This window comes from Flavobacterium shii (assembly GCF_025847235.1).
GTDB classification, from domain to species: domain Bacteria; phylum Bacteroidota; class Bacteroidia; order Flavobacteriales; family Flavobacteriaceae; genus Flavobacterium; species Flavobacterium shii.
In genome coordinates this window covers 1-57130 of the sequence record NZ_JAOZEW010000024.1, presented here as the reverse complement: position 1 = coordinate 57130, position 57130 = coordinate 1, and the positions used below count along the sequence as shown (strand labels likewise).

Annotated in this window: 62 protein-coding genes, 2 tRNA genes and 1 riboswitch (1 of these 65 cut by a window edge); of the genes, 23 read left to right on the top strand and 41 right to left on the bottom strand. The window is 32.9% G+C overall.

The features are described from left to right. The 11 genes from OIU83_RS19640 to OIU83_RS19590 form a co-directional block, all read right to left on the bottom strand. Positions 1 to 89, bottom strand: the 5' portion of a protein-coding gene (locus OIU83_RS19640) for a 2OG-Fe(II) oxygenase (protein WP_264207965.1). It extends 625 nt beyond the left edge of the window; the window shows 89 of its 714 coding nt (coding positions 1–89); the start codon lies at positions 87 to 89; its stop codon lies beyond the left edge, outside the window. Positions 90 to 100: 11 nt separating this feature from the next. After that, positions 101 to 952 (bottom strand): bifunctional helix-turn-helix domain-containing protein/methylated-DNA--[protein]-cysteine S-methyltransferase, encoded by an 852-nt coding sequence (locus tag OIU83_RS19635; protein ID WP_264207964.1) that lies wholly within the window; start codon positions 950 to 952, stop codon positions 101 to 103. Positions 953 to 1241: 289 nt separating this feature from the next. Further along, entirely contained in the window at positions 1242 to 1703 is a 462-nt protein-coding gene (locus OIU83_RS19630; RefSeq protein ID WP_264207963.1) for a GNAT family N-acetyltransferase, read from the bottom strand. Positions 1704 to 1736: 33 nt separating this feature from the next. Then, positions 1737 to 2690, bottom strand: a complete 954-nt coding sequence (locus OIU83_RS19625; RefSeq protein ID WP_264207988.1) for a Fic family protein — start codon at positions 2688 to 2690, stop codon at positions 1737 to 1739. A gap of 41 nt (positions 2691 to 2731) precedes the next feature. Next, positions 2732 to 3064 (bottom strand): DMT family transporter, encoded by a 333-nt coding sequence (locus OIU83_RS19620; protein ID WP_264207962.1) that lies wholly within the window; start codon positions 3062 to 3064, stop codon positions 2732 to 2734. Between the two features lie 65 nt (positions 3065 to 3129). Continuing rightward, positions 3130 to 3741 (bottom strand): hypothetical protein, encoded by a 612-nt coding sequence (locus tag OIU83_RS19615; RefSeq protein ID WP_264207961.1) that lies wholly within the window; start codon positions 3739 to 3741, stop codon positions 3130 to 3132. A 63-nt stretch (positions 3742 to 3804) separates the two neighbouring features. Continuing rightward, complete coding sequence (locus OIU83_RS19610; RefSeq protein WP_264207960.1) at positions 3805 to 4263, bottom strand: hypothetical protein; 459 nt, start codon at positions 4261 to 4263, stop codon at positions 3805 to 3807. A gap of 45 nt (positions 4264 to 4308) precedes the next feature. Then, entirely contained in the window at positions 4309 to 5403 is a 1095-nt protein-coding gene (locus OIU83_RS19605) for a WG repeat-containing protein (RefSeq protein WP_264207959.1), read from the bottom strand. Between the two features lie 10 nt (positions 5404 to 5413). Beyond that, positions 5414 to 6049 (bottom strand): hypothetical protein, encoded by a 636-nt coding sequence (locus OIU83_RS19600; protein ID WP_264207958.1) that lies wholly within the window; start codon positions 6047 to 6049, stop codon positions 5414 to 5416. A gap of 6 nt (positions 6050 to 6055) precedes the next feature. Next, positions 6056 to 6340 (bottom strand): hypothetical protein, encoded by a 285-nt coding sequence (locus OIU83_RS19595; RefSeq protein WP_264207957.1) that lies wholly within the window; start codon positions 6338 to 6340, stop codon positions 6056 to 6058. Between the two features lie 227 nt (positions 6341 to 6567). Continuing rightward, positions 6568 to 7137 carry a hypothetical protein gene (locus OIU83_RS19590; RefSeq protein WP_264207956.1) on the bottom strand — a complete coding sequence of 190 codons (570 nt, stop codon included), beginning with the start codon at positions 7135 to 7137 and terminating at the stop codon, positions 6568 to 6570. A 5-nt stretch (positions 7138 to 7142) separates the two neighbouring features. On the opposite strand from OIU83_RS19590, the gene OIU83_RS19585 reads away from it, so the two are divergent. Further along, positions 7143 to 7283 (top strand): hypothetical protein, encoded by a 141-nt coding sequence (locus OIU83_RS19585; protein WP_264207955.1) that lies wholly within the window; start codon positions 7143 to 7145, stop codon positions 7281 to 7283. Between the two features lie 43 nt (positions 7284 to 7326). Here the strand turns inward: OIU83_RS19585 and OIU83_RS19580 are convergent, their stop codons facing one another. Together OIU83_RS19580 and ahcY are read right to left on the bottom strand one after the other, a co-directional pair. Then, positions 7327 to 9645: a patatin-like phospholipase family protein gene (locus tag OIU83_RS19580; RefSeq protein WP_264207954.1), complete on the bottom strand. Its 2319-nt coding sequence runs from the start codon at positions 9643 to 9645 to the stop codon at positions 7327 to 7329. Positions 9646 to 9865: 220 nt separating this feature from the next. Further along, positions 9866 to 11182 carry an adenosylhomocysteinase gene (ahcY, locus tag OIU83_RS19575; RefSeq protein ID WP_035623705.1) on the bottom strand — a complete coding sequence of 439 codons (1317 nt, stop codon included), beginning with the start codon at positions 11180 to 11182 and terminating at the stop codon, positions 9866 to 9868. 409 nt (positions 11183 to 11591) lie between these two features. On the opposite strand from ahcY, the gene OIU83_RS19570 reads away from it, so the two are divergent. After that, on the top strand, positions 11592 to 12224 hold the full coding sequence (locus OIU83_RS19570) for a 4'-phosphopantetheinyl transferase family protein (RefSeq protein WP_264207953.1): 633 nt from the start codon (positions 11592 to 11594) through the stop codon (positions 12222 to 12224). Positions 12225 to 12429: 205 nt separating this feature from the next. Here OIU83_RS19570 and OIU83_RS19565 read toward each other — a convergent pair whose 3' ends face one another. The 3 genes from OIU83_RS19565 to OIU83_RS19555 form a co-directional block, all read right to left on the bottom strand. Next, the gene (locus OIU83_RS19565) at positions 12430 to 12819 is read right to left on the bottom strand and encodes a group III truncated hemoglobin (protein ID WP_264207952.1); all 390 of its coding nucleotides are present in this window, start codon (positions 12817 to 12819) and stop codon (positions 12430 to 12432) included. A 2-nt stretch (positions 12820 to 12821) separates the two neighbouring features. Next, entirely contained in the window at positions 12822 to 13103 is a 282-nt protein-coding gene (locus OIU83_RS19560; protein ID WP_264207951.1) for a hypothetical protein, read from the bottom strand. A gap of 75 nt (positions 13104 to 13178) precedes the next feature. After that, the gene (locus tag OIU83_RS19555; protein WP_264207950.1) at positions 13179 to 13775 is read right to left on the bottom strand and encodes a Crp/Fnr family transcriptional regulator; all 597 of its coding nucleotides are present in this window, start codon (positions 13773 to 13775) and stop codon (positions 13179 to 13181) included. A 95-nt stretch (positions 13776 to 13870) separates the two neighbouring features. Here OIU83_RS19555 and OIU83_RS19550 point away from each other — a divergent pair, with 95 nt between their 5' ends. From OIU83_RS19550 to OIU83_RS19530, 5 genes are all read left to right on the top strand, one after another. Next, complete coding sequence (locus tag OIU83_RS19550; protein ID WP_264207949.1) at positions 13871 to 14599, top strand: geranylgeranylglyceryl/heptaprenylglyceryl phosphate synthase; 729 nt, start codon at positions 13871 to 13873, stop codon at positions 14597 to 14599. A gap of 33 nt (positions 14600 to 14632) precedes the next feature. After that, on the top strand, positions 14633 to 15256 hold the full coding sequence (gene pnuC, locus OIU83_RS19545; RefSeq protein WP_264207948.1) for a nicotinamide riboside transporter PnuC: 624 nt from the start codon (positions 14633 to 14635) through the stop codon (positions 15254 to 15256). Next, a complete protein-coding gene (locus tag OIU83_RS19540) occupies positions 15217 to 17331 on the top strand; it encodes a DUF4301 family protein (RefSeq protein WP_264207947.1) in 2115 nt (704 codons plus the stop codon). Before pnuC ends, OIU83_RS19540 begins: the two co-directional genes overlap by 40 nt. After that, positions 17331 to 17735, top strand: a complete 405-nt coding sequence (gene arfB / locus OIU83_RS19535) for an alternative ribosome rescue aminoacyl-tRNA hydrolase ArfB (protein WP_264207946.1) — start codon at positions 17331 to 17333, stop codon at positions 17733 to 17735. Before OIU83_RS19540 ends, arfB begins: the two co-directional genes overlap by 1 nt. 246 nt (positions 17736 to 17981) lie before the next feature. Continuing rightward, positions 17982 to 20135 (top strand): TonB-dependent receptor, encoded by a 2154-nt coding sequence (locus OIU83_RS19530; RefSeq protein ID WP_264207945.1) that lies wholly within the window; start codon positions 17982 to 17984, stop codon positions 20133 to 20135. Positions 20136 to 20195: 60 nt separating this feature from the next. Here OIU83_RS19530 and OIU83_RS19525 read toward each other — a convergent pair whose 3' ends face one another. Then, positions 20196 to 20612, bottom strand: a complete 417-nt coding sequence (locus tag OIU83_RS19525; RefSeq protein WP_264207944.1) for a Rieske (2Fe-2S) protein — start codon at positions 20610 to 20612, stop codon at positions 20196 to 20198. A gap of 155 nt (positions 20613 to 20767) precedes the next feature. On the opposite strand from OIU83_RS19525, the gene greA reads away from it, so the two are divergent. Continuing rightward, the gene (gene greA, locus OIU83_RS19520) at positions 20768 to 21244 is read left to right on the top strand and encodes a transcription elongation factor GreA (RefSeq protein WP_264207943.1); all 477 of its coding nucleotides are present in this window, start codon (positions 20768 to 20770) and stop codon (positions 21242 to 21244) included. A 53-nt stretch (positions 21245 to 21297) separates the two neighbouring features. Further along, positions 21298 to 21687: an HIT family protein gene (locus OIU83_RS19515; RefSeq protein ID WP_264207942.1), complete on the top strand. Its 390-nt coding sequence runs from the start codon at positions 21298 to 21300 to the stop codon at positions 21685 to 21687. A 68-nt stretch (positions 21688 to 21755) separates the two neighbouring features. On the opposite strand, the gene OIU83_RS19510 is transcribed toward OIU83_RS19515, so the two are convergent. Beyond that, positions 21756 to 22910 carry a sensor histidine kinase gene (locus OIU83_RS19510; RefSeq protein ID WP_264207941.1) on the bottom strand — a complete coding sequence of 385 codons (1155 nt, stop codon included), beginning with the start codon at positions 22908 to 22910 and terminating at the stop codon, positions 21756 to 21758. A 156-nt stretch (positions 22911 to 23066) separates the two neighbouring features. On the opposite strand from OIU83_RS19510, the gene OIU83_RS19505 reads away from it, so the two are divergent. The 4 genes from OIU83_RS19505 to OIU83_RS19490 all read left to right on the top strand — a co-directional run bounded on the left by OIU83_RS19505 (position 23067) and on the right by OIU83_RS19490 (position 25852). Then, positions 23067 to 23951 (top strand): flavin reductase family protein, encoded by an 885-nt coding sequence (locus tag OIU83_RS19505; protein ID WP_264207940.1) that lies wholly within the window; start codon positions 23067 to 23069, stop codon positions 23949 to 23951. Positions 23952 to 23974: 23 nt separating this feature from the next. Beyond that, positions 23975 to 24346 (top strand): DUF3127 domain-containing protein, encoded by a 372-nt coding sequence (locus OIU83_RS19500; protein WP_264207939.1) that lies wholly within the window; start codon positions 23975 to 23977, stop codon positions 24344 to 24346. Between the two features lie 77 nt (positions 24347 to 24423). Further along, a complete protein-coding gene (gene aat / locus OIU83_RS19495; RefSeq protein WP_264207938.1) occupies positions 24424 to 25068 on the top strand; it encodes a leucyl/phenylalanyl-tRNA--protein transferase in 645 nt (214 codons plus the stop codon). Next, entirely contained in the window at positions 25058 to 25852 is a 795-nt protein-coding gene (locus OIU83_RS19490; RefSeq protein ID WP_264207937.1) for an MOSC domain-containing protein, read from the top strand. Before aat ends, OIU83_RS19490 begins: the two co-directional genes overlap by 11 nt. On the opposite strand, the gene OIU83_RS19485 is transcribed toward OIU83_RS19490, so the two are convergent. From OIU83_RS19485 to OIU83_RS19425, 13 genes are all read right to left on the bottom strand, one after another. Beyond that, positions 25849 to 26559: a HesA/MoeB/ThiF family protein gene (locus OIU83_RS19485; protein WP_264207936.1), complete on the bottom strand. Its 711-nt coding sequence runs from the start codon at positions 26557 to 26559 to the stop codon at positions 25849 to 25851. The genes OIU83_RS19490 and OIU83_RS19485 overlap by 4 nt on opposite strands. Before the next feature lie 13 nt (positions 26560 to 26572). Further along, positions 26573 to 27730 (bottom strand): 2-iminoacetate synthase ThiH, encoded by a 1158-nt coding sequence (gene thiH / locus OIU83_RS19480; RefSeq protein ID WP_264207935.1) that lies wholly within the window; start codon positions 27728 to 27730, stop codon positions 26573 to 26575. A 108-nt stretch (positions 27731 to 27838) separates the two neighbouring features. Beyond that, positions 27839 to 28615, bottom strand: coding sequence for a thiazole synthase (locus OIU83_RS19475; protein WP_264207934.1), 777 nt, complete (start codon positions 28613 to 28615; stop codon positions 27839 to 27841). Further along, a complete protein-coding gene (locus OIU83_RS19470; RefSeq protein ID WP_264207933.1) occupies positions 28596 to 29234 on the bottom strand; it encodes a thiamine phosphate synthase in 639 nt (212 codons plus the stop codon). The genes OIU83_RS19475 and OIU83_RS19470 overlap by 20 nt, the downstream gene beginning before the upstream one ends. Then, positions 29224 to 29979 (bottom strand): hydroxymethylpyrimidine/phosphomethylpyrimidine kinase, encoded by a 756-nt coding sequence (locus OIU83_RS19465; protein WP_264207932.1) that lies wholly within the window; start codon positions 29977 to 29979, stop codon positions 29224 to 29226. Before OIU83_RS19465 ends, OIU83_RS19470 begins: the two co-directional genes overlap by 11 nt. Beyond that, the gene (locus tag OIU83_RS19460) at positions 29946 to 30542 is read right to left on the bottom strand and encodes a thiamine phosphate synthase (protein WP_264207931.1); all 597 of its coding nucleotides are present in this window, start codon (positions 30540 to 30542) and stop codon (positions 29946 to 29948) included. Before OIU83_RS19460 ends, OIU83_RS19465 begins: the two co-directional genes overlap by 34 nt. A gap of 29 nt (positions 30543 to 30571) precedes the next feature. Then, a complete protein-coding gene (gene thiC / locus OIU83_RS19455) occupies positions 30572 to 32395 on the bottom strand; it encodes a phosphomethylpyrimidine synthase ThiC (protein ID WP_264207930.1) in 1824 nt (607 codons plus the stop codon). Positions 32396 to 32519: 124 nt separating this feature from the next. Next, complete coding sequence (gene thiS, locus OIU83_RS19450) at positions 32520 to 32726, bottom strand: sulfur carrier protein ThiS (protein WP_264207929.1); 207 nt, start codon at positions 32724 to 32726, stop codon at positions 32520 to 32522. Between the two features lie 63 nt (positions 32727 to 32789). Next, positions 32790 to 32887, bottom strand: a riboswitch (TPP riboswitch). A gap of 52 nt (positions 32888 to 32939) precedes the next feature. Beyond that, positions 32940 to 33524, bottom strand: coding sequence for a DNA-3-methyladenine glycosylase I (locus OIU83_RS19445; RefSeq protein WP_264207928.1), 585 nt, complete (start codon positions 33522 to 33524; stop codon positions 32940 to 32942). 6 nt (positions 33525 to 33530) lie between these two features. Beyond that, entirely contained in the window at positions 33531 to 33995 is a 465-nt protein-coding gene (locus tag OIU83_RS19440; protein WP_264207927.1) for a lipocalin family protein, read from the bottom strand. Between the two features lie 117 nt (positions 33996 to 34112). Beyond that, complete coding sequence (locus OIU83_RS19435) at positions 34113 to 34553, bottom strand: lipocalin-like domain-containing protein (protein WP_264207926.1); 441 nt, start codon at positions 34551 to 34553, stop codon at positions 34113 to 34115. A 142-nt stretch (positions 34554 to 34695) separates the two neighbouring features. Further along, positions 34696 to 35340, bottom strand: a complete 645-nt coding sequence (locus tag OIU83_RS19430; protein ID WP_264207925.1) for a hypothetical protein — start codon at positions 35338 to 35340, stop codon at positions 34696 to 34698. Then, the gene (locus OIU83_RS19425) at positions 35337 to 36017 is read right to left on the bottom strand and encodes a queuosine precursor transporter (RefSeq protein WP_264207924.1); all 681 of its coding nucleotides are present in this window, start codon (positions 36015 to 36017) and stop codon (positions 35337 to 35339) included. Before OIU83_RS19425 ends, OIU83_RS19430 begins: the two co-directional genes overlap by 4 nt. A gap of 166 nt (positions 36018 to 36183) precedes the next feature. Between OIU83_RS19425 and OIU83_RS19420 the strand changes: the two genes are divergently transcribed. Continuing rightward, positions 36184 to 38313 carry a M3 family metallopeptidase gene (locus tag OIU83_RS19420; RefSeq protein WP_264207923.1) on the top strand — a complete coding sequence of 710 codons (2130 nt, stop codon included), beginning with the start codon at positions 36184 to 36186 and terminating at the stop codon, positions 38311 to 38313. Positions 38314 to 38370: 57 nt separating this feature from the next. Here OIU83_RS19420 and tsf read toward each other — a convergent pair whose 3' ends face one another. The 6 genes from tsf to OIU83_RS19390 all read right to left on the bottom strand — a co-directional run bounded on the left by tsf (position 38371) and on the right by OIU83_RS19390 (position 43047). Further along, positions 38371 to 39333, bottom strand: coding sequence for a translation elongation factor Ts (tsf, locus tag OIU83_RS19415; protein ID WP_264207922.1), 963 nt, complete (start codon positions 39331 to 39333; stop codon positions 38371 to 38373). 136 nt (positions 39334 to 39469) lie between these two features. Beyond that, complete coding sequence (gene rpsB, locus OIU83_RS19410; RefSeq protein ID WP_264207921.1) at positions 39470 to 40249, bottom strand: 30S ribosomal protein S2; 780 nt, start codon at positions 40247 to 40249, stop codon at positions 39470 to 39472. 174 nt (positions 40250 to 40423) lie between these two features. Continuing rightward, the gene (gene rpsI / locus OIU83_RS19405) at positions 40424 to 40810 is read right to left on the bottom strand and encodes a 30S ribosomal protein S9 (protein WP_007808909.1); all 387 of its coding nucleotides are present in this window, start codon (positions 40808 to 40810) and stop codon (positions 40424 to 40426) included. Then, on the bottom strand, positions 40810 to 41265 hold the full coding sequence (gene rplM, locus OIU83_RS19400; protein ID WP_264207920.1) for a 50S ribosomal protein L13: 456 nt from the start codon (positions 41263 to 41265) through the stop codon (positions 40810 to 40812). The genes rpsI and rplM overlap by 1 nt, the downstream gene beginning before the upstream one ends. 193 nt (positions 41266 to 41458) lie before the next feature. Beyond that, positions 41459 to 42271: a ferritin-like domain-containing protein gene (locus OIU83_RS19395; protein WP_264207919.1), complete on the bottom strand. Its 813-nt coding sequence runs from the start codon at positions 42269 to 42271 to the stop codon at positions 41459 to 41461. Between the two features lie 26 nt (positions 42272 to 42297). After that, positions 42298 to 43047: a ferritin-like domain-containing protein gene (locus OIU83_RS19390; RefSeq protein ID WP_264207918.1), complete on the bottom strand. Its 750-nt coding sequence runs from the start codon at positions 43045 to 43047 to the stop codon at positions 42298 to 42300. A 230-nt stretch (positions 43048 to 43277) separates the two neighbouring features. Here OIU83_RS19390 and OIU83_RS19385 point away from each other — a divergent pair, with 230 nt between their 5' ends. Then, positions 43278 to 44306, top strand: coding sequence for a LacI family DNA-binding transcriptional regulator (locus tag OIU83_RS19385; protein WP_264207917.1), 1029 nt, complete (start codon positions 43278 to 43280; stop codon positions 44304 to 44306). 106 nt (positions 44307 to 44412) lie between these two features. Here OIU83_RS19385 and polA read toward each other — a convergent pair whose 3' ends face one another. Beyond that, positions 44413 to 47256, bottom strand: coding sequence for a DNA polymerase I (gene polA / locus OIU83_RS19380; RefSeq protein ID WP_264207916.1), 2844 nt, complete (start codon positions 47254 to 47256; stop codon positions 44413 to 44415). Positions 47257 to 47547: 291 nt separating this feature from the next. On the opposite strand from polA, the gene OIU83_RS19375 reads away from it, so the two are divergent. The 6 genes from OIU83_RS19375 (at position 47548) to OIU83_RS19350 (ending at position 52052) form a co-directional block, all read left to right on the top strand. After that, the gene (locus OIU83_RS19375; protein ID WP_264207915.1) at positions 47548 to 47742 is read left to right on the top strand and encodes a hypothetical protein; all 195 of its coding nucleotides are present in this window, start codon (positions 47548 to 47550) and stop codon (positions 47740 to 47742) included. 187 nt (positions 47743 to 47929) lie between these two features. Next, positions 47930 to 48604 carry a response regulator transcription factor gene (locus OIU83_RS19370; RefSeq protein WP_264207914.1) on the top strand — a complete coding sequence of 225 codons (675 nt, stop codon included), beginning with the start codon at positions 47930 to 47932 and terminating at the stop codon, positions 48602 to 48604. A gap of 10 nt (positions 48605 to 48614) precedes the next feature. Then, complete coding sequence (locus OIU83_RS19365) at positions 48615 to 49952, top strand: sensor histidine kinase (protein WP_264207913.1); 1338 nt, start codon at positions 48615 to 48617, stop codon at positions 49950 to 49952. 101 nt (positions 49953 to 50053) lie between these two features. After that, complete coding sequence (locus tag OIU83_RS19360; RefSeq protein ID WP_264207912.1) at positions 50054 to 50248, top strand: hypothetical protein; 195 nt, start codon at positions 50054 to 50056, stop codon at positions 50246 to 50248. A gap of 192 nt (positions 50249 to 50440) precedes the next feature. Then, positions 50441 to 51682, top strand: coding sequence for a metallophosphoesterase (locus OIU83_RS19355; protein ID WP_264207911.1), 1242 nt, complete (start codon positions 50441 to 50443; stop codon positions 51680 to 51682). A gap of 73 nt (positions 51683 to 51755) precedes the next feature. Continuing rightward, on the top strand, positions 51756 to 52052 hold the full coding sequence (locus tag OIU83_RS19350; protein WP_264207910.1) for a thioredoxin family protein: 297 nt from the start codon (positions 51756 to 51758) through the stop codon (positions 52050 to 52052). A 49-nt stretch (positions 52053 to 52101) separates the two neighbouring features. On the opposite strand, the gene OIU83_RS19345 is transcribed toward OIU83_RS19350, so the two are convergent. Then, a complete protein-coding gene (locus tag OIU83_RS19345; RefSeq protein ID WP_264207909.1) occupies positions 52102 to 52746 on the bottom strand; it encodes a polysaccharide deacetylase family protein in 645 nt (214 codons plus the stop codon). Between the two features lie 95 nt (positions 52747 to 52841). Next, positions 52842 to 56117 carry a glycosyltransferase family 117 protein gene (locus OIU83_RS19340; RefSeq protein ID WP_264207908.1) on the bottom strand — a complete coding sequence of 1092 codons (3276 nt, stop codon included), beginning with the start codon at positions 56115 to 56117 and terminating at the stop codon, positions 52842 to 52844. Positions 56118 to 56362: 245 nt separating this feature from the next. On the opposite strand from OIU83_RS19340, the gene OIU83_RS19335 reads away from it, so the two are divergent. After that, positions 56363 to 56433, top strand: a tRNA-Gln gene (locus OIU83_RS19335). A 214-nt stretch (positions 56434 to 56647) separates the two neighbouring features. Continuing rightward, positions 56648 to 56718: transfer RNA gene (locus tag OIU83_RS19330), tRNA-Gln, on the top strand. A gap of 84 nt (positions 56719 to 56802) precedes the next feature. On the opposite strand, the gene OIU83_RS19325 is transcribed toward OIU83_RS19330, so the two are convergent. After that, positions 56803 to 57130 (bottom strand): helix-turn-helix domain-containing protein (locus OIU83_RS19325; protein WP_264207907.1); only part of this gene is annotated, 328 nt, incomplete at its 5' end.

The window sequence follows — 57130 nt, the reverse complement described above, 5'->3', positions numbered from 1 at the left end:
TTAGGAATTATTGCATATCCATTTTCGTGCATAGATTCGGTGATGCTTTCCCAATTAAGAGAAGCAATTTTTGATTGTATATTTTGCATGAAAATAGGGTTTAAATTTCCGAGTTAGATTGCACACCCTCCCAACCAATAATGGCTGTTTTTCGGGTATTTCCCCACATATATCCGCCAAAAGTTCCTGATGATTGAATAACGCGGTGACACGGAATCAGGAATGCTACTGGATTACTGCCAATAGCCGTTCCTACTGCACGAGAAGCATTAGGTTTTTCTATTTGTTGTGCAATAGAACCGTAGGTAGAGAGTTGTCCCATTGGAATTTTGAGCAGCGTTTCCCAGACCTTTAACTGAAAATCAGTTCCTTTTAAATGCAGTTTTATTTCGGATAATTTACTCCAGTCATTCTGAAAAATAAATAAAGCATTTTGTTGTACTAAATCTAGTTTCCGAGAGAATGTTGCATTTGGGAATTTGTGTTGCAAATGATGAAATCCGGTTTTTTCATCTTCGGCGAAAGCCATATAACAAACTCCTTTACTAGTAGAAGCTACAATAATATTCCCAAACGGACTTTCGGCAAAACTGAAATTAATTTCTAGGTTTTTACCACCGTTTTTATATTCGGCAGGAGTCATTCCTTCGATGTTTACAAATAAATCATGCAAACGACTTGTTCCAGAAAGTCCCGTGTCATAAGCGGCATCAAATAAAGTGACCTGATTGTTTTCTTTGAGGATTTTTTTGGCATGTTCAACACTTATATATTGCAAGAATTTCTTCGGACTTGTTCCTGCCCATTCTGTAAACAAACGCTGAAAGTGAAACGGACTTAAATGTACTTTTTCGGCAACCTCATCTAAGTTGGGTTGTTCCTTAAAGTTAGCTTTGATATAATCTATTGCATCGGCAATGCGATTATAATTAATGTTTTCCTGTGTGTTCATTTTCGTTTAATTTTATAATGCAAATATCGATTGGTTTTTGCGGGCATAAAATCCGAAACTTGCTGTGTTTTTTTAAACAGAAAGTGAATTGTGTTTTGTTAACCGCAAAGTAAGCAAAGATTTACGCAAAGCTCGCAATGGTTTTGCCTGCAAAGACGCAAAGTTTTTTCATAATATTGTCACCCTGAGCGAAGTCGAAGGGCGCAAAGTACGTCGACAAAGATTGACTTAATTTTAAAATTAAAACTTTGCGACTTTGCGAGAGATTTACTCCGTTAGACTTTAAGTGCTATAATTGCTTCTCCATTTTGTAATTGATAATTTCAACACCTAATCGGATATTCTTTTGTTCAGCTTTTACAATAAATCCTTTTTTCTCAAAGAAAGGTTTGGCGGTTATACTTATGTCAGATGTTATTGTTTTAGTATGTTGTTTCTTTGCTTCAAGTTCTAATTCGGTTAAGAGTTTATCGGCAATTCCCTGTCGCTGAAAATCTTTATGGATGTAAAAGAAGTCAATGTAATTGTGATTTTTCAAAGTTCCAAAACCCGCGATTTTATCTTGTATAGTTGCTAATAAAACAAATTGTGTATTGATAACGTCAATCCAGCGTTCCGTATTTTTAACTCCTGAAATCCAAACTTCTATTTGAGCTGAATTATAATCGTTTTTGCAAACATGTTTGATAGTTTCGATATACAATTTCTGCATTTCTTTTAGGTCAGAAATAGTAGCTTTTCTTAAGTTCATTGTCTTTGTAATTATATGATAAAGAGATTCAATTTAGAGTAAAATGTACTTTGTCTTATTTTGATTTCCTTCAATTTTGAAAATCTTAAGTTCTACCCCTTTTTTTAAATCTCTACTTGCAGTGGCAGATGATATTTCTTTAAAAACATTCATGTAATCTTTTCTCGTAAATTCACGAACTCCTAACATCGAAAAGTAATCTAGACGGTCAATATCTCTTATTGTTCTATTGTTATAGTTCAATAAATTTTCCAGTGATGTATTTATAACCCCAAGCATATACTCAATAAAATGAGTTGATTTTCCAGTATTATCACTTATAGCAAGTGATTTGTAATATTCCTTTTGGGTTTGGCTAATTAAAGTTTCAAAAGGTAAAAACTCAAAGACGGGATATTCATTCATTAAAATTAAGGTTTGCCACAATCTTCCCATTCTACCATTCCCATCTAAAAAAGGATGAATGAATTCCATTTCATAATGAAAAACACAACTTTTAATTAGAGTTAACTCATCTTTGTCTTTTAAATAATCAAATAAATCATTCATTAAATGAGGGACATTCTTATGTGGTGGCGCAACATGGGTAACTTTTGTTCCTTTGACTATTCCAACACCTTGTTGACGGTATTTTCCAAAATCAGGAATTAAATTTTTCATTAATGCAGAATGCGCATCTAAAAAGCTTTTAGATGATGTTGGTTTGTATTGATCTAATTTTTCATATACTTTAATAGCATTAAGAACTTCCAGAACATCTTTTTCAGGACCTATGACACGTTTGTTTTCTATTAAAGCTGTAATTTGTTCTTCTGTCAAAGTATTTCCTTCGATTTGTAAAGAAGAATGAATTGTTTTTATCCTGTTTTGTTTTCTTAACTGAGGAGATTGCTTGTCTAAATTGACAGCATTTAAGGCTCCAATTTTTTCAGAAATAGAACTGATAAGTTTTAATATAATGGGAGTGATATCATACGGAGGTTTCATGATAGTATCATTTGATACTATCAAAAGTACTGTTTTTTAATCTAATGTGATGTAGTTTTAGAAAAAACATTGATAACAACAACGCCAATAATGATTAATGCCAATCCGATTATTGCAGGTAAATCGGGAGCTTGTTTAAAGAATAGAGCTCCGATAATGGTAATTAATACTATCCCAACTCCAGACCAAATGGCATAGGCAACACCAACAGGAATTGTTCTTATAGCAAAACTAAGGAAGTAAAATGCACCTGCATATCCTATAAATGTTATTATGCTTGGAATAAGTTGAGTAAACTGTTCTGATTTTTTTAATGCCGAAGTTGCAATGATTTCAAATATAATGGCAATCCCTAAAAATAAAAAGTTTTTCATAATTCACGTTTTTACAAAGTTAACCTTTGTATTTTAGTGAAAAGAAGAATTTGTTGAATATTACTTTATTTTTTATCTGTCACAAACACATTAATATCATCAATTGCATCTTTAATTCTTCCACAAATAGTGTCATCGTCTTTTCTGCTTTCAAATGCTTTTAGAACATTTTCTTTATCTATAACTCTATGTATTCTGGCAATATGACCAATACAAGTTACGGCCAATCCTTTTATATCTGGATTTTTATTTTCGAGTAATTCAATACATAAATCCTGAACCCATTCCCAGTTTTGGTTATGGAAAGTTATTTCTAATAATGTATTTATAACTACGGTCGAATCTTTAGATTTTAGATTCTTTTCGATTTCCTCACTTTCATGTTGAATTCCGTTTTCATCAATTCGGCAACACCATTTTGAGATTTCAAATAAACCAGAACGATTCCTTTCTACGATTCCGCTTGCAATTAAATTGTCTTTAAAACCATTTGCTTGTTCATCATCCATATAAATATCAATTCCCATTCCTTCACTCAATTCAACCTCAATATCTGCGGAATTTAATTTTGTGTCTTTTTGAGATAATAAAACCAAATCAAAGTCAATCATTTCATCAAAGTCAACATAGATTCTTGATTTTTTGGTAACTTCTTGATAGGTTTTTTTTGTACTCATATTTTTGTGTTTTAGCCTCTATTTCCTGTTTATTAAAGAAAGTATAGCTATAGTAAAACATGATTAAGCTTGTTTTATTTCATTTAAGTCCACTTTCTGTAGCAGTTTTTCAGAAATGGGATCATAGTAACGATAAGGAATACTAGGTCCTAACCCACGAAAAGGAGCATCTTTATGGTTTAAAAAAGCCGAATATCTTCCGCAGCATTCTAATGTTATGTAGCTAAAATTAGAGTCGCAACTATCAACCTGTACATTTATCCATTGTGGTACTTTACCATTTCGCCATAAATAATCTATTGCAGTCAATTTTGTAGCAGGGTTAATAGAACTTGATTCATTGATTTTATCATCAGGATAAATTTCTTCATCATTTTCTAGTTCATTTCCATCGTATGAACAATTGGTCTTAATTATAAATTTATAATCGTTTGGTAATTTGTTTATTACCATTTCCTGCGTAAAATCTATAAGACCATCAAGGGCTTTTTCCAGATTGATTTTAAAATCTTCTTTTGTCATAATTTATTTGCTGAGAAGGATTCTAAAAATCCAATAATCTAAATACTATTTAAGTTTCCCTTTACGTATAGAAACACTTATTAGCTGATATCCTTTTTCGGTTCTTAAAAAATCAAAATGATCTTGGGTGAAATCTTTTTTATCACGATGAGTAATAATAATATTTTTCATTGGATATTTCCAGTCTTTAGATTCATTACAATTATTAAAGTACTGATTGTATTTGTCTGCTTCGTAGATGAATTGATTTAATCCATCGGTTGTAACAAAGTAATCACAAGTAGGATTGTTAAGTTCTAGTAATTTCTCTTTTAAGAGTTTGTAGTTTTTATTAATAAACTTAGTTTTTGGTTCACTTATCCAGCCAATTGGTTCTTTCCAATAAAAGATTTCGGTATAGGATTTTTTTAGTAGATTCTCTTTGGATAAATCTGATAATAGACCGTTTTTTAGCCACAATTTAAATTCTTTATCATAATTTATAAACGAATAATATTGCCCATCTACACCAAGAAAGTTTTCTCTTATTGGGTCTAAACTCGGTTCTTTTGATTTTTGTAAAGAATAAAAATTGAGTTCATCATTGTACACAAAGTTCTTAATCAGGATTTTATTATTTGTATCAATAAGGTAATCGTTTCCGCCACTCCAACTAAAGTGATTACAACCTCCATCATGAGTATCGTTTATTTTTTCGGCACCTTTTAAAACGATAATCATTCCGTTTATAGCTTTGTTTATGTTACTATATTCAGCAGGAATTACGATTTTACCATCACCATTAAACAGTCCCATTTTATCTGTTTTAGGATCTCTAAAACGAATAAAACCTTCGTTTTCGCAATCTGGGCCATTGTCGAATATGTACAAACTATCTCTACCAACTATTTTACCAGTCTTTGTTAGGTAATAACTCTTCCAGCTTTGGTCTTCTTCTTCGGTTACAACAATAATATCATCAAATTTATTGGCAATTGTCATTCCCATAAATTTAGGTTCAATTTTAATCACGCCATTTTTATCTTTATATCCGGTATGTGTGGAGTCTTTATCCCAAAACGAAGCCCATGTATCATTATTTTGTGCAAATAGCGTACAGCTTACAAAGAGAAATATATAGAGGAGGAAAATGCGTTTCATTGCGGTTAGCCTATTTAAAATCGTATTCGTAATTTATTTCTTTTAAATCTTCTTCTAGTAATTCCCAATCTTCAATTTCATCTACAATAAACAAAACCATTTCTTTGGTCAAGATTTTACCGTCATAAATTTCGGTTACGGTTTTTAATGGAATTCCTGTTTCTTTATAAGATTCATCAAAATACTCGCTTGCCCAATCGATATAAGTTTGTGGATTCCCATCAAAAATGTCTAGGAATTCGGCTGAGTTGTCATTATAATCTTCAATTGTTCCAACTTCCCAATTTTCGGTTTCATTTGTCCACAAACAAAATGTTGTTCCAAAAGATGCAACAGGTTCGCCAAAAATGAAATCATTATAAATTTCAGGAAGGTTCTTAGTCAAATCACTTTTTTTGTTATGCTGATATTCGCGTGCAAAACCATTTATTACACAACGATTTTCAAGAAAAAGAATATTCATTAAATCTCCAGAACCATCTCTCATTTCGCAAAATTCTTCACCTTCTCCCCATTTAGAGTTATAGGAATAGTATCGATATTCCCATTCTTGACAAATAATAGCGTCTAGAACCGAAATTGCTTTGCAGATATTTTGTAATGAATTTTTATTGGGTAATAATTTAAAATCTTCAGTAGAAATCATGTTTGTTTATATTTTATCAGTTCCGAATTGAATCTCTTTGGCTTCGTCATAACAATCGGAGCATAGTATTTTAAAATCGGCTAAATCTTCAAATGCTTGATTCCATTCTTCTCCATTATCTAGTAGCCATTGTTCGCATGATCCGCACCAGGCAATTTGCGGTAAGTCTTCTTCTGCTTCGGAATAAAAAAAGCCAACTTTTTCTTTTTTATCTATTGCCATTGCAAGATGAATACAGGCAAAAGACATATCTTTTGAGCCGTGTTGCTCGCATATAACTTTTTTAATCATAATTAATCTAATCGGGTTTATTTACATTATAGGGTGGTTGAGGTTTTAAAATATTCAAGTTCATTGCATTGAAATCATTAACTAATTCTTGATTTGATTTTAAAGATTTTTTTTATCCTATATAATGTTTCATAGCTAATATATAAATATAATCTAGGAATTACTTCCTGAAATTGTGTTAAAAACAAACCCGATAGGTTTTTAAAACTATCGGGTTTGAGATATTATTAATAATCTTCTTCTCTTTTGAATTTAGCATCTTCCATTGCTATTTCAAGGTCTGCTATTTTTTTTGACCTTGATTCTATCAAGATTTTAACTTTGTTTAGTTCATTCTGAACTTCAGCTATTTGCTCTTTGGTTCTTTCAATATTTTTTTGATAATCAGAATCATTAGTATTCTTCAGAGCATTTTCAAGATTTAGTAATTTTTCTTGTTTTGCCTTTAAATTATCTTTTTTTTCCTGTGCTTCATTTTCTAGTTTTTTCAGCTTTCGCTCTTCTCTTACTAATTTGGCTTCAGCATTCTCTATGCGATTTCGATAAAGAGGTTTGAAGGAAGGTGTTTTCGGAAGTTCTATATAAGAGTTTTGTTGTTGTAATTTTTGTTCTGCTTGATTTCGTGCTTGATTTAGCATTTTATTTTTTTCAGTATCTGTTATAAAATGATGAGTTTGTGCATTAGCAAAAAGAGGTAATGTGATTATAATCAATGTAATAAAAAGGGATCTCATAATTGGGTTTTGGATTTCAAAAATATACTTAAATTTTAAAAATAAAGTAGAATATTTGATCAATTTTTATGAGTTTTTACCGGCTGCGTGAGGGGATAGGAGCTAGCTACCAAAGTAGCCCGGATAGTCCGACAGCATTAAAGAAAAGAGCCAATGAACATAAATGCTCATCGGCTCTTTTTTTTAATGGAGGCACGCCCAAATTATAAATTTTAGATTAAAAAAAGAAACCCGATTTAGCTATGTGAGTTTTTATGGATTGAATGATAATCCGACACTAAAAAACAATCGTACTTTGTCGATATTATTTATCCAAGAAGTATCAAAATGAATAGGTCCCAAAATGGACTGATAGGAAATAGCAGCTCCTCCGGATAGTACAAGGCTAGGGTCGAAGCCATCATCCCATTTTCCTTTTGGAATAAATGCTTTGTTAATGTATTTATCAAAAGATTCAAACCCAACAGTGGCGATATTAAAGTGGGGAGTTAGATAAATTTTCCCTATAAGATTTATTTGAGAAGCAACTTTTAAGCCCATGTATTGCGAAACATTGAGTTCGTCTTCATTTAGGCCAGGAAATGCAAAACGATTACTACCAGAACTTGGTATAATTCCTCCTAAAAAATATTTTGAAGCATAACCAAAACCTGAAAATGGGATTTGATCGTCATTAAGTTTATCCTCAAAAATAAAATAAGAATCAAACCCAATGATTCCTGTAATTTTCTTTTTTAAGAGTACTCTCTTCTCAAAACTGAAACCAAATTTTGTATAACCATTGGTTGAACCAGATATCCTTGTTTGATCTGGATCGTTTAAAGAGGTGTAGACATCAGTAAACAATGATCGGGTTACATTTGCTTTTATAATTGTTCCATTTTCGGCAAAGAAAACTTTATCCATATCATTATAGGAATAATGCATGTTTAATTCTATGCTGTTTAAGGAGTAATCCTTAATATCGATTGAGTTAGGATTGTATTCTCTTTCGTATTTTGGTTTTAAATTAGAGTATTGATAGTGTAAACCATAGCCAAAATAACTTTTTAGGGAGTTTAAATTTCTGTTGATTTCATTATTAAATTCAAGAGAATTATAAAGTACATTATCAGAGGCTTTGCCGTTAAAATAAATCTCTTCCCTTAATAAGGCTCCATAAAGTTCAGATGACCACCACCAATCTCGGTTTTTTCCAAAATTTTTCTGATAATTGATTCGTGCTTTTGGTTGCTCAGCAATGTCGATTGTTACAAGAAGACGAGAAGCTCTGGCAAGAACATTTCTGGCGGTGTAATTAAAAATGATTCCAACACCTCGGTAAGTGTCGTAATGTACGGATGCATTTAGTTGGTTTTTGGCACGTTCATGTCCAAATATTGTAACGCCTAGCTTGTTGCCGTCTTTAATGAAATAGTTGTATGTAATCTCATCAAAAAGATTGGTACCCATGGCTCTGTTAATGCCTGCTATTAAATCTTTGGTGGTATATTTTACATGTGTTTTTAGATTCATTCTCCCTAATACCAGAGCAAGATTTTCCGGACTTATTTTTTTGTAAACAATAGTATCAAGAATAAATTCTGCGGGTATGTTTGGTAATTTGTGAGTTCGTTGTGTGTATCCTTTTAATTTTTCGGATAATGCTATTAAAGCTGGAAGATTTTCGTTTGTTGCAATTTTACCATCTTTGTAGATTTCTTCGCTATCAGAAAAATCTGCTGTAGAAAAACGTAAGTTTGGCAGATGATCTACTAAGATATCACAGAGTTTTCGGTTTGCAGGGTTCTTAATATTACTCGGGAACATACTGGTTTGAGTCAGTATCGTTATAAGATTGTTTAGTTTGTCTATAGGTTCCAATCCGCCACCTACATCACTACCAATAATAATGTCAGCACCCATTTTTTTGGCGACATCTGTTGGGAAATTATTCATTACCCCTCCGTCGACTAATACTGTTTTTTCGTATGCCATAGGCTTAAAAATTCCTGGCAATGACATACTTGCTCTCATGGCATAAGCTAAACTGCCTTTGCTTAGAATAACCTCTTTTCCTTCGGCTAGATCGGTAGCCATGGCTCTAAATGGTATTGGCAGACTATCAAAATCTTTGATATTGTATACAGGATAGGTTAATTCTGAGAGGTATTCTCTTAAATTTTGATCATTTAAAAGAGAACCAACGCTGTTTAGTTTTTTATCTTTAATTCCTATTCCAACTAAATATCTCTGGAATTCTCTTTTTTCTTCTACGCTTGCAGATCTTAACGACTGGCCTCCGCCAAGTAATTTATCCCAATAAATATCTTTAGTTAATTTCTCGATGCTATCACCAGAATATCCCATTGCATATAAACCTCCTATAATGCTTCCCATACTATTCCCGACAATAAGATCAGGAACAATGTGTAAAGAATCTAGTTTTTGTAAAAGCGGAATATGTGCAATTCCTTTTGCACCACCACCGCTTAAGACTAAAACAACTTTGGGTTTCTTTTCCTGAGAAAAAATAATTTGTGGGAGAATAAGTAAAAATAAGAAGGCGAATAAATAAGATGTTTTTTTCAAGATTACAACGTTTATGTATTTGAGAAATTGAGACTTATTTTTATTTTAAAATTAAGTACTTATTCTATAAAGGTATAATTTTTTTATAATAAATGTTTTTGCGCCTAAAAATAAACGATTTACTTATTTTGAAAAAAAGATCTAAAAATGAAAAACCCTCACATTTCTGCAAGGGTTTTTATAAATGTAAGATTTACAATGTTTTAAATCTAAAATTGATTTAGTATCTGTAGTATTCTGGTTTGAAAGGACCTTCTACTGGAACACCAATATAAGCAGCTTGATCATCACGTAAAACTTCAAGTTCAACGCCTAATTTAGCTAAGTGCAAAGCAGCAACTTTTTCATCTAAATGTTTTGGTAACATATAAACGTCATTGTTGTAAGCAGCGCTGTTTTTCCATAATTCGATTTGAGCTAAAGTTTGGTTTGTAAATGAGTTACTCATTACAAAACTTGGGTGACCTGTAGCACAACCAAGGTTTACTAAACGACCTTCAGCCAAGATGATGATATCTTTTCCAGCGATAGTATATTTGTCAACCTGAGGTTTGATCTCGATTTTTGATGCACCGTGGTTTTTGTTTAACCAAGCCATATCAATTTCGTTATCAAAGTGACCAATGTTACAAACAACAGTTTTGTCTTTCATTTGCTCGAAGTGCTCTCCAAGAACGATATCTTTATTTCCAGTAGTTGTAATGATGATATCAGCATTAGCAATTACAGTGTTTAATTTTTTAACTTCATAACCGTCCATTGCAGCTTGTAAAGCGCAAATTGGGTCAATTTCAGTAACTGTTACAATAGATCCTGCACCTCTAAAAGAAGCAGCAGTTCCTTTTCCAACATCACCGTATCCACAAACGATAACTCTTTTTCCGGCTAACATTAAGTCAGTTGCACGACGTACAGCATCTACAGCAGATTCTTTACAACCGTATTTGTTATCAAATTTAGATTTAGTAACAGAGTCATTAATGTTGATTGCAGGCATTGGTAAAGTTCCAGCTTTTACTCTTTCGTAAAGTCTGTGAACTCCAGTTGTAGTTTCTTCAGATAATCCTTTGATTCCAGGAACCAATTCAGGGAAACGGTCAATAACCATATTAGTTAAATCTCCACCGTCATCAAGAATCATGTTCAATGGTTTTCTGTCTTCACCAAAGAATAAAGTTTGCTCAATACACCAGTCAAATGATTGCTCATCTAGACCTTTCCAAGCATAAACCTGAATTCCAGCAGCAGCAATAGCAGCAGCAGCCTGATCCTGAGTAGAGAAAATGTTACAAGAAGACCAAGTAACCTCTGCACCAAGAGCGATTAAAGTTTCGATTAAAACTGCAGTCTGGATAGTCATGTGTAAACATCCAGCGATACGAGCACCTGCAAGAGGTTGTTCGTCTTTATATTCAGCACGAAGAGCCATTAAACCTGGCATTTCAGCTTCAGCTAATTCAATTTCTTTTCTTCCCCAAGCCGCTAGAGAGATGTCTTTTACTTTGAAAGCCACAAAAGGCGTAGTTGTAGTACTCATTTATAGTATATTTGTAATTATAAATTTTTTGCAAATTTACGTAATAACTTTATATTTAACTATTTTCTAAAAAGATTTGTGAAATGTTTAATTGCTTAATCTTTTGAACATTAGCTAAATGGTTTTTATTCGAAGCTATTTCCTGCTGTCCACTATATCTATTGCGCCTCCCGAAGTTTCGGGACCGCCACAATAGGATGCCGTTACCATCAGGGCTAGAAAAACCAGATATATTTAAAATTTACCTAAGTATATTACCTAAGTCATTTAAGTTCATATAATTTAAGGATTAATTTACTTAAATGGACTTACATCACTTAAATGGTTCAAAAAACATAAAGTATATTTTCGTATTTTTAATACCATGCATAATTTATAATTAACAACTCATAATTCACAATTAAAACGAATGCCTTTACATCAAACAATACAGTTTAACCCAACAACACAAATTTTAATTTGGAAGATAACCGAGTCTTTCGAAGAGTTGCTTGATAAAGTAGTTTTAAAAGAAAAAACACAGCTTCGTTTAAACGGAATGAAATCTGATTTGCATAAACGAGGATTCTTAAGTGTTCGTATGCTTATGCAAGAAGCAGGTTTTACCGATCTGGATTTGCATTATGACCAATTCGGAAAACCGTATTTAAGTTGCCACAATCATATATCAATTACGCATTCGCATAATTTTTCGGCAATAATTATTAGCGAAGAAACCGTAGGAATTGATATCGAACTCCAACGTGAAAAAATCCTAAGAATCGCTGACAAATTTGTCGATAAAGAATTCGATTATTTAAATCCAGATTTGTTAGAAGAATACATAAAAAAACTCACCGTAATCTGGGGAGCAAAAGAAGCGATCTTCAAAATAAGAAACGAAAAAGGAATAAGTTTTAAAGATCACATTCGTGTAAATCCCTTTTCATTAGAAGAAAGTAAAACATTAGCAAGCTTACATTTTGATGATTTAATAAAAGACTTTGTAGTGTATTATGAAGAAATAGAAAACTTTACTTTAGTCTACGCGCTGGAGAAGTAGTTTTTAGTTTCAGTGAAAAACAGTTCCAGTTTTCAGTCTCAGTAATCAATCAGAGGAAATCAAAATGATAATAATCAGCCAAATCTGCGTGCTAAAAAAGTGGCAGTTTTCAGTATGTGATTTTAATAAAACTTCGCGTCCCCTCGTGCTTTCTTTGTGAAACTTCGCGTAATAATCCACGTTCGAATCCTAGCGTAATAATTACCTAAGTCTTAGAGCGGTTTTCAAACATATTCAAATAAAGAAACGTGCTCATTTTTCTTGCTCTACGTTTAAGAGTGTCTACATTTTCTCCTTCAAAAAGTTTATCCAGCGTTTCAAACCACATATTTATCCAGATTCCAAATTCATGTGATGTAATCTGATGGTTAAAATGATCATCGACTTTATTGTGCGCTTCAATAGGATCTCCTTTGTATTTTTTGACAGCAAATAAATTGGTTTCCCAAAAATCAGTTAGCTTCTCCAAGTGCTCCTCCCAATCCTTAATCATATCATTAAAATAAAAGCCAATCTCATCATTGGCTCTTATTTTAGTATAGAAAGTGTTTACAAGAAGCGATATATCTTCTCTGTTTTCTATTTGTTTTCTCATTACTAAATGTTATTTATAATAATAAACAAGATACTAAAAAAGACGCTTGTTATAATTAGATTAAAAACCGTTTTATGGCTCATTTGTGCCAGAATAGAAGTATTAGCAATGATACTAGCAAATACAATTACTGCAAGCTGAATCATTTGTATTAGCGAAGTTCCGTTAGCCAGAACAAACATTGCGGCGGCAGCACCAAGACAGCTTTGTCCTATAATTGCCATGGTTGCAGAACCAATGTAACTTTTATTGAAATTTTCGAATGTTGAGTTATAAAGTGTCATGATATATAATTTTAGAGTAACAAAGTTACAGCCCGCATATATCTCACATTTATGACTCAAATCATAAAGCAAAAACTACCGATACACTTTTCTGTTTATGATTTTTAATTCGCCTTTCTTCTCCAGTGATTTTATAGCACGTATAACAGTTTCAACCCGAAGGCCAGATAAATCGCCAATTTGTTGTCTGGTAAAGTTGATGAGGTAACCGTTTGAATCTTTTTTGAAATTAAAATTTGCAATAGCATAATCAATCAATCTTAGCACACGATGTTCAGGTTCATGGGTAGATATCTCGGCAGCCATTACCGATTTGTAATACAAACGTTGTGCTAAGTTCTCGATAATCTTAATACTTATTGCGGGATTTTCATTTAGTAATTTCATGAAACTTTCCTTGGGAACGCAAAGTATTTCGGCATCTTCTACAACAACAGCACTAGCAGGATAATTTTGGTTTAAGAACAATGGAGGTTCACCAAAAGATTGGTTTTTATAAAAAATGCCCTGAATAAATTCCCGACCATCATCATTATAATTATTCATTTTTACTTCGCCCGAAAGGATCTGAAAATAGTATGCAGGGAGTTTTCCTTCTTTAAAAATAACAGCTGTTTTTGTGAAGTTTTTCTGTATTGCACCATATTTTTCTAGTAACTCAATAGCAATCATAGGTTTGTTTCTTTCGTTAGTTAAAGCGAATACACAAATATAATTGATTCGAAATAGTTCTCTTGCATAAAAAAACTTTTACTTTTACGCTCGTTATGGAACAAAAAGTACAAGACATATACAAACAAATACGATTGGCCAAAATCGAGAATCGAAAATTACTTGCAATTCTTTTGGATCCAGATAAAATTGATTGGAAAAATCTTGATGGCTTACTACAAAAAATCAATCAATCACCCGCTACGCATATTTTTGTAGGAGGTAGTTTGGTAGAAAGTACAATTCTTGAAGATTTAGTTTTTCAGTTAAAATTAAAAACAACCTTGCCCGTTATAATTTTCCCTGGAGATCCATCGCAAATTTCGCCACAAGCCGATGCAATTCTATTTTTATCGTTATTGTCGGGTAGGAATCCAGATTATTTAATCGAGTATCAGGTTCAGGCAGCGCCAATTCTTAAAAAAATGAATCTTGAAATTATTCCAACAGGATATATTTTAATAGAAAGCGGAAACGAAACTGCAGTTGCACGCGTTAGTAAAACCAAACCTCTAGATAGAGCAAACCTCGATTTGGCATTAGCAACAGCGCAAGCAGGCGAAATGTTGGGTAATAAATTAATTTATCTAGAAGCTGGAAGTGGAGCCAAGCAAGCCGTTCCCTTAGAAATGATTCGATTGATTTCTCAAAATATAAATATCCCTGTAATTGTTGGCGGCGGAATTGTAGCTTTGTCTCAAATTCATAAAGCTTACGAAACGGGAGCAGACCTAGTAGTTATAGGAACAGCTTTTGAAAATGATATTCATTTTTTTGAATCCTAAACTTGGTTTAAGTAATAAAAACAAATAAATTAAATGATTGATTTTTTTCTTAATGCATATAAAAATGTTCCACTTTGGCATATTGGCTTAGAGTTTCTTGTTTTTGTTTTTGGGATTTTGAGTGTTTGGTTTGCCAAAAAAGAAAATATTTGGGTATATCCTACAGGATTAATAGCCACAGTAATCTCGGTTTATTTGCTTTATATAGCAGGTTATTTAGGCGATATGATGATTAATGGGTATTTTTCGATTATGAGTATTTATGGCTGGTATAACTGGGCAAAAGGAACAAATCAAGAAGATAATTTACCAATTACCCGTACAAATGATAAAGAAAAGGTAATAGGTATTGCCTTGTTTTTGATTACAATTTTTGTAGTTTTCGGCATCTATAAATTTTTTGATTACGAGATACATAATGACAATTATATTGATATTCTTGCCTCAGGCATATTCTTTACAGGAATGTGGTATATGGCGAAGAAAAAAATAGAAAATTGGACACTTTGGATTATTGGCGACATTATTGTAGTGCCTTTATATGCTTACCGTGGATTAGGAATGTTATCATTCCAGTATTTAATTTTTACAATTTTGGCTATTTCAGCTTATTTAGAATGGAAGAAAATCTTAAACAACAAGATACAAGAATATTAAAATTTGCTTTGTTCGGTCCCGAGAGTACTGGTAAAACAACTTTGGCTAAGCAACTTGCCTCGTATTATGAAACGGAGTGGGTTCCTGAGTTTGCACGTGATTATCTTCAGGAAAGATGGGAAGAGAATCAGCATATTTGCGTAGAAGAAGATATGATGCCGATTGCCTATGGGCAAACTAAATTAGAAAATGAGAAATTAGCTTTGGCAAACAAATATTTGTTTTGCGATACTAATCTTATGGTTACAAAAGTGTTCTCGGAGATGTATTATGGTTTTTGTAATCCATTGTTAAATGAAGCAGCTCAGGAACACGAATATGATTTGTTCTTTCTTACTGATATAGATGTTCCTTGGGAAAAGGATGATATACGGGATACTCCAAATGAGCGAGAATCTGTTTTTTCTATTTTTAAAGAGACATTAATCAATACCAATAAGCCTTTTATAACCCTTTCGGGAAATAAAGAATTACGTTTGGCTAATGCTGTAGAAATCATCAATAATTTGGCACTTGCCAAAGAATTAGGATTCACTTCTGCCGATTTTGTACAGATTTATGAGCATGGTATTTCTTTTGAAAAAATAAAGAAACAATTATCGATTTTTAAAAACGGAATTAATAAAAGTAATTTAATAAGTCCAGCAACAGTTTTAAGCGGGATTCTGGATTTGTCCGAAACTGATTTTGAAGTAAAAGCAGCTTTTTTTGATGCTAATAAATCGAACTTAAAACTAAAAAAATTCGTTCCAGCATCTGGGGCCGCAAGTAGAATGTTTAAATTTTTGAATACTTTTCTTAATGATTTTGATATCGAAAAAGAAAGTATCAATGCTTATATCAACAGAAAAAAAGAAAGCCAATTATCTCTTTTTATCGTGGGGATGGATAAATTTCCTTTTTTTGAAGTTTTACATAATAAACTAAAAGAAATATATCCTGATTTTGATTCTTTAAATAGAGACTATAAAAATTATTATTTTATAAAAATGCTATTGGCTTCAGACTATTTTGATTTTGCAAATAAACCAAAAGCAGTTTTACCATTCCATCAATATGAGGCTCATATTGCAAATCCTATTGAGGAACATTTGCACGAATGTGCTTATTATGCTACTTCAAATTCGGTGTCGAATTTACATTTTACAGTTTCAGAAATTCACCAACGTCAGTTTGAGAGTTGTGTTGCAGCTGTAAAAACAAAAATTGAAGAAGAATCAGGAACAAAGGTTGAAATTAGTTATTCTTATCAAAATAAAAGTACTGATTCGATTACGGTTGATTTAGATAATAAGCCAGTAAGAAGTAATGATGGAAAATTGGTGTTTAGACCAGGAGGACATGGTGCTTTGATAGAAAATTTGAATAACTTAGATGCAGATGTTATTTTTATTAAGAATATAGATAATGTAATCCAGAACCATATCGAGAAAATTGCTTTATATAAAAAAGCTTTAGCAGGTATTTTAATAGAATTACAACATAAGGTTTTTGGTTATTTAAAAGATATAGAAAGTCATAAAATAACCGAAGAAAAGATTGCTGAGGCAGCTTTTTTCTTAAAGCAAAATCTAAATATAGAATTAGAGAATGATTTTGAGAAGCTGACTTTTGAAAATAAAAAAAGTAGAATAAAAGAAGTGCTAAATAGACCAATTCGTGTATGTGGAATGGTGAAAAATGAAGGAGAACCGGGTGGAGGTCCATTTTGGATTAAGGATGAAAATGGAGCAATATCGCTTCAAATTGTCGAAACATCTCAGGTAGATTTAACTGATAAAGGGCAGGCAGCAATTTTAGCAAATGCAACTCATTTTAATCCAGTCGATTTAGTTTGCGGAATTAAAAACTATAGAAATGAAAATTTTGATTTGCAGCAATTTGTAAATCATAATAGTGGTTTTATAGTTGAGAAAAGTACAGATAAAAATATCGTAAAAGGATACGAATTACCAGGGTTATGGAATGGAGCAATGGCAAATTGGCTAACAGTTTTTGTTGCTGTACCGATAATTACTTTTAATCCTGTAAAAACGGTAAATGACTTATTAAAACCAGCACATCAGCCACAATAATGGAAATAGAAAAAATTGTTACAGAACTAACTTATAAAGCTGTTCGCAGTAGTGGGGCTGGCGGTCAGAATGTGAATAAAGTATCATCGAAGGTAGTTTTGAGCTTTGATTTGCGAAATTCACAGGCATTATCAGATGAAGAAAAAGTACTTCTAGAAATAAAATTAGCGACAAGATTAACATTAGATACAGTTTTAATCTTGAATTGCGATGAAGATAGAAGTCAGCTAAAAAATAAAAGTATTGTAACAAAGCGTTTTCTGGAATTGATTAAGAATGCATTAATTATCCAGAAACCGCGAAAAGCGACTAAGATTCCAAAATCAGTAATTCGTAAACGAATTAAAGACAAAAAGAACGTTTCGGAGATTAAACAATCGAGAAAGAAACCAAATTTAGATTAATACTTTTTTGATTTTAATTAATTTAAAAAATCTAATAGTCAAATAATCTAAAAATCTTTTCTACTTTTGCCTCGTCTCAAAGGGGTGCTCTAAATAACGAGCTGAGATCATACCCAAAGAACCTGAGCGAGTAATGTTGCTAAGGGAAAAAACGACAATTTTAGCGTGCACACTATATTTTGTCGTGAAACATTTATTAATTTAACAAAAGAATAATTCCCCCTTTTATTCGTAATTTTTTTACGGATGAAAACTATTTTTATTAAAGGTACTGAGGTACTAAGTTGTAAAGGTTCTAAGTCGAACTACACATCTATTTTCTTTCTTCTATTTTCTATTTTCTACTCTCTTTTATCTTCTGCTCAAGTACAAGATACTACCAAAGTCAATCAGCTTGATAATGTACTAGTTTCGGCAGTACGTGTTACGGCGAAAACTCCTGTAAGTTTTAGTAATTTAAATAAAAAAGACATTAAATTCAGGAATTTAGGTCAGGATATACCTGTTCTTATGAATTATATGCCATCGGTTGTAACGACTTCGGATGCTGGAAACGGAATAGGTTATTCTGGAATTCGTGTTCGAGGAAGTGATGCAACGAGAGTGAATGTTACCATAAACGGAATTCCATATAACGATGCCGAAAGTCAAGGTACTTTTTGGGTAAATATGCCCGATTTTGCTTCTTCTGTAGAGAGTTTGCAGCTACAAAGAGGTGTTGGTACCTCAACGAACGGGTCTAGTGCTTTTGGAGCAAGTTTGAATTTATTAACCGATAGTTATGCAAAGAAAGCCACGGGAGAAATTGCTACTTCGGTTGGATCATTCAATACATTGAAAAACACAGTTAAGTTTAGTACAGGTTTATTAAATGACCATTTTGAAATTGCAGGACGTTTATCGGCCATAAAATCAGATGGATATATAGATAGAGCTAGTACCGATTTAAAATCTTATTTCTTACAAGGAACTTATGTAGGTAAAACGACTTTAATTAAGGCTTTGGTTTTTGGAGGAACCGAAAAAACGTACCAAGCTTGGAACGGAATTGATGCAGAAACTTTAAATACCAACAGAACATTTAATCCTGCAGGGATGTTTACTGATGAGTCTGGAAAGATTCGTTTTTATGATAATGAAACCGATAATTATAATCAAAACCATTATCAATTGCATTGGAGTGAATTTATATCCGAAAAATGGAGTACAAATCTGGCGGTGCATTATACCAAAGGAAAAGGATATTATGAAAATTATAAGGAAGATGCCGATTTTGCCGATTATGGGTTAATCCCTATTGGAACAATAAATACAACCGATTTGGTTAGACAAAAATGGTTAGATAATGATTTTTACGGAACTACTTTTTCTGCAAAATATGTTACAGATAAACTAGATGTAATTTTAGGAGGAGGATGGAATAGGTATGAAGGCGATCATTTTGGTAAAGTTATCTGGGCGAGATATGCTTCTCAATCAGAACTTGGAGATCATTATTATGATGATCATTCGGTTAAAACAGACGGGAATATTTTTGCGAAAGCAAATTATCAATTAACAGAAAAATTGAGTTTCTACGGGGATTTGCAATATCGAAATGTACAATATAAAGCCAATAGTAAAGAAACTGGTTTAGTCGATGATAAGTTTAATTTCTTCAACCCAAAAGCAGGGTTAAATTACGAAATTAACTTAAAAAACACTTTGTATTTTTCTTATGCAAGAGCCAATCGTGAGCCAAACAGAACGGATTATGAGGGTGGAAATGTAAAGCCAGAAAAACTAAATGATTTCGAATTGGGTTGGAGATATAATTCAGATAAAGTACAGATGAGTTCAAATGTATATTATATGGCGTACAAAGATCAATTGATTTTAACAGGAAGGTTAGACGATGTTGGCGCTCCAATTCGTGCTAATACCGAAAAAAGTTACCGTTTAGGATTAGAGGTAGATGCTACAATTGCCTTATCGGAGAAGTTTATAATAAGACCTAATTTTACATTAAGTAGTAATAAAAATGTTGATTTGGCAGTAGATGGAGAGTATTATGGTACTACAAGTATTGCCTATTCTCCAGAAGTGATAGTAGGAAATATTATTGTTTATAAACCAATCGAAGGATTATATGTTTCGCTATTGCAAAAGTTTGTAGGAGAGCAATACATGAATAATATAGAATTACCTGCTGCAAAACTAGCCGATTATTTTACAAATGATTTGAATATTGCGTATGAGATAAAACCAAAATCTATTTTTAAATCAATCACAATTACTGGTTTAGTAAATAACATCTTTGATAAAAAATATGTTTCAAACGGAGCCATGTGGGATATCTATCCGTCTTATTATCCGCAGGCAGGAATTAATTTCTTAGCTGGATTAACGCTTAAGTTTTAAATCAACTTAGTTTTATATTTAAAAAGCCTGAAAGTTTTAATCTTTCAGGCTTTTTGTTTTTTAGTTGTATACACGTAATGTATTTCCAGCTACGTCAACACGATATTGTTTTAGAGGGTATTCTTTATCACCTAAACCTGTAAATAGGCTATATGCTACTTTATCACAAGAACAAACGGCGTTTACTCCACTAATAGTCATGGCAACACATGATGATAAGGCTTGATTAGGACATGCTGCATCAAAGGCGTTGTATGTTCCTATGCCAGTGCAAAAAACGATTACTCCTTTTGCACCTTGATTTTGTATAATCACACCGTTGCTTACATATTTAAGATTTGAGTATAAAGGCAAGTTCATATCAACAGTGAAGTTAACAGTGTAATTAGGAATATTAGGGTTTTTATTATTCGTACGATTCTCGCTACATGATATAAGCAAGATAATAAACAGAGGTAAAAGCCAGATTTTTTTCATTATTGTAAAAAGAATTAGTGAAACAAAAATAATTTAATTAGATTTGAAATCTATATGATTAACATATAATTATGTACTATTAAAAATAATAGTATCTTTGTGATAAGAAATCCCGTCCCGATGGGATTTTTTCTATTTATATAAACGATGAAGTTATGAGTAAAGTATCTTATTATACCGCAGAAGGATTAAAAAAATTAAAAGATGAATTGGAGCACTTAAAAAGTGTAATGCGTCCAAAGGCATCTCAAGATATAGCCGAAGCAAGAGATAAAGGTGATTTATCTGAGAACGCCGAATATGATGCCGCCAAAGAAGCACAAGGTCTACTTGAAATGCGAATTTCGAAGATGGAAGAAGTGTATTCGAACGCAAGATTAATCGATGAGTCGCAATTAGATGTTTCTAAAGCATTGGTGCTTTCTAATGTGAAAATTAAAAATCAAAGCAACGGTATGGAAATGACCTATACACTTGTTGCAGAAAGTGAAGCAGATTTAAAAACAGGTAAGATATCTGTAACTTCTCCAATAGGAAAAGGGTTACTAGGTAAGTCTGTAGGTGAAGTTGCAGAAATTACGGTTCCAAATGGTGTTTTGAAATTTGAAATCCTTGAAATTACAAGAGACTAAGTTCATTGCTAGGAAGGAAGTAATCCCACTATTAAGATTTTAAAAATTAAAAGATGAGTACAATATTCACCAAAATAGTAAACGGAGAAATCCCAAGTTATAAAATCGCCGAAGATGCTAATTTTTTAGCATTTTTAGATGTAAATCCAAATGCCAAAGGACATACACTTTGTATCCCGAAGCAAGAAATTAATAAGATTTTTGACATGGATGATGAGTTATATCTAGGGTTAATGCAGTTTTCTAAAAAAATTGCGATCGCTTTGGAGAAAACAGTTCCTTGCAAAAGAGTTGGAATGGCAGTTGTAGGACTTGAAGTTCCTCACGCGCATGTACATTTAATTCCGCTTAACGAAATGGACGAAATGCGTTTTCATAATAAAGTATCACTTACTAAAGAAGAATTTGAGGCTTTGGCCAAAAGTATCCAGGCTAATTTATAGTCTTAAATAAGTAAGTTTTAAATAAAATAAAACCACAAATTCAATAAATGAGTTTGTGGTTTTTATTTTTAAGAAGGAGGGTTTACCTTGTAGTTAAGCTGGATGATTGTTCCTTTTCCTATTTCCGATTGTAAAACTTTTATCTTACCACTATGATATTCCTCGACAATTCTTTTTGTTAGCGAAAGTCCTAAGCCCCAACCTCTTTTTTTGGTTGTAAAACCAGGTTCAAATATGGCTTTAAATTGGTTTTTTGGAATTCCGATTCCTGTGTCCGAAACATTTATTTTTACTAAGTTTCCGTCTTGTTCAATTTTTAATGTCAAATTCCCTTTTCCTTTCATTGCATCAATGGCATTTTTTACCAAGTTCTCAATTGTCCAACTATGAAGGATAGGATTAATCATAACCATAATAGGATTTTCGGGCATCTGGCAGGAGAAATTTACCTGTTTAGAAAAACGAGATTGTAAATAATCATATGTGTTTAATGTTTCCTGAATTATATCTTTGTTTTCAAGTACGGGAGAGGATCCAATTTTCGAGAAACGATCGGTAATAGTTTGTAAACGTTCAATATCTTTCTCGATTTCGGATGTGATTGATTCATCAATATTTTCAGTTTTCAGGAATTCGACCCAGCCAATTAATGAAGAAAGCGGTGTTCCTATTTGATGTGCTGTTTCTTTTGCCATTCCTGCCCAAAGTTTATTTTGGGTAGCCATTTTTGTACTTCTGTAAAAGTTGTAAACCAAACCGGCAAACAAGAAAATAATCAACAATAAAGCAACAGGATAATACTTGAGTTTATTCAATAACTCGGAGTTACCATAATAAAGCTCCTGATGTTTTCCAGGCGCATATTCGATTACAATAGCTTCATTTTCATTTTTTAAATTTTTTAAAAAAGAAATTGCTTTATGTTTATCTTTTATGATGGTTTCATCAATATTCACAGCGCTAATGATACTGTCTTTCTCAGTTAAAATTATAGGAATCGATGTGTTGTTGCTAAATATTAGCAGAGGTAATTCGACATCAGTGTTTTCGTCAGCATTGATTAATGTCTTTTGAGCATTTGCCCAGAGATTCATTTTTAACCGTTCTTCGTTTTTAAAAATCTGAAAAAAAGTATAAGTATTCCACAGAATTAATGAAATGATCAAAAAGGAAGCACAAATAATGATCCAGCGTGTAGTATTTCTTCTTTCTGAAAAAAACATAAATTAATTTTTGAGGTATAAATATAACGAAATAAACACAGTTTATATTTTGTGCGAAGGCAAAGATTTTATTTTTAAAATGTATTGACCTCTTTCGAAACTTAAACGATTTACGTACTTTTGTTGTCTTCTAATAATGATTAGAAAGATAAAAGTATGATTAGTATTGATCCAAAGGAAATTACGACAGCAAAATTGCAAGGTTACTTACAAAGTGCTGTTGGACCTAGACCTATTGCTTTCGCAAGTACTATAGATAAAGACGGAAAACCGAATTTATCGCCATTTAGTTTCTTCAATGTATTTAGTGCTAATCCGCCAATTTTAGTTTTTTCACCATCTCGTAGAGTACGTGATAATTCTATAAAACATACTTTAATCAATGCCGAGGCTACAGGAGAAGTTGTTATTAATGTTGTTAATTATGATATTGTACAACAAACATCGTTGGCAAGTACAGAATATGCCGATGGAGTTAATGAATTTATAAAATCAGGATTAACGCAAGTTCCATCAGATATTGTAAAACCATATCGCGTAAAAGAGTCGCCAGTACAATTTGAATGTAAGGTAACACAAATTATTCCGTTAGGGACAGAAGGAGGAGCTGGAAATCTAATTCTTTGCGAAGTGGTGAAAATTCATATTCACGAAGCAATTTTAGATGAAAACGGAGCTATTGATCAACATAAAATAGATTTGGTTTCCCGCTTAGGAAGTAATTGGTATTCGAGATCGAATCAAGGACTTTTTGAAGTCGAAAAACCACTTACAACTCTTGGAGTTGGAGTAGATGCGATACCTGATTATGTAAAAGAAAGTACTGTTTTTGATGGTAATGATTTAGGGAAATTAGGCAATATCGAAGCCTTGCCTACAATAGAAGAAGTTAGTATCTTTGTGAAAGAAAACTTTTCGGTGAAAGGAGTATTGAGCTCTGATGATGAGGTAAAAGTGCATAAAGAGGCTAAAAAGTATCTTGATAATAATGATGTAATATCGGCTTGGAAAGTACTTTTGGCTAAAAAGGATAAAAAATAAATAACAATTAAATAAAAACGGAGATGGAAGTTACAGGAAAAGTAAAAGTTGTTAATCCAGAACAACAAGTTAGTGCATCATTTAAGAAAAGAGAACTTGTAGTTACTACAGAAGAGCAATATCCTCAACACATCATGATCGAATTTACTCAGGATAAATGCGATTTGTTGAGTAGTTATAAAACGGGAGATCCAGTAAAAGTTTCAATTAACTTAAGAGGTAGAGAATGGGTTAATCCACAAGGAGAAACTAGATATTTTAACAGTATCCAAGGATGGAGAATTGAGAAATTAGATACAGCTGCTCCAGGTCAAACGCCTCCAATGCCTGCTGCAGAAGCTTTTGCTCCAGCTACAAATTTAAATGAAGACGAACCAGACGATTTACCATTTTAATCAATAGGTTTTGATTTTATAATAAGCAGACCCGGCAATTTTTTTAAATTTGTCGGGTTTTTATATTTTATCTAAAAATGTATTATTTATCCGAAGTTTTATTTTTTCCGCCAGTTTCAGAAGCCAATTATGATGGGATTCTGGCTATTGGTGGTGATTTATCTGTAGAACGATTGCAATTGGCATATCGCAACGGAATTTTTCCGTGGTTTAATGAAGGTGAACCGATATTATGGTGGGCACCAAATCCTAGGATGGTTTTGTTTTTGGATGAATTGATTGTGACTAAAAGCATGCGTAATATTCTTAATCGAAATATTTTTAAGGTTACTTTCAACCAGAATTTTAGAGATGTAATTTCGAATTGTCAGAAGATAAAACGTGATGGTCAAAACGGAACCTGGATTTCTAATAACATGATTGAATCCTATTGTAAACTTCATGAGATGGGTTTTGCAAAATCGGTTGAGGTGTGGGAGAATGATGTATTGGTAGGTGGTTTATATGGTGTAGATTTAGGACATGTTTTTTGTGGAGAAAGTATGTTCTCAAAAGTGTCAAATGCATCCAAAGTAGCTTTTATTGCTTTAGTAAATAAACTAAAAGAGGAGAATTATAAACTCTTAGATTGTCAGGTTTATAATCCACATCTGGAAAGTTTAGGGTGCCGAGAAATTGAACGTGATGTTTTTATGCAAATTTTAAATAATGATGAGTACTAGTTACATTGTAAAAGAACTTTATATCTATCCTATCAAAAGTTTGGCAGGAATTAGTTGTAAAAGCGCTATGGCCGAAGAAATGGGGTTTGAAAACGACCGCAGATGGATGCTTGTAGATGAGTTTAATCAATTTATTACCCAAAGGGAATATCCTTTTTTAAGTCAGTTCTACCCACAAATTTCGGATGGAAAGATGACAATAACATATCTAGATAAAAAGCATGAATTTTTTATTGATGAAAACTTAGGCGCACCAATTTCTTCGATGGTATGGGATGATAAAAGTGAAGTTGTTGAGGTAAATAAAACTACTTCAGAATGGTTTACTACTCAAATAGGATTTACTTGTAAACTAGTTAAAATCATTAATATCGGAGATAGAAAACATACTAGTTCAAAACTAGATACCACATTTAATGTTAGCCTTGCCGATGGTTATCCGTACTTATTGATAGGAAGCGAAAGTCTGGATAATTTAAATGAAAAACTCCAAGAGAAAATAACTTTTTTAAGGTTCAGACCCAATATTGTAATTACTACTACGGTTGCACACGAAGAAGATAATTTTGAAGCATTTCAGATTGGAAATGGCAAATTCAAAAATATAAAACCTTGCGGAAGATGCATCATGGTAAATAATGATCCTAGTAAAGGTGTTGTAAAAAAAGAACCATTAAAAACATTAAGTAAGTATCGTAAAATAGATAATTCCGTTTTCTTTGGTACAAATTTAATATGTCTGGAAAATGCTGTTATTAATGTTGGTGATACTATGGTTTTCTAGAAATTCAGTTTAATAAAGTTCCAGTTTATCGTATCAAAAAGAACTAATTCGTTATTTAATACAGGTAAACCCAGTATTAGTTTTAATGTTTCGTGTGCCATCATCGTACCGATTATTCCGGGTAATGTGCCAAGAACACCGTTGAGATTACAATTAGGAACATCTTTAGGGTCGGGCATTTCTGGAAATAAATCGCGTAAATTTTTACTGCCATTGTGATTAAAAACCGCTACTTGTCCTTCAAATTTTAAGATACTTCCGTAAACCAGTGTTTTGTTTAAATCCACACAAGTGTCATTAATAAGATAGCGAGTTTTAAAATTATCCGAACCATCTACAACAAAATCAAATTCCTGAATAATTTGAGATGCATTTTCGGGAGTCAATTTTTCTTCAAAAGGAATAACAGTAATTAACGGATTCAGTTTTTCGACTACAGTTTTAGCAGTCGAAGTTTTGGCTTGACCAACAGTTTCTTCTGTATATAAAATTTGACGATGTAGATTGTGAATTTCTATTATATCAAAATCTACAATACCGATTGTTCCCACTCCTGCGGTTGCTAAATATTGCAAAATAGGACAGCCCAAACCACCAGCACCAATAACCAATACTTTTGCTTGTTTTATTTTTTCTTGTCCGATATCACCAATTTCAGGCAACATCATTTGGCGGTTATAACGTAAAAAATCTTGTATTATACTCATGAAATTTTAGATTTTAGACTGTTGATTTTAGATTGTTGAAATCGTTACTCAAAAAAATATTATTATAGCTTTTGTTCCAATCTTTCCAAACAGGTTCGTACCCACTATTGGTAATAATTTTTGCTATTTCTTGGGCAGAACGTTCATCGCTAATCTCAAATTGCTCTAATGATTGTGGATCAACAACGTATCCGCCAGGGTTTGTTTTTGAACCTGCACTCATACTTGTTGTTCCAATCGGGATGATGTTATTTCTGAATTTTTCATTTTCACGCGTAGATATGGAGATTTCTAAATCTTCATTCCATAATCGGTATGCACAAATCAGTTGTGTTAAATCTTTATCATCCATAATAAAATTGGGTTCGATGATACCTTCGGCTGGACGTAACCTCGGGAAAGAAACGGAATACTTTGTTTGCCAATATTTTTTTTGGAGGTAATCTATGTGCAAAGCATTAAAAAAGCTGTCTGTACGCCAATCTTCTAAGCCTAATAAAACACCTAATCCAATTTTATGAATACCAGCTGTTCCAATTCTGTCAGGAGTTTCTAATCTAAAATCGAAATTTGATTTTTTGCCTTTAGTATGATATTTTTTGTAAATCTCCTGATGATACGTTTCCTGATATACTAATACAGAATAGACACCAGCTTCATGAAGTTTTTCATATTCTTCGGTAGAGAGCGGTTGAACTTCAACAGAAATAATCGAAAAATGTTCTCTTATTTGAGTAATGGCATTCAGAAAATAATTAATATTTACCGTATAATTTGCTTCGCCAGTTACCAATAAAACATGGTCGAATCCGATATTTTTTAAAGCTTCAACTTCCAGTTTAATCTCAGGGTCAGAAAGTGTTTTTCGTTTGATTTTATTGTCCAAGCTAAAACCGCAATAAGTACAAATGTTCTGGCATTCGTTACTTAAATAAAGTGGCGCATACATCTGAATCGTTTTGCCAAAGCGCTTCTTTGTCAATTCATGACATTCTTGCGCCATTTGCTCTAAATAAGGTAAAGCAGCAGGAGAAATTAATGCCAGAAAATCATCAAGATTTCGTTTGTTTTTAGTCAAAGCACGTTCTACTTGCTGAGAAGAAGTTTGATATATTTTGGATTGGATGGTATTCCAGTCGTATTGATTAAAAACAGATTTGAATGTGTTCATTGGATTTTGTTTTTTAACCGCAAAGGGCACAAAGGTTTACGCAAAGTCCGCAAAGCTTTGTGTTCTTAGCGTTTTTTCTTAGTGTACTTTGCGGTTAAATAATTTAAATTAATCATATAAAAAAGAAGTCAACGGGCTCGAAGCAATTGCTTGATTATATTGTTTTCCTAGTTTAGCTTCATAGGCTTTTCGGCCAGCGATTACAGCTTCCCTAAAAGCTTCTGCCATTAATTCTGGATTTCCTGCTACGGCAATTGCAGTATTAACCAAAACAGCATCAGCGCCTAATTCCATAGCTTTTGCGGCGTCGGAGGGGGCTCCGATTCCAGCATCGATAATTACAGGAACATTGCTTTGCTCGATTATAATCTCTAAGAAATCTATTGTCTTTAATCCTTTATTACTGCCAATAGGAGAGCCCAAAGGCATTACGGCAGCTGTTCCTACATCTTCAAGACGTTTGCATAAAACAGGATCAGCATGAATGTAGGGAAGCACAATAAAACCTAGTTTAGCCAATTCTTCGGTAGCTTTTAAAGTTTCGATAGCATCGGGCATTAAGTACTTTGGATCAGGATGAATTTCGAGTTTTAGCCAATTGGTTTCAAGGGCTTCACGTGCTAATTGCGCGGCAAATATTGCTTCTTTAGCATTTCTGGCGCCGGATGTATTTGGTAATAAATTAATTCTCGGATGTTTTAAATGTGATAAAATAGCATCGGTTTCAGTTTCTAAATCAATGCGTTTTAAAGCAACCGTAACTAATTCGCTTCCCGAAGCCAAAATAGCTTTTTCCATTTCCAGATTCGAGCCAAATTTTCCTGTTCCCAAAAATAAACGGGATTCCAGTATTTTATCGCCTATTTTAAATAATGACGTTTGCATATAATTTTTCGTTAAGTTGAGTAATGAGTTTTCCTTTTTCGGGACTTTTGGTAATTATTCCAGAAACAGCAATACCATGAATTCCGGTTTCTATTAATTGATCAGCGTTTTCTAATGTGATTCCGCCAATAGCATAAATAGGAATTTCGAAATTATTAGATTTGATTTTCTGCATAATCTCATAATATCCTTCTAAACCTAAAATCGGATTTAATTTCTCTTTAGTTTTTGTGAACTGAAATGGACCAAGACCAATATAATCGCAGCCATTTTTTATATGATTTGAAATATCTTCAAATGTATTGGCAGTTCCTCCAATGATTTTAGTATTTCCTAATATGGCTCGAGCTTCTTCAATTTTTGTGTCTGAAAGTCCTAGATGAACTCCATCGGCAGCAATTTGTTGTGCCAGATATACATTGTCATTGATGATGAAATTAGCTAGGTATTCTTCGCATAAAAATTTTACCGCTTCCGCTAAAGCAAAAGCATTCTTTGTAGTTTGGTTTTTAAATCGCATTTGTACCCAATCACAGCCATTATCTAACGCCTCGTGAATATTGTACAATTGTGCCTCGATTGTATTTCCTTGTGAGATGTATTGTAGTTTATTGTACATAATGATATCCGATTAAGGTTGAAGTTGAATTCAAGTATTTTTCGATATAATTTTTAGCATTTACACAGGCTGATTTTAAATCTTGACCCAAAGCCAGATTAGCAGCAATAGCCGATGATAATACGCAACCCGAACCATGTTTGGCATAACATTTGGTGTTATTTGGCGTAAGCACAAAAAGATCATTTTGGCTATAGAAATAATCAGTTCCGATAGCTTTGTTGTTATGTCCGCCTTTTAATAAAATAGCCGTTGGGATTTGTTTATCTAATTGACTTTCGTCAAAATCAAAATCAGGAAATAGTTTTTTTACTTCATTAAAATTTGGTGTAATCAAATCAATTTTAGCAAGTATTTCGATTAAATCAGTTTTGTTTTCGATGGTAATAAAATCAAATTCGGTTGTAGATTTTAAAACCGTATCCCAGACTATTTGGGTTTTAGGCGAAAGTTCTTTTATATTAAAAATAATTTCTTTTAAATAATGTAGAGAAGGAACAATACCGATTTTTACCACCTTTATATCATAACTTACGAATAGTGTTTTTATAGAGCGTAACACAAAATCAAGAGATGTCCATTCTATTTCAAAGAATTCTTTTTCTGTCTGAATTGAATTTCCTGTATTTATGGCAAGTCCAGCTACATGATGTTGCTCAAAAGTTTTGCAATCTGCTAGAACTCCAGCACCGCCAGATGGATCAAAACCAGCTATTGTAAGTACGAAAGGGCGATTCTCTGACATGATTTAAAATTTTTAATTGGGTTTTCGGAATTCCAAATAGTTCCTAATAAAGCAACATTATCAAAGCCATTTATCAACGACTTTTCTATATTTTTAGCATTAATTCCGCCTAAAGCAATCAGTTTAGTTTTTGTATTAGTTCTGTCTTTTATGGCTTCAAATAAATCTGTTTTAGGAAGATAATCGTCCTTAGAAATACTTGGATAAACAGGACTCAAAAAAGCATATTCAAATTCGGGAGCTAATGAATTAAAATCCGAAATTGAATGTGTTGATGTTGATGAAATTAGATTTGTAAACTTTGGAGGTAACTCCAGATTCTTTTTTCTTTTTTCCTCTGTAAAATGGATTCGATTTATCTTAAAACTTTCGACTAATTCATGGTGACTGTGTAATACCAATTGCGGTCTAAATTCAGGATTTATCTGAGCTACAAACGAAATCATTTCCTTTAGCGAATAACTAGGTTTTCGAACATGAAACAATTGTAATCCTTCCTCAAAAAGAGAATGGATTACATTTATTTCGTTTGCTATTGCTGTTGGATTTGATAGAACTATCATAGTCTTGCCTCTTTGTTCTATTTTCTTTCTTAAATATAAATCTCTTTTCCTAACTCAATAAACTCTTCCGATTTCTCTTGCATTCCTTTTTCGGCTGCAGCCACATCACGGATTTCCTGAGATATTTTCATAGAACAGAATTTTGGACCACACATCGAGCAGAAATGAGCAATTTTTGCACCTTCAGCAGGAAGTGTTTCATCGTGGAATTCTCTTGCTGTATCAGGGTCTAATGATAGATTAAACTGATCTTCCCATCTAAATTCAAAACGTGCTTTACTCAATGCATTGTCACGATATTGTGCTCCCGGATGGCCTTTGGCTAAATCGGCAGCATGAGCTGAGATTTTATAAGTGATAACGCCATCTTTTACATCCTTTTTATTTGGCAGACCTAGATGCTCTTTTGGTGTAACATAACACAACATCGCGCAACCATACCAACCAATCATTGCAGCTCCAATAGCCGAAGTAATATGGTCATAACCCGGTGCAATATCTGTAGTTAATGGGCCAAGAGTGTAAAATGGAGCTTCATTACAATGTTCTAATTGTTTGTCCATGTTTTCTTTAATCATATGCATTGGCACGTGACCTGGACCTTCTATAAATACCTGAACATCATGTTTCCAGGCAATTTTGGCTAATTCTCCAAGAGTTTCCAGTTCGGCAAATTGTGCAGCATCATTGGCATCGGCAATAGAACCTGGACGTAAACCATCTCCTAGAGAAAAAGCTACATCATATTGTTTCATGATTTCGCAGATTTCCTCAAAGTGAGTATATAAGAAGTTTTCTTTATGATGAAATAAACACCACTTTGCCATTATAGATCCACCACGAGAAACAATTCCTGTAACACGTTCGGCAGTAAGATGAATGTAACGTAATAAAACACCTGCGTGAATCGTGAAATAAGAAACACCTTGCTCGGCTTGCTCGATAAGAGTATCACGGAAAACTTCCCAAGTTAAATCTTCGGCAATTCCTTTTACTTTTTCGAGTGCCTGATAAATAGGAACTGTCCCAATTGGCACTGGCGAATTACGAATAATCCATTCTCTGGTTTCGTGAATGTTTTTTCCTGTAGATAAGTCCATTATAGTATCAGCTCCCCAGCGACAAGCCCAAACAGCTTTTTCGACTTCTTCCTCAATGGTCGATGTTACAGCACTATTACCAATATTAGCATTTATTTTTACCAAGAAATTACGACCTACAATCATAGGTTCGCTTTCGGGATGGTTAATGTTGTTCGGAATAATGGCGCGACCAATTGCGACTTCGCTTCGTACAAATTCTGGAGTTATCTTGCTTTTTGGAGTATTAGCACCAAAACTATGTCCAGCATGTTGGCATTGCATAGCTTTAGTTTGCTCATTTAGTAACTCAATACGTTGGTTTTCGCGAATGGCAATATATTCCATTTCAGGAGTAATAATTCCTTGTTTAGCGTAATAAAGTTGTGTAACGTTTGCGCCTTTTTTGGCACGTTTTGGTTGGTGTAAATACTCAAAACGCAAGTGATTTAAACTCTCATCATTTAATCGAATTTGTCCGTAATCAGAACTGATTTCGTCTAGAATTTCTACATCATTTCGCCCTAAAATCCATTCTTCTCTTAAGCGAGGTAATCCTTTTCGGATGTCGATTTGGATATTCGGATCGGTGTAAGGGCCTGATGTATCATAAATTGTTACAGAAGGATTTTTTTCGATTCCGCCATTAGAAAGTCTGGTATCGCTAAGAGTTACCTCGCGCATAGCAACTTTTATGGGATGTATTTCTCCGTTAACATATACTTTATTGGAGTTAGGGAAAGGAGTTCTGGATATTTTTTCTTCGTTAGTCATGGGAGGAAGTTTAAAGTTTTTAACTTGATTGTAAATTTTGTTAGATGTTTTATAGTGACGCATGTGTACAGGCGCATATGTAGAGACGCATTGCAGTGCGTCTTCAGTTCGTTGATAGATACAATTATCCTCCCTGCGTAGCAGAAATAATTAAGATTTCGTCGGTTTCGTTTAGGATATGAGTATTCCAGATGGGTTTTGGAATAACGGTGTTATTTATGGCAACGGCAATGCCATTTTGTTTGTTGGGAATTTCGAGATCGAGCAATGCTTGAACGCTAAGAGTTTCAGCATTGAATTGTTTGGTTTCTTGATTGATTTTTAGTTCCATTCCTTCAGAATTTAGTATATAGTTATACTTTAGGAATGGCTACAATGGCATATAGGTATGCACGGAAGTCATCTTACTTTTCCCTACGCTAGTATGAACTAGATCAGGTTCAGAGGGTAAAATCTCAGCCTACTTTATTGTAGACACCCCTAAAGTGTGAAGCAAATGTAATAATTTTTTGTTTAAACATTTAATGTTTAACGTTTAAAGTTGTTAGATGTCTAACTTCCCCTTTGGGGATTGAGGGGATTTCCAGCAATCTTCGATATGATCATTGACCATTCCTGTGGCTTGCATTTGGGCGTAAATAACGGTTGAGCCAACAAATTTAAATCCTCTCTTTTTTAAATCTTTACTAATCGCGTCAGAAAGTGGAGTAGTGGCAGGAACGTCTTTTAAGGTTTTTGGATTGTTGATGATGGGTTTTCCATCAGTAAATTTCCAGATGTAATCGGAAAAACTTCCAAATTCCTCTTGTATTTTTATAAATGCCTGAGCATTGCTAACTGCCGAACGTATTTTTAATTTGTTTCGGATTATTCCAGTATCTTGTAATAAGGATTCGATTTTGTCTTCGGGATATTGAGCGATTTTTTTATAATCAAAATTGTCAAAAGCTGCTCTAAAATTTTCTCTTTTGTTTAATATCGTTATCCAGCTTAATCCTGCTTGAAAGGTTTCGAGAGTAAGAAACTCAAATAATGATGCATCATCGTAAACAGGAATACCCCATTCTTCGTCATGGTATTTTTTGTATAAATCGCTTGCTGAGCACCAGCCACATCTTATTGGTTCCATTTTTAATTATATTTTTTTAAATATTGAAATTTGTGAAACTGTTTCCTTTTCAGTTTTAGTTAAAATTCTAATTTTTAATGTGCTTTCGTTTAGCACTATAATTTCTGAGTTTGCAGGTTCTGATTCTATGATATGATCAGAGTCTAGCATATATTTTATAAGAGAAAGAGTAGATTCGTTTTTTATGTATTTTCCATTGTCTTCGATAGTATAACATTCTTCTTTGTGTTTACTAAACAGTATGACTTTATATGTTCCGTCAGGCAGGAATTCTATATAATCTTTACCGCATTCTGTTACATTGACACGGTCTGTAAAAATCTCGTGGTCGATGGGACCAATTCCGTATTGTAAAATTTCCCATTTACCAACAATTGAAGCATTTTTTTCATTGTCGCTGTCATTGCTACAGCCTGTAGCAGTAAATATTAATGTCGTTATAAATAAAAAGAGAATGCTTGTTTTGTTCATTTTGTGATTGGTTTTATTGTTCAAAATTGCTTGACAAAAGTAATATTTCGAGGGCATAAAAAAAACCTCAAATCTATAAGACTTGAGGTTTTTATAAATTGTAATTTTCTAAATAAATTAGATCTTTTTGTAGATAAAAATTTCTGAAACTTTTACTTTTTCTACTTCATAACTACGTTGAGTTTTTAAAGTACTATCGTCTAGAATTACGATTTCAGAATCAACTGCCTCAGGCTCTTCTTCACTACCTTTAAGGGTAAGTGTTGATCCATTTTTTGTGTATTGACCACCATCTTGTATTGTGACACATTTTCCGTTTTCTTTATCGAACAAAATTACTTTATATGTTCCATCAGCGAAAAACTCCATGTAGTCTTTACCACATTCAATTTCATTGTCGTGATCTTGTAATGCTTCTTGACCACCAGCTCCAATTCCATATTGTGAGAATGCCCATTTACCAACGATTGATGCATCGTTGTCATTATCACTGCTACATGATGAAATAGCTAATCCAAGTACTGCTACAAATAAGAATAGAATGTAATTTTTTTTCATTTTAGTTTAGGTTTTTTTTTGTTAAAATTAGTTCGCAAAACTAATGTTTTAAACTATAAATCAAAAAAAATAAACAGGTTTTTATGTGTTAATTTGTGACAAAATGTTAATTGTTTGACTATGAGAAGGGTGTCTTGTGAGATTACTTCCCTATTTTCCAATGGTAGCCTTTTACAGAAGGAATATAGGCTGAAGTTCCAATGATAATTAAGTCGTGATAGGTTTTCTTGTTGTATTTTATTCCAATTGCTCTCCCGGAAGTGTACATTTTGTTTGCTTCAAATTTAATCTTTATTCGAGCATCGGTAAATTTAGCATCTGAAATTCTTTCAATAAACCAAGTCGATTTCCATTTGATGTCAAATTCATCTTCGGCAGTTTTGGTGATGCTTTTAATTAATTTTACGCCCTCTTTAGGGATATTGTGAATCTCAATTAATTCTTTTTGAGTTAGCGTTTCACCTGTTTTGCAAGTGGATAGTAATTTTTGGAAATAAATAAAACCTTTGAGTTTTTCAGTTTCGGGATTTTCTATTCCTATGCTATCTTTTGAGGTAATTGCTTCTTTGGTAATTTTTTTGGTTTTTGTTGTTTTCTCAGTGGAAACTATTGTGCTTGAAATAGAATCTTTTACTGCTGTTATGGTTTCTATTGTGTTTTTTGAGATGCTTTTTATTTTCTCGGAAATTGCGGTAGTAGATTGTAGTAATTGTTTTCTATCATTTTTGTTGCAACTAAATGAGCAGTATGCAATTAAAATTAATAAAAGGATATAGTAGTTTTTCATGCGCTAAACTTATCTTTTTTTTCTTTAGAATTATCTTCATCTAAATATTTTTTAATCAAATGATGTCCAACATAGATTAATGGAGTTAATACTATTGCCAGAGTAAGCTTGAATGTATACCCTGTTAAAGCCGACGAAATAAAGGTATCAAAATTAATTTTTCCAGGCAACCAAAAAGCAATTCCCAGAACAATGAAAGAATCGAATAATTGTGAAATAACAGTTGAACCGGTCGCGCGTAGCCATATTTTTCTTTCTCCTGTTCGTTTTTTGAAAAACCAAAATATCCAAACGTCTATTAATTGAGAAGCCATAAATGCAATAATACTACCAACAATAATCCACATACTTTGTCCAAAAACGGCAAGAAATTGATCGTCATTTACAGGACTAATTCCTTTTGCGGCTGGAATTACGATTGCTATAAATAATATAAGAAAGGCATAAGCAATTAAACAGGCGGTTATGAAAGAAAGCTTTTTTACACCTTTTTCTCCAAAGTATTCATTTATTAAATCTGTTGTTAGAAAAACAATTGGCCAAGGCAAAATTCCGATGCTCATAACAAAAGGACCAACTTGAATTAATTTTCCTCCAATTAATTCAGCTACTACTGCATTGGTAATAAAAATTCCGGCAAGTATAACAAAAACAATTTCTTTTCGGGTTTTAAACATACATATTTTTTAATGTGCCAAATTTAATATATTATTCCGAGTATTTATTTTCATTGAAAATATTCTAAGTTGTATGGGGTGTAGATCTGTTTTTTATTTATTTCATACTGATTAATAGTTATATTTGATTATTGTATTTGTTTTCAAAAATATATTAGATAACGAGATGAAAAAAAATATTACTATTCTTATTATGGCTACTTTTTTAACTACTGCTCAATCTCAGACAAATTCTCAGAATCCATTATTACAAAAATGGACTGGTCCGTATGGTGGTGTGCCAGCTTTTACGGAGTATAAAATAGCCGATTTAAAACCTGCTTTTGATGTTGCTATCAAGCAAAAAAATGATGAGATTGATGCTATTGCTAATAATGCAAAACCTGCAACTTTTGATAATACAATTGCCGAATTGGAACGTTCTGGTAAAACCTTGTCGCGAGTTATGACAGTTTACGGTATTTATTCTTCGAATATTAGTACTCCTGAATTTGCTTTGATAGAAAAAGATATCGAGCCATTACTTGCAGGGCAATCAACTAAGTTTTATCAAAACAGAAAGTTATTTGCTAGAATCGAAAAACTATATAATTCTCCTGATAAAAAGAAATTAACTAGCGAGCAACAAAGACTTATTTGGGTTTATTATACAGAGTTTAATAAGCAAGGAGCTAATTTAAGTGATGGGGATAAGGCAAAAGTTGCAGAAATTAATAAGCAATTATCAACGTTGTTTTCTAAGTTTAGTCAAAATTTATTGGCTGAAGAAAATGACCAATATGTTGCATTAACCACTGATGCTGATTTTGATGGTTTGCCTGACGGAATAAAAAAAGCTGCTATAGCTCAAGCCAAAGAAAGAAAACTTTCGACAATGGGTTGTATTGCTAATACACGTTCTTTTGTAGAGCCTTTTTTAACTTTTTCGACTAATAGAGTGTTAAGAGAGAAAGTTTGGAGAATGTTTATAAACAGAGGAGATAACGGAGACGAACATGATAATAAATCGACTTTGGTCGAAATATTACAGCTTCGTGCAGCAAAAGCTAAACTTTTGGGATATCCTACTTTTGCACATTGGAATTTAACGAATAGAATGGCTAAAACTCCCGAAAGAGCAATGGCTTTAATGGAAGCTGTTTGGGAGCCTGCTGTAAATCAAGTTCACAAAGATGTTGCCGATATGCAGAAGATTGTTGTTGCCGAAGGAGGAAAGTTCCAGATAGAACCTTGGGATTATCGTTATTATGCTGAAAAAGTTAGAAAAGCAAAATATGATTTAGATCAAAATGTGGTTAAAGAATATCTTCAACTAGAAAAATTACGTGAAGGAATGTTTTGGGTTGCTGGTGAATTGTTTGATTTAAAATTTAAACAAATAACAGATGTTCCTGTATATCATCCAGATGTAAGGGTTTGGGAAGTGTCTAATATAAAGACTGGAAAAGTAGTTGGTTTATGGTATTTTGATCCATATGCTCGTAAAGGAAAGCGTTCAGGAGCTTGGATGAATGCGTATAGAAAGCAACAAAAACTAGATGGTAATGTCCTTACGATAGTTTCTAATAATAGTAATTTTATAAAAGGGAATGATAATGAACCTATTTTGATTTCATGGACAGATGCTACTACTTTGTTTCATGAATTCGGTCATGCATTACATGGTTTATGTTCGGATGTTACGTATCCTACATTATCAGGAACTGCTGTTGCAAGAGATTATGTAGAGTTCCCGTCTCAAATTCTAGAGCGTTGGTTAGAAACTCCTGAGGTGCTGAATAAATTTGCTTTGAACTATAAAACAGGAACACCTATTCCTAAAGATTTGGTTGAGCGTATTGCGAAAGCAGCAACATTTAATGAAGGATTTTCTACTGTAGAGACAATTTCAAGTTCGCTTATCGATATGAAATTACATTTAGCAGGAGATTCGGTTATAGATCCTACAGTTTTTGAAAAAGAAATATTGACTAAACTTAATATGCCTAAAGAAATTGTAATGCGTCATCGTATTCCTCAATTCGGACATATTTTCTCTAGTGATGGTTATGCAAGTGGATATTATAGTTATTTATGGGCAGATGTAATCAGTGCAGATGCTTATGAAGCTTTTACAGAGGCAAAAGGACCTTATGATAAGGATGTTGCCAAAAGGTTACACGATAAGATATTTAGTGTTGGTAATACAACAGATCAGGAAGAAGCTTATAGATCTTTTAGAGGACACAATCCTGAGATTAATGCTTTAATGAAAGCAAGAGGTTTTGAAGTTCCGGTTGCAAAATCAAACAAATAGTTATAATAAAAAAGAGAGACCGTATAGTCTCTCTTTTTTTATGCGAATTAGAATAGATTATCCTAAAGTAACTCTTTTGAAACCTGTAATTTCAACATTGAATCCTTTAACGTAATCACCAACTTTTTTACTATCATCTTTGATGAAGTTTTGGTCAAGTAAAGCTTTCTCTTGATCTAAAGTAGTGTTGTCAGAGATGAAACGTTGAACTTTTCCTGGAATAATTTTATCCCAAATTTGTTCTGGTTTACCTTCAGCTTTTAATTCAGCTTTAGCATCTTCTTCAGCTTGTTTTAAAACTTCTTCAGTTAATTGAGAGAAAGAAATGTATTTAGGAACATTTTTTAAAGTTTTTCCTAAACGTTTAGCTTCTTCATTATCCTTTTCGATTACAGCAATACGAGCAGCAAGTTCAGATTCAACGAAAGCAGGATCAAAATCTTTGTAAGATAATGTATCAGCTCCCATAGAAGCAACTTGCATAGAAACATCTTTAGTTAAAACGTCAGCGTTAGGAATTGCAGCAGAAATTGCAGTTAATGCAGCAATTTTGTTAACGTGAACATAAGATCCAACAAAAGCACCTTCTAAAATTTCAAAACCACCGATTTCGATTTTTTCTCCGATAACTCCAGTTTGCTCGATTAATTTTTCAGCAACAGTAATTCCGTTGAAATCTGAAGCTAAGAATTCTTCTTTAGAAGAGAAGTTGATTGCTTTTTTAACTAATTCTTTAGCTAAAGCTATAAAAGTTTCATTTTTACCTACGAAATCAGTTTCGCAGTTTAAAGTGATGATAGCTCCTTTAGTATTGTCAGCATTGATAAAAGAAACAGCAGCTCCTTCAGAAGACTCACGGTCAGAACGGTTAGCAGCAACTTTTTGTCCTTTTTCTCTAAGGACTTGTATAGCTTTATCGAAATCTCCGTCAGCCTCAACTAAAGCTTTTTTACAGTCCATCATTCCGGCACCTGTAGATTGTCTTAATTTATTTACGTCTGCAGCAGTAATTGTTGCCATAATATTTTGAATTTTAATGTTAAAAGTAAAAATTCCAATCCTTAAATCTCAAATTCCAATTTTATTAAATTATCAACGTTACGTTTCTAATTTTTTATGGGATTTGGAATTTAAAAATTGGAATTTAAATGTTTATTTATTCTTTTGTTTCAGCAGGAGCTTCAACAGCTTCAGCAGCTGGAGTTGCTTCGTCTGTAGCAGGCAATAAGTCAGTCTCTTTATCAGAACCTCTGTCAGAAAGACCTTCAACGATTGCAGCTGTAACTAAAGATAAAATTTTATCAATTGATTTAGAAGCATCATCATTTGATGGGATTACATACTCTACTTCTCTTGGATCAGAGTTAGTATCCACCATTGCAAAAACTGGAATGTTTAATTTTTGTGCTTCTTTTATTGCGATATGTTCAGCTTTGATATCTACTACGAACAATGCTGCAGGTAGTCTAGACATGTCTGCGATTGAACCTAAGTTTTTCTCTAATTTAGCACGAAGACGATCTACTTGTAAACGCTCTTTCTTAGAAAGTGTCATGAAAGTACCGTCTTTCTTCATTTTATCAATAGTAGCCATTTTTTTAACAGCTTTACGGATAGTTACGAAGTTAGTTAGCATTCCACCAGGCCATCTTTCAGTGATATAAGGCATGTTTGCAGCTTTTGCTTTATCAGCAACGATGTCTTTAGCTTGTTTTTTGGTAGCTACGAATAATATTTTTCTACCTGATGCAGCGATTTTTTTCAAAGCTTCATTAGCCTCTTCGATTTTTGCTGCAGTTTTATATAGATTGATAATGTGAATACCATTACGCTCCATATAAATGTAAGGAGCCATGTTTGGATCCCATTTTCTAGTCATGTGTCCAAAGTGAACACCTGCTTCTAGTAATTCTTTTACTTCTACTTTGTTTGCCATTTTTGTACTAGTTTACGTTCTGTTGATTAGCAATGCATAAATGGCGATTTTGTCGGCTTTATACATTTAGATGCTAAACTATTTCCTACCTCGATAGGAGAGCAACAACAACTGTGTTTTTTAAATTCAATAATAATTGATATGCCTTGTTCCAAATGAACAAGACAGGTAATATTAACGTTTAGAGAATTGGAATCTCTTACGAGCTTTCTTCTGACCGAATTTCTTACGTTCAACCATTCTTGGATCTCTTGTTAATAAACCTTCTGGTTTTAAGATAGCTCTGTTTTCAGCATTTACTTCACACATAACACGTGCTAATGCCATTCTTACAGCTTCTGCTTGACCAGTTGAACCACCTCCGTAAACGTTTACTTTTACATCAAAGTTATTTACATTTTCTGTCATAGACATTGGTTGTAAAACTTTGTACTGTAAAGTTGCAGTTGGGAAATAGGTTGCGAATTCTTTTTTGTTTACAGTGATTTTCCCTGTTCCTTCTGAAACATAAACACGTGCAACAGCGGTTTTTCTTCTACCGATTTTGTGAATAACTCCCATTACTTAAGATCGTTTAGGTTAACAGTTCTAGGTTTTTGAGCTCCTTGTTTGTGCTCAGATCCTACAACAACATTTAAATTTCTGAAAAGTTCAGCTCCTAATTTGTTCTTAGGTAACATCCCTTTTACTGCTTTCTCTACTAATAATGCAGGGTTTTTTGCTTGCAATACTTTAGCAGTTAAAGTTCTTTGTCCTCCTGGGTAACCTGTATGACGCATGTAAATTTTGTCATCCATTTTTTTACCTGTAAGGTTAATTTTTTCTGAGTTGATAACAATTACGTTATCTCCACAGTCAACGTGCGGTGTGTAACTTGGTTTGTACTTACCTCTTAAGATCATTGCAACCTTTGAAGCAAGACGTCCTAAGTTATGACCTTCAGCGTCAACAACAATCCACTCTTTAGTTACAGTGGCTTTGCTAGCTGAAACTGTTTTGTAGCTTAATGCGTCCATAATATTATTTTAATTAAACATTCCATCCCCAATAAAGGGGTTGCAAAAGTACAATTAATTATTTTAAAACCAAATACCTTAAAAGATTATTTTAAATGCTGAAAATCAGGAGATATCTTTCTTATTTAAAAGTATAAAAAAACCAGCATTACAATTAAGTATGCTGGTTTAGATATTTGTGGATGTATTTTTGCTAAACAATAAATAAATTTGCGATGTCTACAACTTGTTGCGTTGTAAGCGGTTCATCATATGCTTCAGATCCTGCTGCTGCACCAAATAATGCCGCTGTGTTAAATCCAGCTTGTACTGTAAGTTGTTCACCATCATATACTGCCTGAGTTTGTATTGGCATTCCTGCACCTCTTTCGCTTCCGGTAATCCATCCTTTAAGTCCGCGTAATCTTCTTACTTCGGATGCGTGACGTGCCTCTACAGAATGTATTTGTAACGCTGCAGTTAATAAATCTGGTGTAGAAATTAAATTTCCAGCCTGACCTTTATATGCTCTTACGCCTGTGTCTTCGAATGCTTGTGCCAAAGCTAAGAATGTTGGATAATCATGAAATGGATCAAATGCGCCACCAACAGTAAAGTCAAAAGTAGGTTTAGGAACAAAATTTGCACTTGCTGTTCCGCCTAATCCTGCAATTAAAAATTTAACGTGATCTGATTCGTGGGCTGCTATTTGTTGAAAAACTTTTAAATCACGCCCCCCATTTTCTGATGCTGGAATAACACCTGAATCTAATGCCATGGCATAAAACTCATTTTCCAAATATTCTAATGTCAATGCAAATTGCAAAGCTCCAATTGGAGTTGCTGGAGTCGCAGTTATATCTTTGGCTAAAGCTTTATTGGCCAAAGCCGAAAGTCCAAACGGGACAGAGGCTATTGCCAAGGTCTTTCCGATACTTCCAAATTGTGTAAAACTGTCTCTTCTTGAACCCGTGCTTCTCATTGCGCTCTCATCTGCAAAGGTTTCTATAAATTTTAATATATTCATAATTTCTAAGATTTAAGTGGGTACGTTTATGGTAAATACTTGGCTGTAAATTGAGTTGTTATAAAACCTCCAGCAATAGGTAAGATTTTTGAAGGATCTTTTGCTGCATCTAATCCAGTTGTAGGATTTACTATATCGTCGCCTGCAAAATCGGTAGAGTTTGGATTAATCAAACTTCTTATTGCCGATGCGTGTCTTGCCTCTACAGAAACAATTTTTCCAGCCAATAATAAATAGTCGGCACTTTTAATTAATTTTCCTGCACCATTATAGGCAGCAACTCCAGTATCTTCAAGAGCTTTGGCAGTTGCAAGTACATCTGTACGGCTGTTAAAGTTTAGTGAGCCGTAATTAAATGCCAAATTAGGGAGTAATTGAGTGCTTGGGCTAGGAAGTGCTCCAGTTAATGCAGCTTTAAAAAACTCTCTGTGAATTACTTCGTGGTGATATAAATCGGTAAGTACTTGTTTTTCAATATCGTTAAATACAGTGTTAAAGCTTGAAGCATTTACAACCTTTGTGTAAAAGTCTGCTTCTAATTGTTCTAGGGCATATGCATATGTTAATACACCAAAATCTCCAGATCCTAAATCGAAGACTCCATTTCTAATCCCCGGTAATGAAGTGTCATCAACTGGCATATCTTCATTATTATCGTGACTACATCCTGCCAAAAGTAAGCCAGTTCCAACTATCGTTAGTCCGCTGAGCTTAAGAAAACTCCTCCTATTATTTAATAGGGGGTTAACTTCGTGAATTTTAACTTCATTTTTCATAATTTAAATTCTTTAAAGGTTGTTAATAGCAATTATAATTATCACGTAAATAGTTATAAACGAAATTTTTAGGCGGGCGGTTTTAAATTTTGGCTTTATTTTAATTTTTTATTTAAAGTATTTTAAGAAGGAGATGTAATTTCTTGAAATTTTAATGCAGGTTTTGGATTGTTTTTGTTTTAATTTCCGTAATTCTACTATATTTGTATTAATTCAATAAAATTATCTAAATGAAAGCTAAAGCAACTCTAAAACAAATCGCAAAAGAACTTAATGTTTCTGTGTCTACAGTTTCTAAGGCACTTAATGATAGTCCTGAAATTAGTGAGCAAACTAAAATTAAAATTAAAGAGTATGCCAAACTAAAAAATTACAAACCGAATGTTATTGGTTTGAATTTAAAAAACCGTAAAACAAAAACGATTGGAGTTATTATACCTAATATATTAAACTCATTTTTCGCGAAGGTTTTTAGTGGTATCGAAAAAGTAGCAGATAAAAAAGGATATAATGTAATTACGTGTATTTCGAATGAGTCTCTAGAAAAAGAAATTCATACACTCGAAATGTTAAGTAATGGAACCATTGATGGGTTTATTTTATCAGTTTCTGAAGAAGCTCAAAAGTTACAAGAATACAATCACTTTAAAGAAATTATAAATGATGGAACGCCAATTGTAATGTTCGACAGAATTGCAGAAGGTGTAGAGTGTGATAAAGTGGTAGTTGATGATTTTGACTCGGCTTTAAATTCAACGCAACATTTGATTAATTTAGGATGTAAAAACATAGCCTTGATTTCTTCTGTAGATAATTTAAGTGTTGGGAAATTGAGAGCAGATGGATATTTGAAAGCTTTAAAAGACAATAATATTCCTGTAAATGAAAAAATAATTCTTCGTACAGACTCTGAGGAGGATATGAAAAGTAAAATAGACGCAATTTTTGATCATAAAATAGATGCGATTTTTGCTTTAGATGAAAATGATTCAGTTGCAGCTTTAAGAGTTAGTTTGAAAAAAGGATTTAAAGTTCCGGAAGATATATCGATAATAGGTTTTGCAGATGGAATTTTGGCTTCGAGACGTTTATCACCAAGTTTAACTACAATAAGCCAACACGGAATAGAAATTGGTGAAGTGGCTGCCAAACGATTAATATCAAGATTAGAAGAAAAAGAAGGGGAGACTACCGATTACGAAACCATCGTAATTAAAACCAAGCTGAAAGAGAGAGAATCAACAAGAAAATCTAAATAATAAAAAAATCCATTAGCACTGCTAATGGATTTTTTTATGACACTAATTTAGGGAATGAATTTGAATACTAATTGATAAATTAGTATTTCATAAGGGCTAAATTTTTTTAATGCGCCTCTAACCAATCTTTACCCAAACCTAATTCTACTTCTAAGGGAACTGCCATTATAAATGCATTTTCCATTTCGTGTTTAATCATAGGTTGAATTTTTTCAAGTTCATCGTTGTGTACGTCAAACACAAGCTCATCATGCACTTGAAGTAACATTTTAGATTTCCAATTTTCAGATGTTAGTTTTTTATAGATGTTGATCATCGCAATTTTGATAACATCGGCAGCACTTCCTTGTATCGGAGCGTTTACAGCATTTCTCTCTGCACCACCACGAACAATTGCATTTTGGGAATTAATATCTTTTAAATAACGACGACGACCTAGAATAGTTTGTACGTAGCCATTTTCTCTTGCAAATTCTATTTGTTCCTGGATATATGATTTTAATCTTGGATATGTTTTATAGTATGCTTCAATTAAAGTTGCACTTTCGCTTCTTGATAATGAAGTTTGGTTACTTAGTCCAAAAGCGGAGACACCATAGATAATACCAAAGTTTACTGTTTTGGCATGGCTACGTTGTTCTCGAGTTACTTCTTCGAGTGCGACATTAAATACTTTGGAAGCGGTCGATTTATGAATGTCTTCGTGATTCTGGAATGCTTTTATCATATTCTCTTCGCCACTTAAAGCAGCGATAATTCGCAATTCTATTTGAGAGTAATCGGCAGAGATTAAGGTATAATTTTCATCGCGAGCAATAAAAGCTTTACGTATTTGTCGGCCTCTTTCGGTACGAATCGGGATATTTTGTAAGTTGGGATTGTTTGAGCTTAAACGACCTGTTGCGGCTACAGTTTGCATATAATCGGTATGTACCCTTTTGGAAACAGGGTCTACCTGTAATGGCAAAGCTTCAACATAGGTGTTTTGCAATTTTACAAGAGAACGCCAGTCTAGAATTGCAGCAACAATCTCATTGTCTTTGGCCAAATAGCTTAAGATTTCTTCACCAGTTGCGTATTGACCTGTTTTGGTTTTCTTTTGCTTTGCTCCGCCAATTTTTAATTTATCAAATAAAATATCTCCCAATTGCTTAGGTGATGCAAGGTTGAATTGCTCACCTGCAATCTCATAAATTTTGGCTTCTAATGTTTTAATATCATTGCCTAATTCTTCTGATAATGATTTTAAAAAGTCAACATCAAGTCTAATTCCTTCGGTTTCCATTGCAGCCAAAACACTAACCAATGGAATTTCGATTTCATCGAATAATTTTTTGGTCTCGGTTTTGTCTAATTCTGTTGTGAATATTTCTTTTAGTTGTAAAGTTACGTCGGCATCTTCAACAGCATATTCTTTTATATCCTCGAGAGGAACATCACGCATCGATTTCTGGTTCTTTCCTTTTTTACCAATTAAATCTTCAATTGATTTTGGAGCATATTTTAAATAAGTTTCTGATAAAATATCCATATTATGACGCATATCAGGATTAATCAAATAATGCGCAATCATGGTGTCGAATAGTTTTCCTTTTACAGAAACACCATAATTTAATAATATTTTTAAATCGTATTTTAAATTCTGACCTATTTTTTCGATTGCTTCATTTTCGAAGAACGGAATAAATTTGTCAATTAATACTTTTGCTTCTTCTTGGTTTTCTGGAAACGGAACGTAGAATCCTTTTCCTTTCTCGTAAGAAAAAGAAATCCCTACCAATTCGGCATGTAAAGCATTTATTCCTGTAGTTTCGGTATCAAAACAAACAGATGTTTGGTTTTGTAAATTTTGTAAAAGTAATTTTAAGCCTAAGTCTCCTTGTATGATTTGGTAAGAGTGTGGCGTGTTTTCTAGGTTACTGTAAAAAGAAGTTCTGTGTTCTTCGGGATTTTCATCAGTAGTAGCGCTTCCGAAAAGGTCAAATTGATCATCGTTTTTCGGTTGTGGTTTTTTATATAATTTTGGGTCAGGAGCAGCTGCAGTAGATGCTAATCCGCTTCCGTCAGCTTTAAAAAGATTATCAAATTGTTCTGCCATTCTTCTAAATTCCAATTCTTGAAAAATAGCATCGGTTTTTTCTATGTCAGGACGTGTTAATTCATAATCTGCTTCATTGAAAGTTACCGGGCAATCTAATAAGATAGTTGCCAGTGTTTTGGATAGTAATCCTTTCTCGGCGTTGGCTTCGATATTTTCTTTCATTTTTCCTTTTAGCTTATCGGTATTTGCCAAAAGATTTTCCATTGAGCCGTATTCTTTCAATAGTTTTTTGGCGGTAACTTCTCCTACTCCAGGAAGTCCAGGAATATTATCGGCTGCATCACCCATCATACCAAGAAAATCAATTACTTGCTCAGGACGTTCGATTTCAAATTTTGCCAATACTTCAGGAACACCCCAAATTTCTATTCCATTACCCATACGGGCAGGTTTGTACATGAATATGTTTTCGGAAACCAATTGTGCAAAATCCTTATCTGGTGTAACCATAAAGACTTTGTAGTTTTCTTTCTCGGCTTGTTTTGCAATAGTTCCAATTAAATCATCGGCTTCAAAACCGGCAACTTCTATAATAGGGATGTGCATTGCTTTTAATAATTCATGTATATAAGGTACAGCAATTTTTATGGCTTCGGGAGTTACATCTCGATTGGCTTTATACTCAGGGAATATTTCATTACGCAAAGCACTTCCTCCTTTATCAAAAGCGACTGCTAAATGATCTGGTTTTTCTCTTTTAATAACGTCCAAAAGAGAATTCATGAATCCCATAATTGCAGAGGTATCCATTCCTTTGGAGTTAATTCGAGGGTTTTTTATAAACGCATAATAACCACGAAAGATTAGAGCATAAGCATCAAGAAGAAAAAGACGTTTTTGAGTTGACATAAAAAAAATATTAGTCTGTAAAAATAAACAATTGGGTTTTAAAAACGATTCGGTTCTTGAAAATTTAATATCGATAAGCACTAATTTAAAATAAGAGGTGTTTTCTTTAAACCATATAAGTTATATAAGAGGATATGACAAACTTAGTTTGGTTGAATTTATATGGTAAAGATGAGAAAGTTAATGTCGAGTTAAAATTTTAAGGGTCTCTATCTTCTTCATTTTGTCTTCATATTGCAGGTGTACATTTGGTCTATCAAATAAGATAAAAACAATTTAAATATCAAAATCATGAAAAATTTAGTAATGTTATTAGTAGCAGTTTTAGGAACAAGTGTAATGGCTACTGCAGCTCCAATTCAAACAAAACCAGCACCAGTTAAAGAAGTTAAAGCTACTAAAGAGCCAAAAGCTAAAGCTGATAAAAAAGCAAAAACTGAGACTAAAGTAGCTACTAAAGCTGAACCAGTAAAAGCTAAAAAATAGATATCGTTTTTGTTTTGTTTTCGATGAAGTAAATGAGGGTAGACAAAACAAAAAGGGTAATTATTGCTAAAGCTGATAAAGAAATTTATCAGCTTTTTTATTTAGATTTAAATGCACGTTAATTTTTTAATAATTAAAAAAATACGTTTTCATTATTTGTTTACTTTTAATTTATAAAATAATATTTATGAATATTCTTATTGTTGAAGATAATAAAGAACTGGCTGAGGAAGTTCGTGATTTTTTGATCGATGTTGGGTATGTGTGTAAAATTGCAAATACATGTCATGAAGCTTTAGATGAAATAGGAGGAAATGATTATGATGCAATGTTGCTTGACTTAGGTTTGCCAGATGGAGATGGGTTTGATGTTTTAAAAGCTGTTCGAAAAACCAAATCGAAAATAGCTGTAATTGTTATTACTGCCAGAGGAGAATTGGACGACAGGATAGATGGATTAGATCTTGGTGCGGATGATTATCTTACTAAACCATTTGCATTGACAGAATTAAGTGCTCGCTTATTTGCTGTAATTCGTAGGATGCATGGTTATACTTTAAATGATTTAATAGTGCATGGATTCTCTTTGCAATTGCAGGATTATAAAGTAAGTTATGATGGAACTGCGGTTAATTTAACAAAAAAAGAATTCGATATCTTTCAATATTTAGCTTTAAATAAAAATCGCGTAATTACCAGATTGCAATTAACAGAGCATATATGGGGAGATATTCTGGAGATAAACTCCGATTCTAATTTTATAGATGTCCATGTTCGTAACCTTCGAAAAAAACTTGATAAACATACAGCAATAGATTGGTTTGAAACCGTGAGAAATGTAGGTTATCGAATTAATGCATAAATAAATCAACGTGAAAATAAAACACCAATTAGCAATTTTTAATGCACTAACTAGATTGTTGGTGATTTTAGTTTTATGGTTAATGTTGCCTATTTTGGTTCATGATGTGGTTTATAGACACATTAATAATGGGCTTTTGGAAAAAAAGAAAAAATTCATTGAACATTTGAATCAAAATGAAATTGATGATTTTATCGAAAACTCCGAGGATTCTACAGAAACCTATTCTCAATTTTCGACATTACATAGTGAGTTTTTAGTACTTTCTAGATTACCAATATTACCTAATCAGGAGAAGTCAAGCTTTGTTAATGATTACAGGATTATAGAGGGAGAGGAAAATGAATATAGAATTTTACAATATCATTTTACATACGGAGATGTAGGATATCAGCTGGAAATAGGAAGCAGTCTTGCCGAAATTAATGATCTTACCTTTATTATTAAGCTTTTTATAATTATTGTATTGGTTGTGATTGTTTTGATAACTTTCCTGGCAGATACATTTTATATAGAGTATTTACTCAAACCTTTTTATAAGATCATAGATACTAAGATACGTCGTGTAAATGAGCCGGAAGCATTTGATCATACTCCAATTAAAGCACACTCGGCAGATTTTAGAGAACTAGATTCGGTTTTAAACCAAATGATGGATAGAATAGGGGAGCTTTTTAAAAAAGAAAAACAATTTATATCCAATGTTTCCCATGAACTTTTGACTCCTATTGCTTTATTGAAAAGTAAATTTGAAAACTTATTGCAAAATGATTCCTTAAATGATAATGCAGTAGATAAAATAGCTGGTGCGCTTAGGACTTTGGATATGCTGAAAAAAATAATAAATAATTTATTGTTGATTTCCAGAATCGAAAATAATCAATATGAAGCCAATGAAAAGATTGATTTTCAGGAGATCGTAGATGGATTGTATGATGATTTACAGGATAGAATTGATGATAAGGGATTGGAGTTCTTAAATGAAATGAAGTATGACTTTGAGTTCAGGGGAAATAAAACGCTAATTCATATCCTATTATATAATTTAGTTACCAATGCAATAAAGTATAATAAAGAAGGTGGAACTATAATTGTGAGTGATGATTTTCAGGATCAACATTATTATTTGTCAATATCTGATTCGGGAATAGGAATGAGTGAATCTCAAATCGAAAAGATATTTAATCGCTTTACCCGAATTAGTTCGGATCAGGATGGGCAAGGTTTAGGATTGGCTATTGCCGATAGTATTGCTTTCTTTCATCATATAGAGATTAAAGTTACTTCGACTATTAATGGAGGAACAATATTTTTATTGTTGTTTCCAAACAATGCAAAACTTAATTAAATGTTAAAATTTGGGTTGAGGCTAAATCTTCATTTTATCTTCATTTAGTGAATATATCTTTGACCTATAAATGAATTAATAATCATATAAAATCAACAATCATGAAAAAAGTATTAATGTTAGCAGTAGCAGTTTTAGGAACAGCATCAATGGTAAATGCACAAACAACTCCAGCTCAAACAGCTCCAACAAAAGAAGTAAAAGCTACTAAACATGCAAAAAAGAAAGCAGACAAAAAAGCAGCAGCTGCAACTACAGAAGTAGCTAAACCAGAAGCTGCAAAAGCTAAAAAATAAAAACGATTTGTATTTTGCTTATTATAAATTAGGGTTATAATTTATAAAGGGGGTAGGTAAAATAATAGTTTTAGTAGGTGGAAAGCTGATGGATTTATTCATCAGCTTTTTTTGTTATTGTTTGCGTTAAATTTTTTATAATAAAAATTTTTTGCATTTTCATTCTTTGTTACTTTGTCTAAAAAATAACCAATGGTCATTCGTTTTATAATTATTTGTGCTGTTTTCTTATTTATAGAGTTCTATTCTTTTCAAGCTATTAGAACATTAATTAAGTTAAGATGGCTCTTGATAAGTTACCAGATATTAAGTTTACTACTTTTTGTATTTATAATATATTCCTTTACGCAATTTGATCGTTCGGTTGGGCAAACAAAGCAAACTATGTTTACAATGGGCTTGATGCTATTGGTTTATGTTCCAAAAATTGTAATAACATTAGTGCTTTTAGGAGAAGATATTTTTCGAGTAGGGGTAGGGGTAGTAAATTATTTTATAGAGAATCCAAATCCTGTAAAAAATGCTGTAATACCTAGTCGAAGAAAGTTTGTAAGTCAAATAGCAGTAGGATTGGCAGCAGTTCCTTTCCTGTCTTTAATTTATGGAATTCTTGAGGGGAAATATAATTTTAAAGTATTTAAGCAAACTGTGTTTTTTCCAGATTTACCAGATGCTTTTGATGGATTTAGAATCACACAAATTTCCGATGTACATTCTGGAAGTTTCGATAATCCTGAGAAAATAAGCTATGCTATCGATTTGGTAAACGAGCAAAACTCGGATATGATTTTGTTTACCGGAGATATTGTTAATACCCACGCAACCGAGATGCATCCTTGGCTTGAGACTTTTAATAAGATTAAAAAGCATGAGTTTGGTAAATATGCTGTTTTAGGGAATCATGATTATGGAGAGTATGTAACATGGCCATCTGAAGAGAAGAAAGAAGAGAATTTTGAAGCTATAAAAAGTTTATATGGACAAATTGGTTTTGATTTATTGTTGAATGAACATACTTATATCCAAAAAGGAGATGATAAGATTGCCTTAGTTGGAGTTGAGAATTGGGGGAATAATTTTAAAAAAGCGGGTGATTTAAATAAGGCTTCGCAAAATGTTCACCAAGATGATTTCAAGGTTTTAATGAGTCATGATCCGAGTCATTGGGAATATGAAATAAAAGATCATCCTAAAAATTTTCACCTTACTTTATCAGGGCATACGCATGGTATGCAATTTGGAATTGAAATACCTGGTTATTTTAAATGGAGCTTAGCACAATATGTTTATAAACAATGGGCTGGCTTGTATGAACATGTGGGTCGTTATGTATATGTAAACCGCGGCTTTGGATTTCATGCTTATCCAGGACGTGTAGGGATAATGCCCGAAATAACCGTGATTGAACTAAAAAAAGGTAAGGATGTGGCATAATTCGTTAAAAATGCTACATTTGTATATAATTATCTCTTTTTAGTATATTTAAAAAGATTAAATTGTTGGTTTTATGTCAAAATTTGGAGAACTTATAAATGCTCAAGTTCCAGTGTTAATTGATTTTTACACCGATTGGAACGAATCATCTGTGTTAATGCATCCTGTTATTAAGGATGTTGCAGCTGCGCTTGGCGATAAAGCTAAAGTGATAAAGATTGATGTGGATAAAAATCAAGAATTGGCCGATGCGCTTAGAATTAAAGGACTTCCTACTTTGATGATTTACAAAGAAGGGCAAATGATCTGGAGACAGTCTGGCGAATTGGATGCAAATACTATTATTGGAATTGTGCAAGAACAACTCTAATTTTTCTTACTATTGATTATTCTTTTGTATTTGTTAAATATTTTTATGTTTAATGAATAACATCAAATGTAAAATGGTTTTCTTTTAAAAAATCTAAAGTTTTTGGTAATGCAAATTTAAGATTTTGAGAAGCTTTTATGCTGTCATGAAAAACAATTATACTTCCTGATTTTACATTCTTAATTACATTTTGCAAGCATTTTTCGGGAGTTATGCACTGATCAAAATCTGCACTTAAAACATCCCACATTATTATTTTATATCCCAATTGACGTAATTGTGTCGATTGTGATTTTGTGATTTTTCCATAAGGTGGGCGAAATATCTTTGATTGAGGATTTTGTACGGAAGATTTTTGAATTTGTTTATCGCACAAGATGCTATTTTCTAAATAGGTTTCTGTGGTCGTTTTCCAGCCTTTTAGATGGTTAAAAGTATGATTTCCTATTGAATGTCCGTCATTGATTACTTCTTTGAAAATTTCGGGGTGTTTCTCGATATTATTACCGATACAAAAGAAGGTAGCCTTGATGTTGCGTTTCTTTAATTCTGATAAAACCCATTTTGTGATTTCGGGAGTTGGACCATCATCAAAAGTCAAATAGATTTTATTCTCTTTATTAGGGATGTCCCAATAATAGTTGGAGAAAACTCTTTTGATTAGTGCATTTGTCTTAATCCAATAAAAACTCATTTTTTTGAAATTTAGATTTATGTAAAAATAAAAAATGTAGCGTTACTTTTCAATAGCGCTACATTTTTTTATTATTATGTTTTCTTGAATGTTATTTATTCCTTTTCACGGCCAAATCTTTCAAAAACATTTACATAAGTGTTGAAAGTAACTTTCTCCTTATTGTATAAAGACATATCGTTGCTTGCTTTCATTACCTGTAATAAGCTTCTGTATCTTTCAATATCTGTAATGATATCTATAGCAAGACTAGATTGCTCAGAAGGATCTAAATGACTATAATAATTAAGGTTTTCTTGATATTTATTTATCAATTTAGCTAGTAAATCATGTGCTTTGGCTTTTTCTCCAACATCATAATATCCTTTGGCAAAAGGTTCAACTAGTGAATAATAACCAAACTTGTCCAATGGCATTTTTGTCATGGCTAAGTTAATGATATTTTTTGCTTTGTCTATTTTACCTTCGGCGATAAGCTGTTTCATTAATCGGGAAAGGTTAGTGCGATACGTAATACTGTTTCGTCTTGTCTCCGGATCGTGATAAATTTTATCGCTATCGCTATTGCCCCAATCCCATTTCATTACGATGTCATACATTTTATCGGCATCAATTTGTCCCATATCCATTGGTCCACCATCTTTAGACGGAACATTTTTAATAGGTACAAGTTTGTATGCCATACCGTCTAGCTGAAGATAATTTTTTAACCATAGGTAATCTTCATCGTCAAAAGCACCTCCGCTAAAATAAATTGGTCTTTTCCAATCATTGTTTGCTAATATATCAAGCATCATTAAACGATTTTTGTATATAGCACTTCCTTTAATGTCAATATCGATATAAGGAACAATTGAGTCGTAGTATTTAGGTGCAACTACTTTGTTCTTGATGATATTGTCTTTGTTTATTGTAATTCTGATTTTGTTTGTTGGATAAAAATGTATCATCTGTCCATTTTGCATCTCAACAGTCGATTTAGGATTTTTAATGAAATTGATAAAATCTTTAATGTCCCATCGGCTTTCTATTTTTGGAATATGTGCTACATAATCTAGTTTATCTCCTACGTATTGCTCATGTACAAAAGATATAGGCAGAGGGTTAGATTCGTATGTTTTTGTTTTCATTTGATCGATATACCAATCTGTCATGAATAAACTAGTATTCACGATTTTTACATCAGTTCTGATATGTTCGATTTCTTGTGCATACCATAATGGGAATGTATCATTATCTCCAATGGTATATAAAATTGCATTTGGATCACATGAATTTAAGTAAGCTTTAGCCATTGCTACAGCAGTATACTTGTTTGATCTATCGTGATCATCCCAGTTTTGAGAAGCCATAAGTATTGGTGCAGCAAGTAAGCTACCAGCAATAACTATTGGTCCGGCAATTCTTGGTGCTACATATTTCTGCAGACTTTCGTAGAGGGCATAAACACCAAATCCAATCCAAATTGCAAATACGTAAAAGGAACCTACCAAGGCATAATCCCTTTCACGAGGTTCAAAAGGTCTTTCGTTCAGGTAGATTTTTAATGCCAAACCGGTAAATAAGAATAAAGCCAGTAAGACATAGAAGCTTTTTAAATCTTTATTAGCATGGTACATTAAGCCAATTAATCCAAGAATGAAAGGCAAGAAGAAATATACATTTCTTCCTTTGTTGTTTAATACATCCGATGGTAGATTATCTTGAGATCCTACATGTAGAGAATCTAAAACTTTGATTCCACTAATCCAGTTTCCGTCCAGGTTGTCATATTTTCCTTGTACGTCACTTTGACGTCCAACAAAGTTCCACATTAAATATCTCCAGTACATATATCCAAATTGGTACTCAACCATAAAACTGAAGTTGTCTACTGTTGTTGGTTTTTCGATAATTAAATAATCGCCGTAGCTTTTAAGGAATTTTACATAACCCTCATTGTCGATTTGTTTTTGAGCGTATGCTTTTCTGAATTCTGTTATAGTTTTTTCAACTTCATTTCGTAGTTGAGCTGTTGCTTTGTTGAATTCTTCTTCTGATAATTGACTAGCATCAATGCCGTATTTTGCCAGATCATCTTCATAGGGATAATTAGGGTTTATCTTGAATTGTGGAGGGTGAGTAAAGTTAATGTAGTTTTCTACATGGTCTGTGCTCCACATTCTTGGTAAAAATGCTTTTTGGGCATCATCAGTATTTTGTACTGCGTTTTTGTAATTGTTGGTAATGATATATTTACCTGTTTTGTAATCTCTTTCGTAATTCGGCTTTTTGTCAAGATAAGGCGTGCTTTTGTCTAATCCTGCAAACATTTCGGTGTATTGTGGTCCGTAAAATAATGGATTTACACCATATTGTTCACGGTTGTAATAAGCAAGAACTTCTGTTGCATCCGAAGGTTTGTTTTCGTTGATTACCGTGTTGGCATTTGCTCTAATAGGTAGCATTAACCATGTAGAGAATCCAATTAAGATAAATAAAATGCAAAGTATGATTGTATTGTAAAAAATAAGGCCTTTTTGTTTTGTGTAGCGTAATCCAAAATAAAAGAAAGCTACAAAAACTAAAGCTACAAAAATAGTTCCTGAGTTAAAAGGTAATCCCATTTCATTGACCATGAAAATTTCGGTTTTACCAAAGAATGCCATGGTTAAAGGAAGTAATAATATAAAGATAAATAGCAAGATTGCTACTACTACAATATTAGCAATGATGAAATTTTTAATAGTGACTTTTTCGTAGTTCTTAAAGAAATAAAGAAATCCAATTGCTGGAATCGTAAGCAATGCCATGAAGTGTACCCCAAATGAAAGCCCTACAACCAGTGATATAATTAATAACCATTTATTTCCTCTTGGAGTATGCATATCTTGTTCCCAACGTAATCCTAGCCAAAAAAGCAATGCGATTAATAAGGAAGCCATAGCATAAACTTCGGCTTCGACAGCATTAAACCAAAAACTATCTGAATAGGTGTAAGCTAGTGCGCCAACAAATGAACTTCCTAAAATTACAATTGCATTGTTTTGGTTGATTTCGGAAAAACGTGATACAATTTTTTTAAGAATGATCGATGAAGACCAGAACATGAATAATATTGTAAAGGCACTTGAGAAAACAGACATCATGTTTACCATTAAAGCTACATGTTGGTCATCCATCGCAAACATTGCGAAGAATGCACCCATCATCTGGAATAAAGGAGCTCCTGGTGGGTGACCAACTTCAAGTTTTGCTGCTGTAGCGATATATTCACCACAATCCCAGAAACTCATTGTAGGTTCAACAGTAAGAGTATAGGTTATTAATGCGATTGTAAATGTTAACCAACCAATAATTGTATTCCATTTATTAAAGTTGAATTGTGCCATATTTTGGTATTAAAAATTTGTCCTTATTTTATCTTACAAAGAAAATGTTTTTTTATGTAATCAAACCAGCATTAACAAATTTTTCTAAAAAAGTAATTGTAAAAAGTAAAGTATTGGTTATGAATCGGTTTAGTGTTGTCGCTTTTGTTTGTTGGAAAAAAAATGATTTTTTTTTGAAATTTTCACTCAAAAAGTTTGTGCAAACTAAAAAAAGCTCTAAATTTGCACTCGCTTAACCGCACTGATGGTCTATGGTGTAATGGTAACACAACTGTTTTTGGTGCAGTCTTTCAAGGTTCGAGTCCTTGTAGACCAACATAAAAAGCCTCTCAATCGAGAGGCTTTTTTTATGCAATAAAATTAGCGTTTTTATAAATTTCGTAGATGAGACAGGTTTGGTAATCTTTCTTTTTATTTTGTCTTTCTTTGATTTAATTTTTTTTATAAAAAGGTTTTGTTGTATGGGTATTGTATAAAAATTTGCATAAACTAAAAAAAGTTCTAAATTTGCACTCGCTTAACAGCATTGCTGGTCTATGGTGTAATGGTAACACAACTGTTTTTGGTGCAGTCTTTCAAGGTTCGAGTCCTTGTAGACCAACATGAAAAGCCTCTCATTGAGAGGCTTTTTTTATGTAATAAAGTTAAGAGTTGTGATTTTGGATTTCGAAAGTTTAGTAAAATATTACTTTGAGAATACTGATGAGGGAACAACTCCGAATTTCTTTTTGAATGAAAACGAAAAATGGGATAAATCTTCAAATCCAACGCCTAAATATACTTCCGATGGTGATTTTCCTTGTTTTATAAGATAATAGGCTTCTTGAAGTCTTTTGTTTAATAGCCAGTTTCCAGGTGCTTGCTGGAAAATTTTTTGAAAATCTCTTTTAAAAGTGGCTAAACTTCTTCCGCTGAGATATGCAAACCGATTTAAATGAACGTTAAAGTGGAAGTTTTTGTTCATGAAAGCTTCTAAGTCGATTTTGCCAGGTTCGTTAAAATCGAATAGAATG

Coding starts and splice junctions, on each gene's coding strand:
- OIU83_RS19550 (WP_264207949.1), top strand. CDS start 13,871: ATGGAACAAAAAGTACAAGACATATACAAACAAATACGATTGGCCAAA.
- OIU83_RS19515 (WP_264207942.1), top strand. CDS start 21,298: ATGAGTACAATATTCACCAAAATAGTAAACGGAGAAATCCCAAGTTAT.
- rpsI (WP_007808909.1), bottom strand. CDS start 40,810: ATGGGAGTTATTCACAAAATCGGTAGAAGAAAAACCGCTGTTGCACGT.
- OIU83_RS19635 (WP_264207964.1), bottom strand. CDS start 952: ATGAACACACAGGAAAACATTAATTATAATCGCATTGCCGATGCAATA.
- OIU83_RS19370 (WP_264207914.1), top strand. CDS start 47,930: ATGAATATTCTTATTGTTGAAGATAATAAAGAACTGGCTGAGGAAGTT.
- tsf (WP_264207922.1), bottom strand. CDS start 39,333: ATGGCAACAATTACTGCTGCAGACGTAAATAAATTAAGACAATCTACA.
- OIU83_RS19505 (WP_264207940.1), top strand. CDS start 23,067: ATGATTAGTATTGATCCAAAGGAAATTACGACAGCAAAATTGCAAGGT.
- rplM (WP_264207920.1), bottom strand. CDS start 41,265: ATGGACGCATTAAGCTACAAAACAGTTTCAGCTAGCAAAGCCACTGTA.
- OIU83_RS19425 (WP_264207924.1), bottom strand. CDS start 36,017: ATGTTTAAAACCCGAAAAGAAATTGTTTTTGTTATACTTGCCGGAATT.
- greA (WP_264207943.1), top strand. CDS start 20,768: ATGAGTAAAGTATCTTATTATACCGCAGAAGGATTAAAAAAATTAAAA.
- arfB (WP_264207946.1), top strand. CDS start 17,331: ATGGAAATAGAAAAAATTGTTACAGAACTAACTTATAAAGCTGTTCGC.
- OIU83_RS19570 (WP_264207953.1), top strand. CDS start 11,592: ATGCCTTTACATCAAACAATACAGTTTAACCCAACAACACAAATTTTA.
- OIU83_RS19420 (WP_264207923.1), top strand. CDS start 36,184: ATGAAAAAAAATATTACTATTCTTATTATGGCTACTTTTTTAACTACT.
- OIU83_RS19355 (WP_264207911.1), top strand. CDS start 50,441: ATGGTCATTCGTTTTATAATTATTTGTGCTGTTTTCTTATTTATAGAG.
- OIU83_RS19555 (WP_264207950.1), bottom strand. CDS start 13,775: ATGATTGCTATTGAGTTACTAGAAAAATATGGTGCAATACAGAAAAAC.
- OIU83_RS19630 (WP_264207963.1), bottom strand. CDS start 1,703: ATGAACTTAAGAAAAGCTACTATTTCTGACCTAAAAGAAATGCAGAAA.
- pnuC (WP_264207948.1), top strand. CDS start 14,633: ATGATTGATTTTTTTCTTAATGCATATAAAAATGTTCCACTTTGGCAT.
- OIU83_RS19600 (WP_264207958.1), bottom strand. CDS start 6,049: ATGATTTCTACTGAAGATTTTAAATTATTACCCAATAAAAATTCATTA.
- thiC (WP_264207930.1), bottom strand. CDS start 32,395: ATGACTAACGAAGAAAAAATATCCAGAACTCCTTTCCCTAACTCCAAT.
- rpsB (WP_264207921.1), bottom strand. CDS start 40,249: ATGGCAAACAAAGTAGAAGTAAAAGAATTACTAGAAGCAGGTGTTCAC.
- OIU83_RS19345 (WP_264207909.1), bottom strand. CDS start 52,746: ATGAGTTTTTATTGGATTAAGACAAATGCACTAATCAAAAGAGTTTTC.
- OIU83_RS19435 (WP_264207926.1), bottom strand. CDS start 34,553: ATGAAAAAAAATTACATTCTATTCTTATTTGTAGCAGTACTTGGATTA.
- OIU83_RS19605 (WP_264207959.1), bottom strand. CDS start 5,403: ATGAAACGCATTTTCCTCCTCTATATATTTCTCTTTGTAAGCTGTACG.
- OIU83_RS19500 (WP_264207939.1), top strand. CDS start 23,975: ATGGAAGTTACAGGAAAAGTAAAAGTTGTTAATCCAGAACAACAAGTT.
- OIU83_RS19560 (WP_264207951.1), bottom strand. CDS start 13,103: ATGACACTTTATAACTCAACATTCGAAAATTTCAATAAAAGTTACATT.
- OIU83_RS19360 (WP_264207912.1), top strand. CDS start 50,054: ATGAAAAAAGTATTAATGTTAGCAGTAGCAGTTTTAGGAACAGCATCA.
- OIU83_RS19465 (WP_264207932.1), bottom strand. CDS start 29,979: ATGTCAGAGAATCGCCCTTTCGTACTTACAATAGCTGGTTTTGATCCA.
- ahcY (WP_035623705.1), bottom strand. CDS start 11,182: ATGAGTACTACAACTACGCCTTTTGTGGCTTTCAAAGTAAAAGACATC.
- OIU83_RS19595 (WP_264207957.1), bottom strand. CDS start 6,340: ATGATTAAAAAAGTTATATGCGAGCAACACGGCTCAAAAGATATGTCT.
- OIU83_RS19470 (WP_264207933.1), bottom strand. CDS start 29,234: ATGTACAATAAACTACAATACATCTCACAAGGAAATACAATCGAGGCA.
- OIU83_RS19485 (WP_264207936.1), bottom strand. CDS start 26,559: ATGAGTATAATACAAGATTTTTTACGTTATAACCGCCAAATGATGTTG.
- OIU83_RS19350 (WP_264207910.1), top strand. CDS start 51,756: ATGTCAAAATTTGGAGAACTTATAAATGCTCAAGTTCCAGTGTTAATT.
- OIU83_RS19375 (WP_264207915.1), top strand. CDS start 47,548: ATGAAAAATTTAGTAATGTTATTAGTAGCAGTTTTAGGAACAAGTGTA.
- OIU83_RS19460 (WP_264207931.1), bottom strand. CDS start 30,542: ATGATAGTTCTATCAAATCCAACAGCAATAGCAAACGAAATAAATGTA.
- polA (WP_264207916.1), bottom strand. CDS start 47,256: ATGTCAACTCAAAAACGTCTTTTTCTTCTTGATGCTTATGCTCTAATC.
- OIU83_RS19565 (WP_264207952.1), bottom strand. CDS start 12,819: ATGAGAAAACAAATAGAAAACAGAGAAGATATATCGCTTCTTGTAAAC.
- OIU83_RS19430 (WP_264207925.1), bottom strand. CDS start 35,340: ATGAAAAACTACTATATCCTTTTATTAATTTTAATTGCATACTGCTCA.
- OIU83_RS19610 (WP_264207960.1), bottom strand. CDS start 4,263: ATGACAAAAGAAGATTTTAAAATCAATCTGGAAAAAGCCCTTGATGGT.
- aat (WP_264207938.1), top strand. CDS start 24,424: ATGTATTATTTATCCGAAGTTTTATTTTTTCCGCCAGTTTCAGAAGCC.
- OIU83_RS19445 (WP_264207928.1), bottom strand. CDS start 33,524: ATGGAACCAATAAGATGTGGCTGGTGCTCAGCAAGCGATTTATACAAA.
- OIU83_RS19525 (WP_264207944.1), bottom strand. CDS start 20,612: ATGAAAAAAATCTGGCTTTTACCTCTGTTTATTATCTTGCTTATATCA.
- OIU83_RS19395 (WP_264207919.1), bottom strand. CDS start 42,271: ATGAATATATTAAAATTTATAGAAACCTTTGCAGATGAGAGCGCAATG.
- OIU83_RS19510 (WP_264207941.1), bottom strand. CDS start 22,910: ATGTTTTTTTCAGAAAGAAGAAATACTACACGCTGGATCATTATTTGT.
- OIU83_RS19390 (WP_264207918.1), bottom strand. CDS start 43,047: ATGAAAAATGAAGTTAAAATTCACGAAGTTAACCCCCTATTAAATAAT.
- OIU83_RS19340 (WP_264207908.1), bottom strand. CDS start 56,117: ATGGCACAATTCAACTTTAATAAATGGAATACAATTATTGGTTGGTTA.
- OIU83_RS19620 (WP_264207962.1), bottom strand. CDS start 3,064: ATGAAAAACTTTTTATTTTTAGGGATTGCCATTATATTTGAAATCATT.
- OIU83_RS19625 (WP_264207988.1), bottom strand. CDS start 2,690: ATGAAACCTCCGTATGATATCACTCCCATTATATTAAAACTTATCAGT.
- OIU83_RS19585 (WP_264207955.1), top strand. CDS start 7,143: ATGAGTTTTTACCGGCTGCGTGAGGGGATAGGAGCTAGCTACCAAAGT.
- OIU83_RS19475 (WP_264207934.1), bottom strand. CDS start 28,615: ATGCAAACGTCATTATTTAAAATAGGCGATAAAATACTGGAATCCCGT.
- OIU83_RS19615 (WP_264207961.1), bottom strand. CDS start 3,741: ATGAGTACAAAAAAAACCTATCAAGAAGTTACCAAAAAATCAAGAATC.
- OIU83_RS19540 (WP_264207947.1), top strand. CDS start 15,217: ATGGAAGAAAATCTTAAACAACAAGATACAAGAATATTAAAATTTGCT.
- OIU83_RS19440 (WP_264207927.1), bottom strand. CDS start 33,995: ATGAACAAAACAAGCATTCTCTTTTTATTTATAACGACATTAATATTT.
- thiS (WP_264207929.1), bottom strand. CDS start 32,726: ATGGAACTAAAAATCAATCAAGAAACCAAACAATTCAATGCTGAAACT.
- OIU83_RS19490 (WP_264207937.1), top strand. CDS start 25,058: ATGAGTACTAGTTACATTGTAAAAGAACTTTATATCTATCCTATCAAA.
- thiH (WP_264207935.1), bottom strand. CDS start 27,730: ATGAACACATTCAAATCTGTTTTTAATCAATACGACTGGAATACCATC.
- OIU83_RS19530 (WP_264207945.1), top strand. CDS start 17,982: ATGAAAACTATTTTTATTAAAGGTACTGAGGTACTAAGTTGTAAAGGT.
- OIU83_RS19385 (WP_264207917.1), top strand. CDS start 43,278: ATGAAAGCTAAAGCAACTCTAAAACAAATCGCAAAAGAACTTAATGTT.